The following is a 57,671-nucleotide window of genomic DNA, read 5'->3' on the forward strand; positions in this document are numbered from 1 at the left end:
AAGCCGCATCGCGGGCACGCTCCTCGATCAGCGGCCGTGAGCTTTTCGACCCGATTTCCTCATCCGGCACGATCAGGAGCTCGGTCGGTAGGTGATCGCCGGCCTTCGCCGCAAGCGCCATCGCCTGAAGCGCCATCAGCACGCCGGCCTTCATGTCGTAGATACCAGGGCCGTAAAGTCGGTAGCCGTCGCGACGAAGCGGCAGCTTGTCGGCAATCGTGCCAACCGCATGGACGGTATCGAGATGGGCGAGGATCAGGATTCCGGGACGATTGTCGCCAGCAGCGCGCGGCGTGCGGACCGTCAGCATGTCGCCGGCATCCGGGGCGCCGGGCGTCCGCTCGATCGCAAGGCCCAAGGCCTGGGCAAAGGCCTCCGCCTTTTCCATCATCCGGTTGACGGCGGCGATGTCGCTGCTCGGGCTTTCGATCGCAACCCATTGCTCAAGCTCGGCGAGAAAGGCATCGAGATCGATATCGTCGGCGGTGAATACGGGGGTCATGGTTTTGTCGCTCCTGACGGCGAGGAAGGGATGAGGCGGATTCGCCGCCGCGTGGCGGCATCGACCCTGTCGCGGCTGAAGAGAAGCGGCACATAATCGCCGCGCGCCCAGGGCGCGGCGAGATCGGCATAATGGGGCGAGCGCGGATCGCCGGACTGGCCGGGCGTGTTGACGCAGACGGAATTATCCCAGGCCCCGACATCCATGACGAGACGGACCGAGGCGCCGGCATTGACGTTGAAATCGCCAAGCCGATAGGCCGCATGCATCGGCGTCGAGCGGCTGCCACCCACCGGCAGCGGGCCGACGTTCCAGGCGCTGTCGGCTGAAGGCTTCGCCCCGTTCGCCGCATGCTGGAAGAGCGCCCGGTGCAGATCCCCCCAGCGCCAGCGGTCCGGATCATCCCCGAGCCGTCGGAGGCAATCCCCAAACCCATCGGCAAGGGTGGCAAGGATCAGCGCGTCGCGTTCGGCAAGGCTCCAGTGCGGCTCGGGCACTTCGAGGAGGAAGAGGAAGCGGTCAAAATCGCCCGGCAGCAGCAGCTGGCGCACCTTCGCATCCGGCGCGAAACGGGCGGCAATGCCCGGACGCAGATGCTTCATCCACCAGACCTCGAAGAGGGCCGCAGGGGCGCTGTCGACCGTAAGCCGGTGATCCCAGCCCGCGAAAAGCCGCGCAGCCTCCGCAGTAACCTCATCCAGTGCCCCCTGCCCGGCAAGGCCTGCGACCAGCGCCGTGACGATGGCGGCCGGGCGCGAAAACACATCCGTCTGCAACGCCATCGAGGCGGAAAGGCTGTGGCTGCGATCGGCGGCGAGCACCGACTTGATCCGCCGCGCGCGGCTCACCTCCGCCCATTCATGGCCGATCGAGGGACCGGTTCGCTCCGGGGGAAGGTTCATCTCGTTGGCAGAGGCGACGAAACCCGCTTCGGGGTCGAAGCTGCGCGGCAATTCTTCCGGCGCGAGGAAGCCGTCCCATTCGTGGCGTCCGTCGCCCGGAACCGGCAGGAGCCCGTGCCAGTTGCGGCGGACAGGGGTAAAGCCGGCGGTGAACCAGCCGATATGACCGTCGACATCGGCACTGACGTGATTGACCGAGGGCGTGCCCCAGTGGCCGAGCGTCTCCGCAAAGGCGGTGGTCGAGCGGCTGCGCATATAGGCCAGGCTGCCGAGATAGGCGGCCGAGCCCGGCAGGTGCCAGACCGTGCGCATCGCGACAACGCGATGGCGGCTGCGATCCTCGTTGAGCACCGGCCCGTGGCGCGTGAAGGAGAGCGTCAGATGCTGGTCGGAGTGACCTTTGACGAGAAAGCGTTGCCGATCCCGATCGATCCTTTCCCAGCCGTTGCCGTAGCGATAAAGATCGGGATCGTCCGGACTGGTTTCGTAGACATAGACGTCCTCCTGGTCGGCTCCAAAGATGGTGAGGCCGAAGGCTGTGCGCTCGTTATGGCCGATCGAGACCCCGGGCGCGCTCGGCTCGCCGGTTCCGATGACATTGATGCCGGGCGCCTCGAGATGGACGAGATAGCGCAGCGACGGCACGGCATGGGCACGGTGCGGATCGCTGGCAAGGATCGGCCGGCCGGTCTCGGTCCGCGACCCGTGAACGGCCCAGTTGTTGGAGCCTTCCTCGGCGCTGCGCTGAACGATCTCTCCGAGGTCCGTGACCTCGCTCCAGCGCCAGGCCTCTTCCAGAGGGGCAGCAAGACGCGCCTTTTCGAAGGTCACAGTTGCGGTCGCGAGCTTGAACAGCCGGATCGCATCGAGCGGAATATCCTCGAATGACAGTCCTTCCGCCAGTTTCGGCTCCACCGGCGGATCGATCTCGAAGCGCAGGAGGTCGGTCTCGGCATCGGCGAGCGCCATGACATTGGCGCGCAGGATCTCCGAAACGCCGTTGCGGGTGAGCGCATGCGAGCGGATGCGCAGGACATCCTCGGGCTGCCAAGGCTGGGGCTTCGTGCCGAACAGGGAAAATTCCGGCGGCAGTCGCTCGGGCTCGCTTTCGCAAAGGCCGATATAGGCATTCACACCGGCGGCAAAGGCGGTGCAGATCGCCTCAGTGTCATCGGCATAGGCCCGCCATTCCGGCCCCATGTCGCCACGATAGAGAAAATGCCGCGCGGCATGGTCCTGGGCGAGATAGCCGGGCCCGAAATCGGCGGCAAGCAGGCCAAGCCCGCGCTTGCGCCAGAGATCGAGCTGCCACAGCCGGTCACGTGCTGCGTTGAAGCCCTGCGCGAGGAAAAGGTCGTGATCGCTTCCGGCGCGGATATGGGGAATGCCCCATTCGTCGACGCGGATTTCGGCTTCCGCGTCGAGGCCTTCCAGAGGGATGGTTTCGTCTTCTGTGGATTGGGGCATGGGATCAGCTTCAGGCATGATGGCAGGCGACACGGGCACCGTCCGGTCGCGGTGTCAGTTCCGGGCGCTCGCGCGAACAGATTTCGGTTGCCAGCGGACAACGGGTGTGGAAGGCGCAGCCCGGCGGAATATTCGCCGGGCTCGGCAATTCGCCGGACAAGGTAAAGCGCTGTCGGGTCCGCTGCGCCACCGGATCGGCCTCGGGCACGGCCGACATCAGCGCCCGGGCATAGGGGTGCTTCGGATCGGCAAAGAAGACGTCGCGCTCGGCGATTTCGACAAAGCGGCCGAGATACATCACGACCACCCGGTCGCAGATGTGGCGCACCACGCTGAGGTCATGCGAGACGAAGAGATAGGAAACGCCGGTGCGCTTCTGCAGTGCCACAAGCAGGTTGAGGATCTGGGCGCGGACGGAGACATCGAGCGCGGAGACCGGCTCGTCGCAGATGACCAGATCGGGTTCGAGCGCGAGCGCGCGGGCGATCACCACCCGCTGGCGCTGGCCGCCGGAAAACTGGTGCGGATAGCGGTCGGCATGTTCGGGCCTCAGGCCAACCTCCTTGAGAAGCTCGGCCACCTTCTGCTTCAGTGCCTTACCTCTGGCGATGCCGCGCACCTTCAACGGCTCGCCGATGGTGGCACCGATCGTCGAGCGCGGATCGAGCGACAGTGCGGGATCCTGGAACACCATCTGCACCTTGCGGCGGATGTCGTTCAGCGCCCTCGGGCTGGCGCCGACGACCTCGCTTCCACCGATGCGGATACTGCCCGAAACGGGTGGCTGCAGCCCGACAATGGCATTGGAAAGTGTGGACTTGCCGCAGCCCGATTCACCGACCAGAGCCACCGTCTCGGCGCGGCCGATCGCAAGATCAACGCCGTTGACAGCCTTGACCACCGCGCCGGCGCCGCCGAAAAATCCGCCGCGTCCACCGAAATGGACCGCGACGTCTGAAAGTTCGAGGACATTCGCTTCGCTCATGCGGGCACTCCAGGGATTTCGTCCATGCGCTCGATATGAAAGCAGGCGGACCGATGGCCGCCGCCGCAATCGACAAGCGGCGGCTGTTCCTCCCTGCAACGCTCATCCGCCAGCGGACAGCGATCGGCAAACCGACAGCCGACACCAAATTCCTCCGGCGAAGGCACCGTGCCGTCAATGGTGGCAAGATCCGCCTTCGGCAGATCGGAAAGCTTGGGCACGCTTGCGAGCAGCAGGGCGGTATAGGGATGGCGCGGACTGGCAAAGAGGGCTTCGACCGGCGCGATCTCGGCAATGCGCCCTGCATACATCACCGCGACTTCGTCGGCGATGTCGGCGACGACGCCCATGTCGTGGGTGATGATGACAATGGCGGTGCCACGCTCGGCGACCAGCGCCTTCATCAGGTCGAGGATCTGCGCCTGAATGGTGACGTCGAGTGCGGTCGTCGGCTCATCGGCGACGAGAACGCGCGGGCTGCAGATCAGCGCGATCGAGATCATGATGCGCTGGCACATGCCGCCCGAGAGCTCGAACGGATATTGATGCAGGCGCCGATCCGGATCGGGAATGCCGACATCGGCGAGCATCTGCCGCGCCCTTGCATAAGCCTCTTTGCGCGAGACGCCGTGATGCGCCCGATAGGCGGCGGCGACCTGCGCGCCAACGGTCGTCAGCGGATCAAGCGAGGCACTCGGCTCCTGGAAGATGATCGAGATGTCCTTGCCGCGAGCCTTGCGCAGCTGTCTTTCGGAAAGCCGGGTGAGATCGGTGCCTTCGAGCAGGATGCGTCCGCCGCTCTGTTTTGCCGCCGGCGGTAGGAGGCCGAGCATGGCATATGAGGTCAGTGACTTGCCGCAACCCGATTCCCCCACCAGCGCCATCACCTTTCCGGGCGCGACGGTAAACGACACGCCGTCGACGACATGGGCGCCGCCAATGTCGATCGTCAGGTCCTCGACCGATACGAGTGGGGTCTCTGCCATCAAGGTTTCACCCCGCCTTTGCCGGCGCCGCTTCCGGGCGCTTGTAGTTGCCGATTGAATTGCCGCCGTCGACGCTCAGGACCGCGCCGGTGATGAAGCCGGCCTGCTCGGAGCACAGGTAGGCAATCGCGCCCGGCGCATCCTCCGGCCCGCTGGCGCGGCCGAGCGGAATGTTCTTCAGCATGTTGGCGACATACTCCTCGCTGAGCGCGGAGACCTCGCTTCCCGGCGCGAAGCCCGGTTCCACGACATTGACGCGGATGCCGTGATGGGCGAGTTCCATGGCGAAGCCCTTGGAAAGCCGTTCGACAGCTGTCTTGGAGGTGCAGTAGGGCACCGAATTCTGGTTCATCTTGCGTGAAGCACCCGAGGAGATGTTGATGATCGAGCCCTTGCGGCCATCGGCGATCATCAGCTTCGCCATTTCGCGGGACAGCACGAAGGGCGCGCGCAGATTGACGCCGAAGACGCGGTCCCAGTCGGAAAGCGCCATGTCGAGAAGGCTGAAGCGTGTATAGATACCGGCATTGTTGACGAGGATATCCGGCGCCTGCCATTCGCGCCGCACGAGGTCGACCAGTTCAAGCATCGAGTCGTCGCTCGTGAGTTCGGTCGCATGCAGAAGCGTCGTTTTCGGATCAAGGTCGAGGTCGGCGGCAACCTTCTCCAGCGTATCCATGCGAATGTCGCTGAGGCAGAGCCTGGCCCCTTCCTTCGCAAAATAGGCGGCGATCCAGCTGCCGAAGATCCCGGCCGCGCCGGTGATAACCATGGTCTTGTCTTGAAACTGCATCTGAAACCTCAGCGGGAACGGGAGCGTGGGTCGAGATGGTCGCGCAGCCAGTCTCCCACGATGTTGACGGAAAAGACGAGAAGGAAGAGTGCCGCGCCGGGCACGGCGACGATCCACCAGGCGCGCTCCAGATATTGCCGTCCGACACTCATGATCGAGCCCCAGCTTGCCGCTGGCGGCTGAATTCCGAGACCGAGGAAGGAAAGCCCGGCCTCCATCAGGATCATCAGGCCGAATTCCGCGGTCGCCACGATCAGGATCGGCCCGGCAATATTCGGCAGGACGTGGTGGAAGAGGATGCGGCTGGCGCCGGCGCCGGCAAGTTCGGAGGCCTTGATGAAGGGCAGATTGGCGACCTGCAGCGTCTGGCCATAGGCGACGCGGGTATAGCGCGGCCAGCGGGTAAGGCCGAGCACCAGAACGAGCTTCAGAAAACCGGGTCCGAGAACGGCGACGGTGAGTACGGCGAGCAGCACGGCCGGGATCGACATCATGATATCGACGAGCCGCATGATCACGGTTTCGGTAAAGCCGCGGAACCAGCCTGCGATCATGCCGAGCGCGACGCCGACCACGGTGGAAACGACCACCGACAGCACCGCAACGCTGAGCGAAATCCTGGCACCATAAAGCGTACGCGACAAGAGATCGCGACCGAGATCATCCGTTCCCAGCCAGTAGGTGATGCCGCGATAGGTAAAGCCCGGCGGCTTCAGCCGCGCGAGAAGCGTCTGCTTGTTCGGATCGAGCGGCGTGACAAAGGGCGCGAAGATCGCCAGCAGCACGATGACCGTCAGGACGATCCCCGCCAGGATGACCGCGACCGGGACCCGGTTCAGGCGAAGACGGAGGGAAAGGGCGCGCGCGTTCACGGATGTCTCCTTATCTGACAAGACGGATGCGCGGGTCGACCACGACATAGATGAAATCCGCCAGCACGCTGGTGAGCACATAGACCACCGAGATCAGCAGAACGATCAGCTGGACGACGAGAAAATCGCGCGACTGGATCGACTGGATGGCGAGCTGGCCGATGCCGGGCCAGGCGAACACCGTCTCGATGATGACGGCGCCCGCCAGCAGATTGCCGATTTCGAGCGCGGCAATGGTAATCACCGGAATGGAGGCGTTGCGCAGCACGTGGCGCACGACGATCTTTTCCATCGACAGGCCGCGGGCGCGGCCGGCGCGGACATAATCCTTGCCGAGTTCGTCCAGTATGGCGATCCGCGTCATGCGTGCGAAGGTCGACATCGACAGCGCACCGAGCGCGATCGACGGCATGATCAGCGCTGAAAACGTGCCCGAACCCGAAGTCGGCAGCCAGCGCAGGGTGACGCCGAAGATGAAGATCAGGAGGATGCCGGAGAGGAAGGTCGGAACGCTCTGTCCGGTGACGACGATCGCCGTCAGCACCCGTTCGATCACGCCGCCGCGCACCGTCGCCATGATGATGCCCGCCGGAATGCCGAAGCCTATCGCGACGACCAGGGCGCCGGCGGCAAGCTCGATCGTGTAGGGTAGGCGCGAGGCGACGATATCGATGACCGGCACCCGCTGGACCACGGAGACGCCGAAATCGAAATGGGCGAGATCGTTGAGATAGTCGAGATACTGCACCGAGATCGGCCGGTCGAAGCCGAGCTGGTGGCGAAGTTCGGCGATCATCGCCGCCGAGGCATCCTGGGGGACCAGAAGCAAGGTCGGGTCCCCCGAAAGATGCATCACGACGAAAACGATCGTGAGCACGCCGAAGATCGCGATGATCGCTTGTACCAGTCGCTGGGCGGCGTATTGCAGCATGATCGTTCTCTACGTCCTGTTACTTACTGCTGCCAGCTCATGTCCATCACGAACATCGCCTCGTTCGGAGACGGCTGCCAGTCGAGATCCTTCGCCGCGCCATAAAGCGCGTAGGTCTGGAACAGGCCAAGGCCGGGAACGTCTTCGCGCAGGATTTCGTAAGCCTGCTTGTAGAGATCCTTGCGCTCGTCTTCGTCAAGGGTCGAGCGGGCCGCATCGACCAGGGCGTCATATTGCGGGTTCGAATACTTCGCCCAGATACTGCCGGTACGAAACAGCGGGAAGATGATGCCGTCGGCATCCTGGCAGGCGCAGGACCATGCACCATAGGCGAGGCTGCCGGCATTGGCCGGATCGCCCTGGCGACGCTTCAGGAAGGTCGCCTGGTCGCTCGAGGAAATCTCGACGTCGAGACCGACATCATTGAGCATCTGCTGGATCGCCTCGACAACCGCGCGCGGATAGGATGGCGAAGTCAGGAATTCCAGCTTGGCGCCCTCGGCGCCGGCTTCCTTGATCAGTTCGGACGCCTTGTCCGGATCGTAAGAATAGCCTTCCACCGCGTCGGTGTAGCCGAAGATCGGCGTGGCACCGAGCACATTGACCGGCGCGCCATAGCCCTCAAGAAGCGCGTCGACGAGGCCCTGCTTGTCGATCGCATAGGCGATCGCCTGACGCACGCGCACGTCTTCCGTCGGGCCGGCTTCGGCGTTGATATAGAGATAGCCGATCCGTTCGGTGGGAACCGACAGGAGCTTGGTGTTGGGGTCGTTTTCGATGCTGGTGGCCTGATCCGGGGGCACGTCGCGAACCAGATCGGCCTTGCCGGTCTTCAGGTCGGCGATGCGGGTGGAAACGTCCGGAACCGCACGGAAAACGACGGTCTCGAAGGGAGGCTGGCCACGCCAGTAGCTGTCATTGGCCTTGAGATCGGTCTCGATGCCCTTCTTCCACTCGGCAAGTTCGTATGGGCCGCTGCCCATGGGCTTGAGGTTGAATTCCGCGTCGCCGACCTTTTCGACATAGGCCTTCGGCACGATCGAAAGCTTGACGAGCTGGGCCAGCAGCGCCGGATAGGCCGACTTTGTGGTGATCCTCACCGTCGTCGGGTCAACGACCTCGGCTGTGGCGATCTGGTCGAACTGGGAAAGCTGCGGGCTCTTCAGCGCCGGGTCGATGATCCGGCTGATGGAGAAGGCGACATCGTCGGCGGTGAGCTTGGAGCCGTCCTGGAAGGTCACGTCGTCGCGGATCTTGAGGACGAGCGTGGTGTCGTTCTCATAATTCCATGCCGTCGCGATCTGCGGTACGATCTCGCCGGAGGTATCGCGGGTCAGAAGGTTGTCAAAGATGTTGCGGTAGATCGTGTAGCTGTCGGTATTCCACTGCAGATGCGGATCGAGCGTTGCCGCATCATTCGGTAGGTCGATGGTCAGCGTGTCCTTCGCTTCAACGCCGGCGACGGATGCCATCAGGGCCACCAGAAGAACGGCGGCGGACTTTATTCCGGTTTTCATATGTTTCACCCTCTTTGTTATCGTCTTGACTGGCCGGTCCCGAAGACGCCGTGTCACGCGGACGCGGCGCCATTGAGACCGGATTCTTCGGCGCAATAGCGCGCCAATTCCGCATGGGTGCAGAACCAGACATCACCCTTCGACTGCGCCAGCCGGATGATGTCCTCAAGAATAAAGATTCGCGACCGATGGCCGACATGGTGGGGATGAAGCGTGACCTGGAACAGGCCGCCCTCTTCCCACGCCATTTCGATCTCGCGGCGGAAGATGTCTGCCACCATCATCGGTCCGCCATAGGGTCGAGCGCCGGTCATGCGATCCATCGCAACGTAAGGCGCATCGTCCCTGATCCATTCGACGGGAATTTCCACCATTCCGGTGGGCTCTCCGTCTTCCAATAGCTCATAGGGATCGTCATCGGCCATCAGCGAGCTATCGTAGAGGAGCCCCATTTCACGCGCGATCGCCAGCGTGAACGGGCTGAAATCCCAGGAGGCGGTGCGCATGCCGACCGGGCGCACGCCCGAGAGCTTTTCCAGCGTATCGGCCGCGCGGAAGGCAAGATCGCGCTCGGTTTCGTAGTCAAGGCGGGAGTTGAACTCGTGGATCCAGCTGTGCAGGCCGAGTTCGTGGCCATTGTCGATCACGGACCGGACCTCGTCCTGGTTGATGATCGCGGCCACGGCAGGCATGAAGAAAGAGGCGGCAACGCCGTATTTTTCGAGTATCGCCAGGATACGCGGCATGCCGCGGCGCACCCCGTACTGGCCCTGGCTCAGGCGGCCGATGGAAACGCCGCCGTTCTTCAGCTCGAAGGTTTCCTGATCGGCATCGAAGGAAAGCGCGACGGCCATGCGTGCACCGTTCTTCCAGCGCGCGGGCATCAGCGAGCGGCCGGCCCGGACCTTGTCGAGCTTGTTGCGCCAGAGGTCCTCGCCCCAGGTCCAGGGTTTTAGTTGATCGTGTTGTTGCGTCGCGCTCATCGTCATCTTTCATGCTCTCCGGGCATTCGGTCGCAATCGCTACCCGCCCTGCATGAAAAATGATACAAGCCTGATTATTGGTCAGCAATTGAGGTTTTGTTCACATATATGAACTCCGAGGTTAAAAGCGCGGCGCGCATTCTCGACCTGCTCGAATATCTGTCCGAGCGTCGCGAGGCCGTCTCGCTTTCTCAAATCTGCAGGGACCTGGGTTTCCCCAAGTCCAGCGGTCATGCGCTTGTGCAAACGCTGGTGGCGCGGGGACACGTCATTCATACCGCCGGACGTTATGTCATGGTCGAGGCGAGCCGGCATGGCTTCCCGTTCAAGGCCCATGAGGAGCCGCTGGTGGTCAAGGCCATGCCCTTCATGGAACGGCTTCGGGATCAATCCGGGGAAACCGTGCTGCTTTCGACGATGAACGCGCATTGCGACGTCCGGCGCCTGGCCAAATGCGTAAGCCGGCAGCCCGTGCGCTACGACGTCAACATGGATGCCGCGATCACGCCCTACTGCACCGCGACCGGGCGCCTGCTGCTCGCCTACGCACCCGCCGACGCACTGGAGGATTACCTGTCCCGCGTCCAGTTTCTCACCTATACCCGCTTCACCATCACCAATCCCGACGACCTGCGCCGCCTGCTGGAAAAGGTCCGCCGGGACGGTTACGCGCTGAACGATCAGGAGTTCGTCACGGGGTCGACGGGAATTGCAGCACCGGTCTGGAACCGCGAAGGAAAGGTGATCGCCGCGCTCAATCTCGGCACGCTGACAACGCGCTTCATGGAGAAACGGGAACTCCTGATCCTCATGGTCCGCGAGGCCGCCTATCAGCTCAGCCGAGTGATGGGCTACCGAATTTAGCAGCAAAAGGCGTACCGCTGCTTCGCTGATCGACAGAGCGTTTTTTTGACAGACCGCATGGCGGACAAACCAATCGAATCTGATCGTCAGACTCGTTCTGACGCTGTCGCAGGGCGAGCCTCTATAGCGATCTTTACGGGCCGATCGCAAGCCCTCTGGACCCTGAGACGGCGCTGGTCTCGATATCGACCTCTATGGTGCGATCGCAGGTCTTCTACATCTGGCGACGGGCGTTTCGCCGGTAAGCGTCAACAAGGCCTCACCAGAAACGCCAAAAGCCCCCGCGTTATGCGGGGGCTTTTGTATATCGGACGAAGTGGATTTGGTTGCGGGGGCAGGATTTGGACACTGTTTTGTTCCTCCCTCCTAAAGGCAGGTGAGCTTTCTGCCTCCGTCGCAGGGAAACTTTTGGTGGGCTCTTGAGGGGGCTAGCTTCGGAGCCGGAGCGGTAGCAGAGCTCTCGCACTGGCGCAGCATATTGCCACCCGAGCTCTTGCCAAAGATCGAGGGCGGACGCCCCTATCAAACCGGATAACATTTCGGACCTCAACTGGCGGTACGCGCTAGCATGACAATGCGGGTAAGGCCTGTACACCGTGCACCGGCTTGTGAAAGACAGCCTGCGTCTCATCGATCGCCTCCTTCCCTGCCATCTTCCGCGAAAAAACCCGGCCGACGCCGAACAGAACCGGGTTGTCGTGGCCGATCTCCTTCATGCCCTCGCTCAGACCGGCGAGCGTGCCATGCCAGCGCTTCTCATCCGCACGGCTGATGTTGGAGGCGATCAGGACCGGGGTTTCGGGCGAGAGTCCTTCCGCAATCAATCGGGCGCTGATCTCGCCCGCGGTGCGGCCGCCCATGTAGAACATCGTCGTGGTCGTCGGGTCGGCGATGGCGCGCCAGTCGAGATCATCCGGCAACGCGCCCTTTTTCGAGTGCCCGGTGACGAAGCGGACCGACTGGGCGCAATCGCGGTGGGTGAGCGAGGTGGTGGTGCCGGCGGCAAGCGCGCTTGCGGCGGTGACGCCGGGGATGACGGAAACCGGGATGCCTGCCTGCCGCAGCGCCGCAATTTCCTCGCCGGATCGCCCGAACACCGAAGGGTCGCCCGATTTCAGCCGCACGACCCGCTTTCCGGTCCGCGCCAGATCGAGCATCATCCGGTTGATATCCTCCTGCCGGCAGCTTGTCCGACCGCCGCGTTTTCCGACCAGCATGCGCTTCGCCTCGCGTCGCGCCAGTTCGAGGATTTCCGGCGAGATCAGGTCGTCGAACAGGATGACATCGGCCGATTGCAGCGCCCGCATGGCCTTCAGCGTCAGGAGTTCCGGGTCGCCCGGTCCGGCGCCGACAAGCGTGACGCTGCCGGTCTGCGGCGCGGTCGCGATCTGTGTCACCCGCGTCATAAGCCGTTCCGCCGCATCCTCCTCGGGGCGACCGGAAAAGCTCAGATCGACAAAATGCTCCCAGAAGGTCCGGCGCGCACCGCCCGGCTTCAATTGCGCGCCAATGGCCTCACGCAGGGAGGCGGCAAGGCCCGCCCATTCGGCAAGCGCCTTCGGCAGCAGCGTCTCGATCCGCCGCCGGATCGCCTGGCCGAGAATGGGCGCGGCGCCATCGGTGGAAATGCCGACAACGACCGGCGAGCGGTTGACGATCGAGCCAAACTGGAAGCTGCAGAAGGCCGGCTTGTCGATGACGTTGAAGGGCACGCCCTCGGCTCTCGCGCGGGCGGCGAAGGCTTCAGCCTCGGCATCGTCGTCGCAATCCGCCAGCGCCAGGCTGAGATCGCGCCATTCCGCCACTTGCCAGTTCACGGCTTGAAGGCGAACCCGGCCAGCTTTCTCAAGCGCCAGCAATTCGTCGCAGGCCTTCTCGCCGCCGAGACAGACCGTCACGTCGGCGCCGGCCGCGGCCAGAAGCTCGGCCTTCCAGGCCGCCGCTTCGCTGGCACCGGCGACCAGCACCGGCCGGCCCTTCAACCGAAAGAACAGCGGCAGGACCGCCAGTTCCTCCATGCGGGCGGGAGCGCGTGCGTTAGCCATCAGTCCGCCTCCCTATTCGGCCGCGAGCGGCAAAGCGGAGAGCGCGATGGAAAGCTGCCCGTCGTCCACCCGGACCGGATAGGTCCGCACCTCGCCTTCATCGGCGCCGAGTGCCTCGCCGCTTTCCAGGGAAATGACCATGTTGTGCAAGGGGCAGGTCACGGCCCTGCCATGCACCAGGCCTTGCGACAACGGCCCGCCCTTGTGCGGGCAGCGGTCATCCATGGCAAAGACGTCATCCTCGGCCGTGCGGAAGACCGCGATGCGCCCGAAAGCCGTGTTGATGCAGCGCGCGCCGCGCCGGGGAATGTCCTGAATATGGCCGATGGCGATGAATTCGTTGCTCATGATGGGCTCCTCACTCCGCCGGCTCGGGATGACCGACCACGGCCATCGGCTTGAACTCATGCTTGTCCTTGCCGGAGACGCGTTCCGACCACGGGTCGACCTGGGCGTATTTCTGGCTCTCGACGAAGCGGTCGAAATAGGCCTTGCGCTTTTCGGCATCGTCCATGATCTGGGCGCGGACTTCGTCATAGCCGATGCGTTTCGCCCATTTGTAGATGCGCTCCAGATAGCGCGCCTGTTCGCGGTACATCTGGGTGAGCGCCACGATATGCTCCAGCGCCTCGTCCTCGGTTTTCACCATGCCGAGCACCTCGGTGCCCCGGATTTCGAGACCGGCAGCACCCGCGAAATGGATTTCGAAGCCGGAATCGACGCAGATCACGCCGATATCCTTGCAGGTTGCCTCCGCGCAGTTGCGCGGACAGCCGGAAACGGCGAGCTTGAGTTTGGCCGGCGTCCACGAGCCCCACATGAATTTCTCGAGCCTTATGCCAAGGCCGGTCGAATCCTGCGTTCCGAAGCGGCACCAGTCGCTGCCGACGCAGGTCTTCACCGTGCGCAGGCCCTTGGCATAGGCCTGGCCGGAAACGAAGCCCGCCTTGCCGAGATCGGCCCAGACCGCCGGCAGGTCCTCCTTTTTCACGCCCAGCATGTCTATGCGCTGGCCGCCGGTGCATTTGACGGTCGGGATTTCGTATTTGTCGACGACGTCGGCAATCGCGCGCAATTCCTTCGACGAGGTGACGCCGCCCCACATGCGCGGCACCACCGAATAGGTGCCGTCCTTCTGGATATTGGCGTGGACGCGCTCGTTGATGAAGCGCGACTGATAGTCATCGGCGTATTCGCCCGGCCAGTCGCAGACGAGATAGTAGTTCAGCGCCGGCCGGCACTTGGCGCAGCCGCAGGAGGTTTTCCATTCGAGCTCCTGCATGACGGCGGGAATGGTCTTCAGCCCCTTGGCGCGGATCAGGCGGCGCACGTCGTCATGGCCAAGATCGATGCAACCGCAAACCGGCTGGACGGCCGCGGGGTTATAGGCATCCCCCAGCGTCAGCGCCATCAGCTGTTCGACGAGCCCGGTGCAGGTGCCGCACGACGCCGAGGCCTTCGTGTGGGCGCGGACATCATCGAGCGAGGTCAGGCCCTTGTCCTTGATCGCGGTTACGATCTTGCCCTTGCAGATGCCGTTGCAGCCGCAAATTTCCGCGTCATCGGGAAGCGCTGCCACGGCGGCAGCCGGATCGGCGGTGGCGCCGCCCTGATAGGCCTGACCGTAGATCAGCGTCTCGCGCATTTCGGAAACGTCCGTCCCGCGCTTCAGCATGTCGAAATACCAGGCGCCATCGGCGGTGTCGCCATAAAGCACGGCGCCGATCACGCGGTTATCCTGCAGGATCACGCGCTTGTAGACGCCGCGGGTCGCATCGCGCAGCACCACTTCCTCTCGGTCCGGCCCCTCGGCGAAATCGCCGGCGGAAAACAGCTTGATGCCGGTGACCTTCAGCTTGGTGTTGACATGCGAGCCCTTGTATTCCGCCGCACCGCCGGCAAGCCGGTCGGCAAGCACGCCCGCACTTTCATAAAGCGGCGCGACGAGACCGTAGCAGGTGCCGCGATGCTCGGCGCATTCGCCGAGCGCGAAGATCGAAGGATCGGAGGTCGCCATGCCGTCATCGACGACGATGCCGCGATTGACCTCAAGTCCGGCATCCTTGGCAAGCCCTGCCGCCGGGCGGATGCCGACCGCCATCACCACCATGTCGGCGGAGATGATGCGGCCGTCCTCCAGTTCGACGCCCTCGACCCTGCCCTCTCCAAGGATTTTCTTGGTGTTGGCCTTGGTGATGATCTCGATGCCGCGATCGTCGAGCGCCTTTTCCAGGAGATAGGCCGCTGCCGGATCGAGCTGGCGCTCCATGATCGTATCCATCAGGTGCAGCACGGTGACGCTCATGCCGCGTTGCTTCAGCCCGTAGGCCGCCTCAAGCCCCAGTAACCCGCCACCGATGACGACCGCATGGCCCTGCCCCGCGGCAATTTTCAGCATCTTCTCGACATCGTCGAGATCGCGATAGGCGAGCACGCCGGGCAGATCATGCCCGGACACCGGGATAATGAAGGGCGAGGACCCGGTGGCGATCACCAGCCGGTCATAGGAGGCCGTGACGCCATTTTCGGCGGTGACGGTCTTTGCTTCCCGGTCGATCTCCGCGACCTTTGCGCCGCGATGCAGAGTCACGCCGTTCACCTCATACCAGTCATCGCCATGGATGATGATGTCTTCATAGGTCTTTTCGCCCGAAAGCACCGGCGACAGCATGATGCGGTCGTAATTCACCCGCGGTTCGGCGTTGAAGATGGTGACATCATAGAGGCCGGAGGCGCGCTCGAACAGGTCTTCGAGCATGCGGCCGGGGGCCATGCCGTTTCCGATGATGACGAGTTTCTGGGCCATGATATCTACTCCGCTGCGACGCGTTTGTTGCAGGTCTGCCGGCTGATGCGCTGATCGCGCTTCTGCCTGATGGCGGCGAGCTGTTCCTCGGCGGGCGAGGCGCCGCCTTCATAGGCTTCGAGAAACTCCAGTAATTCCTCGCGGTAGGCGTAATAATCCGGATGGTCGAGCAGCGCCTTCCGAGAACGCGGGCGTGGCAGGTCGACCTCCATGATGTTGCCGATGCGGGCATTCGGCCCGTTCGACATCATCACCACCCGGTCGGCGAGCAGAATGGCCTCATCGACGTCATGGGTGACGCAAATGGCCGTGACCTTGGTGCGCGACCAGACTTCCATCAGCACCTCCTGCAGCTCCCAGCGCGTCAGGCTGTCGAGCATGCCGAAGGGTTCATCGAGCAGTAAGAGCTTCGGCGACAGCGCGAAGGCGCGGGCAATGCCGACGCGCTGCTTCATGCCGTTCGACATGTCGGCCGCCGGCCCGTGCATGGCATCGCCAAGGCCGACGCGCTCGAGATAATATTCGACGATATCGCGGCGTTCGGCGGGGCTTGCCTTCGGATAGACCCGGTCAACGCCGAGGGCGACGTTCTCGCGCGCCGTTAGCCATGGCATCAGCGAGGGGGCCTGAAACACCACGGCGCGATCCGGCCCGGCGCCGGAAATCTCGCGGCCATCGAGAATGATGCCCCCGGCATTGATCGGGTTCAGCCCCGCCGCCATGGAAAGCACCGTCGATTTTCCGCAGCCGGAATGGCCGATCACGGAAATGAACTCGCCCTTCTTCATCTTCAGGTCGAAGCCGTCGACGACCGTCAGCGGGCCTTTCGGCGTCGGATAGATCTTGGTGACGTTGGAAAACTCGACATAGCCGCTCTCAATCGGCGACTGGGCCTTCTCGCGATAGGCGGCGGGCAGAGGCTTCGAGGTCGACTTGATCGAAATCGGGACGACATTGGGAAGCGCTTCGACACGGCTTGTTTCCGGTTTGGCGCTGAGGCCGACATCCATCAGATATTCGGTGATCGACGCGCGCAGGCGGATGAAATCGGGGTCGGAATTCATCGCTGCGCGCTCGCGCGGCCGGGCGATATTCACATCAAAGGACGGGCCGAAGGTGGCGTTGGGACCGGGGGTCAGCGGCACGATCCGATCCGCCAGAAGAATGGCCTCATCAACATCATTGGTGACGAGAATGATGGTCTTCTTCTCCTTTTGCGAGATATCGGCCAGCTCGTCCTGCAGCTTGGCGCGGGTCAGCGCATCGAGCGCCGAAAGCGGCTCGTCGAGCAGCAGCAGGTCCGGCTGCATGGCAAGCGCGCGGGCGACCGAAACGCGCTGGCGCATGCCGCCTGACAATTCCGACGGCTTGCGGTCGCGGGCGTGTTTCAGGCCAACCATCGCCACATACCAGTCGACGAGTGCGACCCGCTCCTTTGCCGGCTTGTGCTGATGCACGGCGTCGACGGCAAGCCGCACATTGGCTTCCACCGAAAGCCAGGGCATCAGCGCATAGTTCTGGAACACAATGCCGCGTTTCGGTGACGGGCCTTCGACCGGTGCGCCGCGAAACAGGATTTCGCCGCTATCCGGCCTTTCGAGACCGGCGAGCATCGACATCAGCGTCGTCTTGCCAGCGCCGGAAAAGCCGAGGATCGCGATAAACTCGCCTTCCTGCACATCGAGCGAGATATCGGAGAGCACCGGGTTACGCTTGACGCCTTCGCCAAAGCCTTTTTCGACGTTTCTGAGCTGAAGAATTGTGTTCATCACGCCCTCCTTACCGGTTCGCCGAATAGGTGAAGGCGGTCTGCAGCGCGAACATCACCCGGTCGAGGAAAAAGCCGATCAGGCCAATGGTGATCACCGCGACCATAATGCGGGCGAGCGAATCCGAGGAACCGTTCTGAAACTCGTCCCAGACGAACTTGCCGAGACCGGGGTTCTGCGCCAGCATTTCCGCGGCAATCAGCACCATCCAGCCAACACCGAGGGACAACCGCATGCCGGTGAAGATCAGCGGCAGCGAGGACGGCAGCACCAGCTTGCGGATCGTCGTCCAGGTGGAAAGCTGCAGCACCTTGCCGACATTGACGAGATCGCGTTCAATCGATGCGACGCCGAGCGCCGTGTTGATGATCGTCGGCCAGATGGAACAGAGCGTCACAGTGACGGCGGAAATCACCATGGATTTCGGCAGGAGGTCGCTCGGGTTCTGGTAAAGCGCGGCGACCACCATGGTCACGATCGGCAGCCAGGCGAGCGGCGAAACCGGCTTGAACAGCTGGATCAGCGGATTGATCGCACCCTCGAAGGTCTTCGATAGCCCGCAGGCGATGCCGACGGGAACGGCGATCGCCGTGCCGATGAAAAAGCCGAGCGCGACCGTCATCAGCGAGGTCCAGATCTGGTCCAGATAGGTCGGTTTGCCGGTATAGGGCCGCACTTTCACGCGGTCGGCATAGCCCTCGGCAATCAGCATCTGGTTGCGCTCGTCCTGGCGGGCGTAGAATTCCTCGGCCTTCTGCCGCTCGGCGAAATGATCGTCCGTCAGCACCTCGGCCTGATGGAACACCGCCGCGGGGCCAGGGATGGCGCCGAGCGAGGTCTCGACCTTCGGCGCGAAATAAGCCCAGGCCGCGAGGAAGGCGAGGATGCCCACAAGCGGAACCAGCAGCATCTGCTTCAGATCCGCCCATTGTTCCGACGGCGTGTCGCCGGCGGCAAGCTTCAGCAGCGGCACGACGAAGCCGAGGCCGAAGGGGCCGAGCACTTTGCCGGCCCGGTTGATCCGGGCGATGCGCCGTTCACGCCGCACCGCAATCTCGGGATCGATCATGTCTGTCGCGATCGTCATGATGTCTCTGCTTTCCGTTGGTTTCAGCGGTGCTCAGCGGCCGGCGATCTTGTTGCCGTCGACGATCTCGTCGCCCTTCAGGCCGATCGGGAAGCTGTCGAGATAGGCGTTCGGATGGCGACCGTCATAGGTGACGCCGTCGATGAATTCGCTGGTTGCGGGCTTGTAGCCGTCGGTGCTGAAGGGGAAGTCGGCCTCCCCGGCATGGCCCTCGTCGATCAGCTGGCGGGCCGCTTCCAGATAGAGTTCCGGCAGATAGACCGAGCGGGCGACATCGTCATACCAGCCGTCTTCCTTGGGCTCGGCGATCTGACCCCAGCGGCGCATCTGGGTGAGGTACCAGACGGCGTCGGAATAATAGGGATAGGTGGCATAGTGGCGGAAGAAGACATTGAAGTCTGCGGCCGGGCGCTTGTCGCCCTTCTCATATTCGAAGGTGCCGGTCATCGAATTGGCGATCACCTCGGCATCGGCCCCGACATATTCCGGCCGCGACAGGATTTCGACCGCTTCCTCGCGATTGGCGTTGTTGTTTTCATCGAGCCACATGGCGGCCCGGATCAGGGCCTTGGTGAGCCCAAGCGTGGTCTGCGGGTATTTCTCGGTGAACTCCTTCGTCAGGCCGAAGACCTTTTCCGGGTTGTTCTTCCAGATATCGTAATCGGTGACCACCGGCACGCCGATGCCTTTGAACACGGCCGCCTGGTTCCACGGCTCGCCGACGCAATAGCCATCGATGGTTCCCGCTTCCATCGTCGCCGGCATCTGCGGCGGCGGGGTGACGGAAAGCAGCGCATCGGCCTGGATCTGGCCGGAGACATCGCTCGGCGAATAATAGCCGGGATTGATGCCGCCAGCAGCAAGCCAGTAGCGCAGCTCGTAATTATGGGTGGAGACCGGGAAGACCATGCCCATCTTGAACGGCTTGCCCTCGGCCCGGTAGGCCTCGACCACCGGCTTCAGCGCATCGGCCTTGATTGGATGTTCCGGCTTGCCATCGGGACCTGCAGGAATATTCTCCTTCATCTGGTCCCAGACCGCATTGGAAACCGTGATCGCATTGCCGTTCAGATCCATCGAGAACGGCGTGACGATATCCGCCTTGGTGCCATAACCGATAGTCGCCGCCAGCGGCTGGCCGGCCAGCATATGCGCGCCGTCGAGCTCCCCGGTGATCACCCGGTCGAGCAGCACCTTCCAGTTCGCCTGCGCCTCGAGCGTCACGTAGAGGCCCTCATCCTCGAAGAAATGCATCTCCTTGGCGATCGCCAGCGGCGCCATGTCCGTCAGCTTGATGAAGCCGATGGTGAGTTCGTCCTTTTCCGGAAACAGCATTTCGGCATGGGCGCCCGCGGCCGTGACGGCGAGCGAACAGAGCATGGTGACGGAGCAAAGGAAATGGCGCATGGCGTCCTCCAGATGGATCGGGAATGTCGGAAAAACGAAAAAAGCCGCCTAACGGTCCTCGGGCCAGTTCTGGCTCGAATGCGTTGGCGGCGTTGCCTGGCACCCTCCATTGGGCGCCGAATTCTTGAGACTTATGGAAACACACTATGTCGCTTCAGACAAGCGGCATCAGCAGATTTTTGCATAAAAAATATCTTCAGCAGAATACTGCCTATATTTTATGCACTTGCATTCGAGAAGAGCATACTGAGGTCTCGGCTGATAAACCCCACCCTACCCATACCGGGTCATCCTCGGGTCAAGCCCGAGCATGATGCAGGTGGAGGGGTAGAATGGCCAGCAAGGAAACACGACAGATGGCTAAACCGGACAGCAGTGAGCTTGTCCCAAGGATCTAACCACAGTTCCGCACGAACGGCGTAGGCATTTCATAATAGACTGTATTCAAACAGACTTTTTATCCGACCAGCCTGTCGCATTGAGACGTGCCTAGATGCTCGGGGCAGGCCCGAGCATGAAGACGAAGTGTGGCGCGGGCTTTGTCAGCAGCGTGCTCAGATCGCCGCCCTCTGCTGTGCGATGTAGGCACCCACCTGATCGGGGTCGAATATCTGCCCGTCGAAAAAGCCATCCGGGCCGAGAATGAGGCCACCGGCGCTCGCCCCCACGGGCGTCGGCACCTTGAGCGCGCCTTCCACCTTCAGGCTTGCGCCCGGCAGCGGTGTATGCAGTGGCTGCAACGCCTTGCGATAAATATCCGGCCGATAGCTCATTTTCGCGATCGCGGCGTTTGCGGCCGAGTGATCGCAAAGCCCCCAGCGCACAAGCTGGCTGTAGAACCAGAGCGCATGGCTCTGCCAGGGGAAGGTCGCGGCCTTGGCGGAGGTCAGGAAGAAATCCTCGACCGCGCGGTCCGCCGTTTCGCTGATCGCGACCGTGCCGGAAAGCAGCGGCTGCAGCACCGCGGCATCGACATTGAGGTGATGCGGTTCGGAGAGGATTGCCGCCAGTTCGCCATGGTTTTCGGGCCTGGCCGACCATGCCGACGCCCGGTAGAGGCTGCGCAGCAGCGCCGCCACGGTCTCCTCGTTTTGGACGGCAAAATCGGCCGGCAGGGCCAGCACCTTCTCCGGGCTGGACCGCCAGATCTTCGCCTTGACGGTGACGATCCGCGCCGCGCCGCGCCGCGCGGCAATCGTGTTCCACGGCTCGCCGGCGCAATAGCCATCGATCCGCCCGGCCTCGATCGCGTCCGGCATGAAGGGCGGCGGCAGCACCACGATTTCGATGTCCCGATCGGGATCGATGCCGTTGGCCGCGAGCCAGTAGCGCAGTTCGAGATTGTGCCCGGAAAATACGTAGACAACGCCGAAGCGCAGCGGCGGCAGACCCTGTGTCTTTCTGGCCGCGATCACCCGCTTCAGCGCGGCGCCCGCCCTGGCGGGATCGAGGTCGCTTTCATCGCCCTCCGCCTCCATCGCCGCGCCAAGGGCCGCCGACACCGTCACCGCATTGCCGCCAAGCCCGAGAGCAATTGGCGCCACCAGTTTCGGCGACAGCGGAAACAGGCCGAGATTGGCCGCGATCGGCATCGGCGCCAGCACATGAGCGGCCTGCAGGCTGCCGACGGCCAGCCGGTCGCGGATCGCGCTCCACGAGGTTTCCCGCGTCAGGCGGACATTCAGTCCCTCCTCGACGAAAAAACCTTTCGCCTCGGCGGCCAGAACGATGGCGCTGTCGAGAAGCGGCACAAATCCGATTGAAAGGTCCTGCATCTTCATCTCTCCAGCATCTCGAACGTCATAATCAGGCTCTGCGCCACATCGACAATCTTGCGGTTCTGATCCATCGCCGTGCGCCGCAGCAGCGCATAGGCCTTTTCCTCGTCCATGCCGCGCGATTTCATCAGCAACGCCTTGGCACGGTCGACAACCTTGCGGTTTTCAAGCTGGCTCTTCGCCGCCTCCAGTTCCTGCGCCATGCGCGAAAACGCGTTGAAACGGGAAATCGCCATGTCGAGGATCGGCTTGACCCTTTCCTGTTTCAGCCCGTCGACGACATAGGCCGAAACCCCGGCCTCGACCGCCGCATGAATGGTTTCGGCATCGGAGCGATCGACGAACATCGCAATCGGCTTCTTCACCGATCGCGACAGCACGAACAGGCTTTCGAGCATGTCTCTATTGGGGTTTTCGATGTCGATCACGATCACATCCGGCGACAGGCGCTCGATCGTCCGGGCGACGCCGACCAGCTCCTCGACGACGGTGACATTATGGTGGCCGGCCTTGAGCAGCCCGTCCCTGATAATGGCGGCGCGGATCGCATTTTCATCGATGACAAGGATCGCCAGATCACTGGTGTTCATGAGACGGCTTCCGCAATAGGTTCAGTAGACATCACGCATATAGCGCTTTTCCCGGGCGAGCGACCTAACGTAGCCCTCGGCTGCCTTGGGCGAAAGCCCGCCATGCGTCCGGGCGATGGTTTTCAGCGATGCATCAACATCCTTTGCCATGCGGCTCGCATCGCCGCAGACATAGAAGTGCGCACCCTCCTGCAGCCACTTCCATATCTCGCGGCCGTTTTCCGCCATGCGGTGCTGGACATAGATCTTCTCCGCCTGGTCGCGCGAAAAGGCGGTGTCGAACCGGGTGAGCAGGCCGCCCGCAAGCCAGGCCTCGATCTCGTCACGATAGTAGTAGCCGCTCTCGCGAGACTGCTCGCCGAAGAACAGCCAGTTGGGCCCGGTCGCCCCTGCCGCCTCACGGTCCTGCAGAAAGGCGCGGAACGGCGCGATGCCGGTGCCCGGCCCGACCATGATCGCCGCAGCTCCCGGATCGGCAGGCGGGCGGAAATGCGCCTGTTTCTTCACCGAAACGTGCACCGGCGCCTCCGCCGCCCTGTCGGCCAGAAACGCCGAGGCCACGCCCTTGCGGCTCTTGCCGTGTCGGGCATGGCGCAGCACCGAAACCGTCAGATGGATTTCGTCCGGACTCGCCTTCGGACTGGAGGCGATCGAGTAAAGCCGCGGCTTGAGCTTTTTCAGATGGTCGCAGAATGCCTGCCCGTCGACGGGTTTCGGCGCGATGGCGACAATGTCCGCGATCTGCCGGCCCCACAGCCAGTCATTGAGGGCGTTCCGGTCGGCCGTGCCTGTGAGCGTCTTCAGCGTTTCATCGCCGCTGACATCCGCCCACCATTCGAGGAAACCCGAATGCGGCTGGCCGATCTCGAAATGATCGCGCAAGGCCTCGCCGATCCCGATGTCATGGCCGTTGATCCCGGAGATTGGCGTTTCCGCCGGCAATTGCAGAGAGGCCAGGATTTCATCGACAAGCTCGGGACAGTTGCGCGGCATGATGGAAAGCGCATCGCCCGCCTCGTAAGCCGCCGCGCCATCGACCTGAAACCCGAACTGGCGCACCTCCTTGGCGCTGCCGGAACCGCTCAGCAACCGGTTGACGCTGAGCCTGGCCGCCAGGGTTTCGGTTGGCTTTCGCCCATTGGGCCGGGAGCCGGGCTCCGCTGCGGCTGCGCCTTTCGAAGGCACGGAAAGAGCGGCCATCGCCGCTGCAACCGCGTCCGTCTCCTCGCCCGCATCCAGCGTGCGGCAGGCCGCCAGACGCGCCGCGCCGAGCGCTTCAAGTCGGGAATCCAGTTTCCGCCCGAAACCGCAGAACTGATCATAGGAACTGTCGCCCATCGCCACCACGGTATAGCTGAGGTCCTCAAGTCGAGGTGAATCCTCGCGCGAAAGCGTTGCCCAGAAATCGGCCGCATGATCGGGCGGGTCGCCATCGCCGAAGGTGCTGACGATGAAAAGCACCGGGTCTTTGGTCGCAAGATTATCCAGCGAGACGGCGTCGAGCGGACGCAACACCATACGGTAACCTGCCGCGCCAAGCGCACCACAGAGATCGGAGGCCGCCATTTCCGCAGTTCCCGTCTGCGAGGCGAAAAACACGGAGACTTTTGGCTGTGTCGGGTCCTCGTCTCTCTGCCTGGCATCAATTTCGGCGGGCATGTCCTCAGCCTTGCGCCGCGCATCCGTCGGCGCATCGGGCTCCGCCGCCGCCACGCGGGCGAGCGCGACCGCCGTCACCTTGAACTCCGGCTGCAGCGAAATCGGATCGACGGCATCGCCGGTCACTGCATTGACCGCCAGTTGATCGCCGAACACGTCGTTCCAGTGAAACGGCGCGAACAGAGTGCCCGGCGAGACCCTCTCGGTGATGATAACGGGCAGCACCGCGCTACCGTGGCGCGAAGTCACCGAAACGCGGTCATTGTCGCCAATCGCAAGCGCCGCCGCATCGGTCGGGTTGATCTCGATGAAGGGCGCGGCGTTGAGCTTGTTCAGCTTGGCAACCTTGCCGGTCTTGGTCATGGTATGCCACTGGTGCTGCAGGCGACCGGTGTTAAGGATCAACGGATAATCGTCATCCGGCATTTCGGCCGGGCCGGAATGCGGACGCGGCCAGAATTTCGCCCGGCCGCTTTCGGTGGCGAATTTCAATCCTCTATCCGGCGCGCGGTAGCGGATCGGATTGCGCGTGGTTTGGCCGGTCTGGGATGCCGGCCACTGGATGCTGCCGTTGCGCAGCCGCTCATGCGTGACGCCGGAAATGTCGTAACCGGTCGCGGGGTTGGAGAACTGCCGGATCTCCTCGAAGACCTCTGCCGCGCTGTCATAGGTGAAGGCGTCCTCATAGCCCATGGCGCAGGCGACTTTCGCGATGATCTGCCAGTCCGGCAACGCCGCGCCAGGAGCTTTCGCTGCCGCCGCTGTCAGCGCCATGTTGCGCTCGGAATTGACCATCACGCCGTCGGCTTCGAACGACACCGCCGCCGGCAGAAGGATATCGGCATAGGGCGTTGTCTCGGTCTCGGCAAAGGCATCCTGGACCACCACGAACGCCGCCCGATCGAGCGCCGCCGTCACCGTCTTGCGATTGGAGACGCTTGCGACCGGATTGGTGCAGATGATCCACGCCGCCTTGATGTCGCCCGCCGCCATCGCCTCGAACATGGCAATGGTGCCCGTTCCCTCCTCGGCACGGATGATGCCGGGCGCGATGCTCCAGCGCGCCTCGCAAAAGCGCCGGTCGGCCTCCACCAGCGCCGAGCGCTGCCCCGGCAGGCCGGGCCCCATATAACCCATTTCGCGCCCGCCCATGGCATTCGGCTGCCCGGTCAGCGAGAAGGGACCGCTGCCGGGTCGACAGATCTTTCCCGTTGCAAGATGCAGATTGCAGATCGCATTGGTGTTGAACGTGCCCTGGACCGACTGATTGAGCCCCATGGTCCAGAGCGTCATGAACCCGCCTGCGGACAGCAAGAGCGCGGCAGCGGCCTTGATGCTCTCGGCGGAGAGGCCGGTGATCGCTGCCACGCGTTCCGGCGCATAGTCGGCGAGGAAGCCCAGCATATCCGCCCAGCCATCGGTATGGGCGTCGATGAAGGCCTGATCGATGCCCCCTGCCTCGACAATCAGATGCAGGATGCCGTTGAAAAGCGCGAGATCGGTTCCGGGTTTCGGCGCGAGATACAAATCGGCCTTCTCGGCGGTGGCGGTGCGCCGCGGATCAACGACGATCAGCTTCGCACCCTGCCTGACCCGGTCCATCATCCTTAGAAACAGGATCGGATGGCAGTCGGCCATGTTCGAGCCGATCACCAGAAACAGATCGGCCTTCTCGATGTCGTCATAGGATCCCGGCGGCGCGTCCGCGCCCAGAGAGAGCTTGTAGCCGGAACCCGCGCTGGCCATGCAAAGACGTGAGTTGGATTCGATATGGCGCGTGCGCAAAAACCCCTTGGCGAGCTTGTTGGCGAGGTACTGCGCCTCCATCGACATCTGGCCGGAGACATAAAGGGCAACCGCGTCCGGCCCGTGTTCATCGGCAATGGAGCGCAGCCTTCCGGCCGTCTCGGCGATCGCCGCATCGATGGATACGGCTTCCGGCGCAACGCCCTCGCCCCGGACAAGCGCTCCTTCGAGACGGCCGGGCGCGGCGATCGCCTCATGCGCGGTCTTGCCCTTGGTGCAGAGCCGCCCGCGATTGGCCGGATGGTCCTTGTCGCCGGAGAGCCTGACAATCCGCCCGTCCTCGACATCGAGCACCACGCCGCAGCCGACGCCGCAATAGGGACAGACGCTCTTGACGGTTTCTACGCCCATCGCCACCCCCTGCGTTGCAGAGCGCCGACGACTAACGGGAACCGGAGATGACGCGCAGAATGGTTCACATGCCGGGGTGGCATCGGCTTTCCTCGCTGTCTAAAATGAAAACAAAAAAGCCGCGGCATCGTTCGAAGCGCTCCCTTTCAAGGAAACGGTTCTCGGATCCGCAGCTTTGCGATGGAATGCCCGCCATTGGACATTGATAGGTTCAACGATAGTCCGACACGCGGCGACTTTCAAGTCCGCCGGCTGAATTGCGGAAGCGGGCCACCACAAGGAAGGATAACAGCGCGATGCCGGTAAAGATCAAACGGGTCTACGACGAACCCGACAAGGCGGACGGCCTGCGCGTTCTCGTTGACCGCCTCTGGCCGCGCGGGCTTACGAAGGACAAGGCCCGCGTCGATCTCTGGGCAAAGGAGGTCGCGCCCTCAAGCGACCTGCGAAAATGGTTCGCGCACCGGGAAGACCGGTGGGACGATTTTCAACGGCGCTATCGCGCGGAGCTTGCGGAAAATGGCGCGCTTGATGAGCTGTGCGCTGAAAGCGAGGAAAACACCGTGACATTGCTCTATGGCGCCCGCGACCAACGCATCAACCACGCGCGCGTACTGGCGGCCGTCATCACGGAAAAAAGCGGGCGCCAGGCCGAGGCGGATCGGCCGAGAGAGATCGCGGTGGAAGTTTCCTCGCCGCCCTGTTTTCTGCACGAGCTCGACGCGTCCTGGCTCGGAACGGAAAGCGGCGGCGACAGCGGCGAACCTGCACATCGCGAGATCGATGGAGAGCCTTCCATCCCCAAGTCCGATCGCTCTCGATAGCGCTTACGGCGAACGCCCGCCAGACGAGACGATGCTGAACTCGTCGCCTGCTATCATGCCATCCTCACGCACGGTCAGTCGCCAGCGGCGGTTGCCGATGCGGAATGACAGGCGCCAGTGTCCCTCGTCATCGCCATCTCCCTGCTCCACCGAAGACCGCACCAGCCCGCGCGCTGTCATCGCGTGCAGATCGTCGACACTGAGACCAAAGCGATGGGCGAGCCTCTCCGCGCTGATTTCAAACTGCCCATCTGCATTGCGCACGATGAACGCCCCGGTTTCCTGAGCAGTCATGCTCCCTCCCCGTTTGTCACCTGCCCCGCGGGACGGACAAGATCGCCATACCCGATCGGGCACAATCCTGTCGTATCCTCGCCGCGATGAAAGCCGATCGCCAGACGGAAGGAATGGGCAATCCGCATGGCCCTGTCGAGAAACAGCGAAGCCACCTCTTCCGGACAGAACGTGTCAACAGTTTCGGCAAAAAGCTGCAGCCAACGCTCGAAATGCCGCCTTTCGAGCTCGGGGATCGCAAGATGCGGCGGCAGCGGACGGCCCTGATAGCGCGCCGTGCGCAACAGCGTCGCCGACCAGAAGTCGCACATCCGCCCAAGATGGCGCGGCCAGTCATCGGCGGCGATCCGGCTATTGAAGACCGGCCCGAGCAGTGGGTCTTCGCGGATACGGTCATAAAAGTCGTGCACTACGGCGGCGATCATCGCTTCGTCCAGAACCTCGGGAAGCGGCTTGCCGTCGATGATCACGGTACGCTCCGGCGCGGATCGTCCGTTCATATCTGATTCTCCTTCACGAATGCCCGGTTTCAGCCCGGCGGGCGATGCGCCTTGACCCTTGCAGGGTCCGTCTCGATCGGTCCTGCGCCGATCAGATCGAGGCAATAGGGAATTGCCGGAAAGACCGCGTTCAGGCAAAGCCTTATCGAGGCCGGGCGGCCCGGCAGGTTGACGATCAGGCTCTTTCCGCGCACGCCGGCGGTCTGGCGCGAGAGGATGGCCGTCGGGGCCTGTTCCAGGCTGATGCGCCGCATCAGTTCACCAAAGCCCGGCAGTTCCTTTTCCATTACGGCCTTCATGGCTTCCGGCGTCTCATCGCGCGGCGCAGGGCCCGTGCCGCCGGTGGTCAGGATCAGGTCGGCGCGAACGTTGTCGCACAGCTCCGTCAGCGTATCCCGCACCGAGGCAACCCCGTCCGGCATGATGACGCGGTTCAGGGTATAGGGCGACGTGATGGTTTCAGCCAGCCAGGTCACGATCATGGCGCCGCTTTGATCTTCATATTCACCGCGGCTGGCGCGGTCGGAAATGGTCAGTGCGACAATCAGCATCTTATCCTCCAAGCACGGACATCGTCCGCGCGATGCCATCGATGTGGGTATTCGTAATTGAAAACGCGTGTCCCTCAGGCTTCAGGGCCACCGCACGCGAAATCTGTGCGTCGACCGGCCGGTCATCGGCGCTCGCCCGCAAGGCCTCCCTGAGGCCGATCCGGCCTTCATTACCCATGCAGGTATAAAGATCGCCGGTGGCACTGACCCGCAGGCGGTTGCACGCGGTACAGAAATCGCAGGAAAGCGGCGTAATGAACCCCAAAATGCCGCCCGTTTCCCTGACCCTCACATAACGCGCCGGACCGCCGCTGCTCACGGCAAGCGGCTCAAGCGTCCAGCGTTCCGAAAGCGTCTCACGCAGATTCGACAGCGACAGAAAGCTCTCCCGGCGATCATGCCGGCCCTCGCCGAGCGGCATTTCCTCGATCAGCGTCAGGTCCATGCCCCGGCAATGGGTAAAGCGGATCAGGTCATCCACCTCATTCTCGAAGGGACCGCGCATGGCAACCGCATTGATCTTGACCTTCAGGCCCGCCGCCTGCGCCGCCTCCAGGCCGGCAAAGACCCGTTCGATCCGCCCCCAGCGGGTGACTTCGCGATAGCGCTCGGAATCGAGCGTATCGAGCGAGACGTTCACCCGGCGCACGCCATTGGCGAAGAGCGCCTCCGCGTAGCGATCGAGCAGCGTGCCGTTGGTCGTCAGCGTCAGCTCGTCGAGTTTGCCGGTTTCTAGATGAGCGCGCAGCATGGAAAACAGCGTCATGATGTTCTTGCGCACCAGCGGCTCGCCGCCGGTGATCCTGATCTTGCGCACGCCGCGCGCCATAAAGATGCAGGCGAGCCGATAAAGCTCCTCAAGGTCGAGGATCTCACGGCGCGGCAGGAAGGTCATGTTCTCGGACATGCAATAGGTGCAGCGCAGGTCGCAACGGTCAGTGACCGACAGCCTGAGATAGTTTGCAGTCCGGCCGAAACCGTCAACAAGCGGACGCGGTGTGACCTCTCTTGTCGGGCGTTCATGCCACATCGCGCACCCGCCTTGCTTCACCAATCGCCTTGCAACTCCACGTCAGGACAGCCTCGGCATCCGCCGGCAAAGGCTCGGATAAACCGCCTGAAAATGCCTGCCAGCCATCGAGATAGGGCTGTTTCACCGAGGTCAGGATCGGCACGTCCGCCACGAAGGCGGCCTCGAAAACCGAGCGCAGCCCGCCGCCCCGCTCTTCCCCCTTGCCGAAACGGTTGAGAATGAGGAGGTCGGGCTGCGTCCTGATCCGAACTTCGGCAAACACTGCCACGTCCGAAAGCGCGTTGAAATCCAGCCTGCAGCCGCGCGCATGCGCGCCGAGCGCCTGCATGATCTGCCAGCGTTTGCCGGTGACGATGTCTTCCAGATCGACCGCGCCGCAGCACTGGCCCTCGACATTCTCAGCATGCTGAACGAGGCCTTCAACCCGATATCCCTTCGCAATAAGCCGCCGCGCCACCGTTTCCAGGACCCGGTCGGCGGCGTCATCCTGCATGAACGGGATGAAACCCAGCGGCTTGCATTCACCCGTCGCTCCTTTTCCGTCCGCCATCACAAACCTCTTTGCCTTACTGCACCAGCGGCCCGTCGGCGCCGGCGATCTCGATGCCCTCGATTTCGGCTTCCGCCGCCAGAACCGCGATGAACTGTTGCACCGCCTTCGACCAGGCCGCAGCTTCCAGCCAGGCGGCAATGCGCGGCCTGACCGCATCGAACGGCAATTGCTCCCCCTCGATGCGCCGATCCATGCGGATGATGTGGAAACCGTAGCGGGTTTCAACCGGTGAACCGGTCACCTCCCCCTCCGGCAACCGCATCAGCACCGCCTCGAATTCCAGCACCGTGCTGCCCGGCGTAAGCTGGCCGAGATTGCCGCCCTGTTGCGCCGACGGGCAGGCCGAACGCGCCCGCGCCAATTCGCCGAAGTCAACGGTGCCTACTTCAAGGTCCGCAATCATCTGCTCGGCCTCGGCGCGTGCCCGCCGCCGGGCGGCCTCGTCGGCCGGGTTTGCGGCAAGCAGGATATGACTTGCCGCGAAGATCGGTTCAGAGCGGAAGCGGTCCCGGTTGTTGTCGTAGAACCGGCGGCATTCGGCGTCGCCGGCAGAAGGCGCATCGACCGATGCCTCGATCAGCGCCCGGATCGCGGCATCCTCGGCGGTTTCGGTCTTCCCGTCGGAGGTTGTCTCCGGTGTACCGATCACCTGCTGCTCGGCTGCCTTTTGCAGCAACAGTTCGCGGATGACGAGCGCTTCCGCCGCAGCCTTCAGCGCCGCTCCGGGATTGTCAGCCGGGTGGTTCTGGGCTTCGGCAAGGATGGCGCTTTCGGCGATCGCGACGCCATTGACGGAAATTTCGGAAAACACCGGTCGCGCCTTCGGCGGTATTTTCGTGTCGACGGCCTGATAGCCGCCGCCGTGCTCGGGTCCGGCACCGGAGGACTTCGGCTGTTGCGGTGTGAAGAGGTTGACCATTTCTCGTCACTCCGCCGGTTTGCCGTTGATACGTGATCCGTCACCCTTCTGCCGGGCGACCTGATAGCCGGGACGCCAGATGTAGCGCACCGGAACGCTGAGCATGTGCACCAGCCGCGTGAACGGGAAGATGAGCAATATGGTGAGGCCCAGCAAAATATGCGCCTTGAAGATCCAGGCCGCTTCGGCAACGTAGGATGAGGCGGCGAAGTTGAAGGTGAAGATTCCCTGCGCCCAGCTCATGAATTTCACCATTTCATGGCCATCGAGATGGTGCAGCGACACCGGGATCGTGCCGAGACCCAGCAGAAGCTGCAGCCAGAGCAGAATGATGATCATGGTGTCGCTGACAGTCGAAGCGGCCCTCACCCGCGCATCGAACAGGCGGCGATGGACAAGCAGCGTTGCGCCGACAATGCCCATCACCCCGGCAATGCCGCCGGCGACGACGGCCAGCAACTGCTTGGCCCCGTGGCTGATCCCGAGCGCATCGAAGATCCAGATCGGCGTCAACAGCCCGACAACGTGGCCGGCGAAAATGACCAGCACGCCGACGTGAAAGAGCACCGATCCCCAGATGAGCTGCTTGCGTCGCAGCAGTTGCGACGAGCCAGAGCGCCAGGAATAGGGCTCGCGATCATAGCGGATAATGGTGCCGAGGATCAGCACCGTGAGCGCGATATAGGGATAGATGCCGAAAACGAGGGTGTTGAGATAGGCTGACATGGTCTGTCTCCTAGTTCGAAACGGAGCCGGCGACATCGCCGGGTTGACGGTCTGCCGCGCGCATGCGGGTTCGAAGCCGGTCCGGCCCGCACGCGCCCTCGCCGGCATTGCCGCCGAAGGTGACAGCTTCTTCCTCCCAGATGCGGTCAAGCGCCTTGAGGTCGTCGGGATCGTCTTCGGGTGCGGCCATCAGCTCCTTCAGAAGCTTCTGGTCAGCCTCAGCCGATGACAGCAGGGACAGCACGGCGAAGACCGATGCATAGACGGATTCCCGCTTCTTCAGCCGCTCGCCGATCGCCTCGGTGATGTGCGCCGTCTGGCCGAGCAGGTCTTCCGCCTCAGCTCTGGGGCGGGTGGAGAGAAACTCGAGGAACAGCGGCAGATAGTCCGGCAGTTCCTTGGCGTCGATCTCGAAACCGCCCGTCTCGTAAAGCGCCATCAGATCGACCATGGCCTGGCCGCGATCCCGGCTTTCGCCATGGACATGCTCAAAGAGATGCAGCGACAGCGCACGGGTGCGGTCGAAGAGATGGACATAGCGTTCCTGGACCGCGTAGAGATCGCGGCCCGCAAGATCGTCGATCAGCCTGCCGAGCGCCACGGCAACGGCCTCCGGCACCGCGGAGGATGCCAGCGCCGCCTTCAGCTCGGGCAGGTCGTCAAGCAGTTCCCGCTCCGGATAGGACAGAAGCAGGGAGGTAATTTTCAGGGCAATGTTCATCAGACCTGCTCCTTGAAAATATCGGTTGGCGTCGGCACCACCTTGCGGCGTCCGGCGCCGAAGAGTTCGGTGTCGCTGTTGCCGCCCGAGCAACCATTGCCGAAGGAGAAGCCGCAGGAGCCGCGCACATCGTAAGCGTCCTCGGAAACCTCGCGGTGCGTGGTCGGGATGACGAAACGGTCCTCGTAATTGGCAATCGCCATCACGTGGTACATGTCCTCGATCATCTGGCCGGTGAGGCCGACGCGTTCGGCGATCGCCTTGTCGTCGACGCCGTCGACGGTTTTCGAACGCATATAGGCGCGCATGGCAAGCATGCGTTCCAGCGCGTTCACCACCGGCTCCTCCTTGCCCGCCGTCAGAAGATTGGCGAGGTAGCGCACCGGGATGCGCAGCGATTTCACGTCCGGCATATCGCCATCGAGACCAAGCTTGCCGGCTTCGGCGGCCGACTGGACCGGCGAGAGCGGCGGTACATACCAGACCATCGGCAGGGTGCGGTATTCCGGATGCAGCGGAAACGCCACCTTCCAGTCGATCGCCATCTTGTAGACCGGTGAATTCTTCGCCGCCTTCAGCCAGTCTTCCGGCACGCCGTCCCTGCGGGCCTGTTCGATGACGGCCGGATCATTCGGATCGAGGAACACCTTGAGCTGTTCTTCATAGAGATCCTGCTCGTTTGCCGTCGAGGCGGCTTCCGAGATCCGATCGGCGTCGTAGAGAATGACGCCGAGATAGCGGATACGGCCGACACAGGTTTCCGAGCAGACCGTCGGCTGTCCGGCCTCGATGCGCGGATAGCAGAAGATGCACTTTTCCGATTTTCCGGTATTCCAGTTGTAATAGATCTTCTTGTAGGGACAACCCGACACGCACATGCGCCAGCCGCGACATTTTTCCTGGTCGATCAGAACAATGCCGTCATCCTCGCGCTTGTAGATCGCGCCGGAGGGACAGGCGGCGACGCAGGTCGGGTTCAGACAGTGCTCGCAAAGGCGCGGCAGATACATCATGAAGGTGTTTTCGAACTGGCCGTAAATTTCCTTCTCCACGCCTTCGAAATTCACGTCCTTCGACCGCTTCTCGAATTCGCCGCCGAGGATTTCCTCCCAGTTCGGACCCCATTCGATCTTCTCCATCCGCTCACCGGTGAGCTTCGAGCGCGGCCGGGCCGTTGGCATGGTCTTGCTTTCGCCAGCGGTCTGGAGATGTCCGTAATCAAAATCGAAGGGTTCGTAGTAGTCGTCGATTTCCGGCAAGTCGGGATTGGCGAAGATCTTGGCGAGGATGCGCCATTTGGCGCCCATCTTCGGCTCGATCCTGCCGTTCTTCTTGCGAACCCATCCACCATTCCACTTCTTCTGGTTTTCCCATTCCTTGGGAAAGCCGATCCCCGGCTTGGTCTCGACATTGTTGAACCAGGCGTATTCAACGCCCTCGCGGTTCGTCCAGACATTCTTGCAGGTGACGGAGCAGGTGTGGCACCCGATGCATTTATCGAGATTGAGCACCATGCCGATCTGTGCACGGACCTTCATTCTGCGGCCTCCTTTTCTGCAAGGCTTGGGGTATCGTCCATCCAGTCGACATTTTCGAGCTTGCGGACGACGACGAATTCATCGCGGTTGGCGCCTACGGTCCCGTAGTAGTTGAAACCGTAGGACTGGTGGGCGTAACCGCCGATCATGTGGGTGGGCTTCGGGATCACGCGGGTGACGGAGTTGTGAATGCCGCCGCGCTGGCCGGTCAGCGGTGAGCCGGGCGTGTTCACGATCTTTTCCTGCGCGTGGTACATGAAGATCGTGCCGTCCTTCATGCGTTGGGAAACAACCGCGCGGGCGACGAGCGCGCCATTGGCGTTGTAGACCTCGACCCAGTCATTATCGACAATGCTGGCGCGGGCAGCATCCGGCTCGGAAATCCACACCACCGGCCCGCCGCGATTGAGCGTCAGCATCAGCAGGTTGTCGGTATAGGTGGAGTGGATGCCCCATTTCTGGTGCGGCGTGATGAAGTTCAGCACCAGATGCGGCTGGCCATCGAGACGCGCCTCGATCGCCGGCGTCACGGTTCCGGTATCGATCGGCGGGCGGTAGACGCAGAAGGCCTCGCCGAAGGCCCGCATCCAAAGATGGTCCTGATAGAGCTGCTGCCGCCCGGAAAGCGTGCGCCACGGGATCAGTTCGTGAACATTGGTGTAGCAGGCGTTGTAGCAGACCTTTTCCGATTCCAGCCCCGACCATGTCGGCGAGGAGATGATCTTGCGCGGCTGGGCGACGATGTCGCGGAAGCGGATTTTTTCGTCCTCTTTCGGAAGCGCCAGATGGGTGTGGTCGCGCCCGGTGATGGCCGAGAGCGCTTCCCAGGCCTTGACCGCGACCTCGCCATTGGTTTCCGGCGCGAGCGACAGGATCACCTCGGAGGCGTCGATATCGGTCTCGATTCTCGGACGGCCTTTCGAGGCGCCCTCTTCCGTCACCGTGCCATTCAGCTTGCCGAGCAGGCCGACTTCATCTTCGGTGTTCCAGGAAATGCCTTTGCCGCCATTGCCGAGCGTATCGAGCAGCGGACCGACGGAGGTGAAGCGCTTGTAGAGATTGGGATAATCCCGCTCGACCACGGCAACCGTCGGCATGGTCTTGCCCGGAACCGCATCGGTTTCGCCCTTCTTCCAGTCCTTCACATCGAAGGGCTGGGCCAGTTCGCCGGGGGTGTCGTGCAGGGTCGGCACCAGCACGATATCCTTTTCGACGCCCAGCACTTCCGGCGCGACCTCGGAAAACGTCTTTGCGATACCCTTGAAGATTTCCCAGTCCGAGCGCGACTGCCAGGCCGGATCGGCCGCACTGGTCAGCGGGTGGATGAAGGGGTGCATGTCGGAAGTGTTGAGGTCGTTCTTCTCGTACCATGTCGCCGTCGGCAGAACGATGTCGGAATAGACGCAGGTGGTCGACATGCGGAAATCGAGCGTGACCAGAAGGTCGAGCTTTCCTTCCGGCGCCTCGTCATGCCAGACAGCCTCCTTGACCTCCTGACGGCCCTCGTCGCCGAGGTCCTTGCCGAGCAGGCCATGGGATGTGCCAAGCAGGTGCTTGAGGAAATATTCATGCCCCTTGCCCGACGAGCCAAGCAGGTTGGAGCGCCACACGAACATGTTGCGCGGCCAGTTCTCCTCCGCGTCCGGGTCCTCGCAGGACATGGACAGCGTGCCGGATTTCAGCGCTTCGGCCACATAAACGGCAGGCTTTTGGCCGGAGGCTTCCGCCGCGCGGGCGACTTCCAGCGGGTTGGCGCGCAATTGCGGGGCGGATGGCAGCCAGCCCATCCGCTCGGCGCAGATATTGTAGTCGATCAGCGTGGCATCCCACGGGCCTTCGGGCGCGGTCGGCGACAGAAGCTCATCCACCTTCACGGTCTCGTAGCGCCACTGGTCGGTGTGGGCATAGAAGAACGACGTCGAGTTCATGTGGCGCGGCGGGCGCTGCCAGTCGAGGCCGAAGGCCAGCGGCAGCCATCCCGTCTGCGGGCGCAGCTTCTCCTGGCCGACATAATGGCTCCAGCCGCCGCCGGACTGCCCGATACAGCCGCACATCACCAGCATGTTGATGATGCCGCGGTAGTTCATGTCCATGTGGTACCAGTGGTTCAGCCCGGCGCCGAGAATGACCATGGAACGGCCATTGGTCTTTTCCGCGTTGCCCGCAAAGGCGCGGGCGGTGGCGATGATCTGTTCGCGCGGAACGCCGGTGATCTTTTCCGCCCAGGCCGGCGTGTAAGGCGTTGCATCATCGAAGGAGGTCGCGACATTCTCGCCGCCGAAGCCACGGTCGAGCCCGTAATTGGCCACGAACAGGTCGAACACCGTCGCGACAACCGCCTCGCCGTCTGCCAGCGCGACGCGGCGAACCGGCACCTTGCGCGCCAGAACGTCGTCATGGTCCGTGCCCTCGAAATAGTCGTGCGCCCGACTGCCGAAATAGGGGAAGGCGACGTCTTCGACATCGTCATGCTTTTCGGCAAGGCTCATCACCAGATTGATATCGCTGCCCGCGCCATCCTTCTGCTCGAGGTTCCACTTGCCCTTCTCGCCCCAGCGATAGCCCGCCGACCCGCGCGGCGCGACGACGGCACTGGTCTTTGCGTCGAAGCCGACCGTCTTCCATTCGGGATTGTTGCTTTCGCCGAGACCATCCTTGAAGTCGGAGGCGCGAAGGAAACGCTCCGGCACGAGGAGGCCGTCCTTCTTCACCAGCCGCACCAGCATCGGCATGTCGGTGTAGCGGCGACAGTAATCGTCGAAATAGCCGACCGTCCGGTCGAGGTGGTACTCGCGCAGGATCACGTGGCCGAGCGCCATGGCAAGCGCCGCGTCAGTGCCCTGTTTCGGGTGCAGCCAGAGATCGGAGAATTTCGCGGCTTCCGAATAGTCCGGCGAGACGACCACCGACTTCGTGCCCTTGTAGCGCACCTCCGTATAGAAATGCGCGTCGGGCGTTCGGGTCTGTGGCACGTTGGAGCCCCAGAGCATCAGGAAGCCGGCATTGTACCAGTCGGCCGATTCCGGCACGTCGGTCTGCTCACCCCAGGTCATCGGCGAGGCCGGCGGCAGGTCGCAATACCAGTCGTAAAACGACATGCAGGTGCCGCCGAGCAGCGACAGGTAGCGGGACCCGGCCGCGTAAGAGACCATCGACATCGCCGGGATCGGCGAAAATCCGATGACGCGGTCGGGCCCCCACCTCTTCGCGGTATAGGCATTCGCCGCCGCGATGAGCTCGTTGACCTCGTCCCAGGTGGCGCGCACAAAGCCGCCGAGGCCGCGCACCTTGATATAGTCGGCGCGCTTTGCCGGATCCTCCTGAATGGCGCGCCAGGCGGCGACCGGGCTCTTGTCAGCACGTTCCTTGCGCCAGAGCTTCAGGAGCCGCGCGCGGATCAGCGGGTATTTCACCCGGTTGGCAGAATACATGTACCAGCTGTAGCTCGCGCCACGCGAACAGCCGCGCGGCTCGTGGTTGGGCATATCCGGCCTTGTGCGCGGATAGTCGGTCTGCTGGGTTTCCCAGGTTACGATCTCGCCCTTGACGTAAATCTTCCACGAACAGGAGCCCGTGCAGTTCACCCCATGGGTGGAGCGCACGATCTTGTCGTGCTGCCAGCGCTTGCGATAGGCGTCCTCCCAGTCGCGGTTTTCATTGGTGGTGACGCCGTGGCCATCGGAGAATGTGCCGACATTCTTGCGCGCCAGAAAGTTGAGGCGGTCGAGGAGAAGAGACATGATCCGTTCCTTTGTTTCGGGCGATTAGCAGGGCACCGGCGCATTGCGGCGGGTGTAGTAGAAGAAGGTCAGCAGGGCGCAGAGCACGTAGAAGATGCCGAAGCCCCACAGCGCCATATCCGGTCCGCCGGTCATCGAGATCGAGGTGCCGTAGGATTTCGGAATGAAGAACGCCCCGTAGGCTGCGATTGCCGAGGTGAAGGCGATGATTGCGGCGCTCTCGCGATCCGTCTGCTTCTGCAGAGCGCCCGCATCCAGTTCCGGCATCAGCCGCGGCACTTCCTGGCGCATGATCGCCGGGATCATTTGGAAGGTCGACGCATTGCCGACGCCGGTGAGGAAGAACAGCGCCATGAAGCAGGCGAAGAAGGCCCAGAAGTTGCCGCCCTCACCGCCATGCGGCAGGAATTGCAGCACGCCGACCACAGCGACGAACATGCCGACGAAGGTCCAGAAGGTCACCCGGCCGCCGCCGAAACGATCGGAAATCCAGCCCGTGCCCGCCCGGCTCAGCGCACCGACCAGCGGGCCGAGGAAAGCGTAGGACAGAGCATTGACCTCGGGGAACTGGGTTTTCATCAGCAGCGGGAAACCCGCCGAATAGCCAATGAACGAGCCGAATGTGCCGGTATAGAGAATGCACATGATCCAGTTATGGAAGCGGGAGAAGATCACGGCCTGATCGGCAAAGGAGGCCTTCGCCGAGGCGATGTCGTTCATGCCGAAATAGGCGGCGACGGTGGCGGCGATGATGAACGGCACCCAGACGAAACCGGCATTCTGCAGCCACAGCCTTCCGCCATCCGACAGCGCCTGCGGTTCGCCGCCAAGCGCGCCGAAGACGCCCATGGTGATAACGAGCGGCACCAGGAACTGCATGACCGAGACCCCGAGATTGCCGAGACCGGCATTCATGGCCAGCGCATTGCCCTTTTCGGCCTTGGGGAAGAAGAAGCTGATATTGGCCATGGACGAGGCGAAATTGCCGCCGCCGAGACCGCACAGAAGCGCCAGAACCAGGAAGATCAGATAGGGCGTTTCCGGGTTCTGCACCGCATAGCCGATGCCCATGGCCGGCAGCAGCAGCGAGGCGGTGGAAAGCGTGGTCCACAGCCGTCCGCCAAAGATCGGCACCATGAAGGAATAGAAAATCCTGAGCGTGGCGCCCGAAAGACCCGGCAACGCCGCCAGCCAGAAGAGCTGGGCATCGGTGAAATTGAAGCCGATGGCAGGAAGCCGCGCGACCACGACCGACCAGACCATCCAGACCGAAAAGGCCAGAAGCAGCGCGGGAATGGAAATCCAGAGATTACGCTTGGCGATCTTCCGCCCGGACTGTTCCCAGAAGGTCTTGTCCTCTGGGTTCCATTCGGTGAGCGTCGCTGCGGAAGTCTTCGGCGTCATGCCCTCGAATTCCGGCAGCTCCGGCAGGGTGTCGGTCGTGGCCCGGTTGCGGCGCTCCATCTGCCGGATGGAGAGATGCATCCATGTCAGGGCTACCAGCACCAGCACGAACAGGAAGGCGAAGCAGGTGGTGTAGACGCCGGTCAGGTCCAGAAGCGTGCCGAACACGATCGGCAGAACGAAGCCGCCAAGACCGCCGATCATGCCGACGAGACCGCCGACCGAGCCGACATTTTCGGGATAATAGACCGGGATATGCTTGTAGACCGCCGCCTTGCCGAGGCTCATGAAGAAACCGAGACAGAAGATCATCAGCACGAAGGCGCCGAAGCTCATCGCCGTCGTAAAGATGATGTCCCCGCCCTTGGCGTGGATCGTGTAGCTGGTCGGCGGATAGGACAGCATGAACAGCAGCAGCAGCGCGAAGCCGAAGGTCCAGTACATCACCGAGCGTGCGCCGAACCGGTCGGCCAGATGCCCACCATAGGCGCGGAACAGGCTCGCCGACAGCGAGAACGCGGCCGCCGCCATGCCCGCGGTGCGGATATCGACGCCGTAGACATCAACGAGGTAGTGCGGCAGCCACAGCGCCAGCGCGACGAATGCGCCGAAGACGAAGAAATAGTAGAGCGAGAAGCGCCAGACCTGCAGGTTCTTCAGCGGCGCAAGCTGGGCCGCGACCGTGGTGGCCTTCGCGCCGGAACGCCGGCGGGCTTCGAACACCGGGTCATGTTTCGAGAACACGAAAAAGATAACGGCAATGGCCGCCAGAGCGAAGGCCCAGACATTGGCGACCGCCTGCCAGCCGAAAGCCACCATGACGAAGGGCGCGCCGAATTTGGTTACCGCCGCGCCGACATTGCCGGCGCCGAAAATGCCGAGCGCCGTGCCCTGCTTTTCCGGCGGATACCAGTGCGACACATAGGTGACGCCGACGGCAAAGGAGCCGCCGGCGAGACCGACGCCAAGGGCGGCGAGCAGAAACAGCGGATAGGTCGTGGCGCTGGTCAGAAGAAAGGTCGCCGCCGCAGCCAGCAGCATCTGCAACGGAAAAACCAGCCGTCCGCCATATTGCTCGGTCCAGATGCCGAGCATCAGCCGCGACAGCGAGCCGGTGAGAACCGGCGTCGCCACCAGAATGCCGAACTGGGTTTCGGAAAGGCCGAGTTCGCCTTTGATCTCGACCCCGATGATGGCGAAGAGCGTCCAGACCGCGAAGCAGACCGTGAAGGCCACCGTGCTGAGACAGAGCGCCCGACGCTGGTCGTTTCGCGAAACACCATCAACTGCAGACATGACTTGCCCCCTAAGGCTCGAGCGGAAGCCCGCTCATTGAAAATTCTGCCTGAGAGCTAGAAGGATTGGGAGGCGCTCGAAGTTGACCTAAGTCAAGGTTGACGGGTGGCGCGCCATAAACAAGAACTGCGGGTGAAATTGCCTTCCCGCGCTGAAATCATCGTCGAATCGATATGTTGCGGATGCCCTGTCATGCTGATAAATTTATCAATTGAGGACACGAAAAAAATCAAGGCAGAGTGATGCGATCATCCGATTTGCCCCAGGTGCGGGCGCTCAGCCTGTTCAGCAGCATGGGCGAGGAGAATTTCGAGGCGCTGATGCAGGCGGCCTATCTGCAGACCTTCCCGCCGCAGCTCGATCTGGTGCATGAAGGCGATCCGGCGGATTTCCTCTATGTCGTCATCGAGGGCTGCGTCGAGCTTTACGCCAATGCCAACCGCCGCGAGGCAACCATGGCGATGGTGCATCCCGTCAGCGCCTTCATCCTGGCGGCCGTCCTGAAAGACGCCGTCTACCTGATGTCGGCGCGCACGCGGGCGCGCTCGAAAATCCTGCTGATCCCCTCGGAAAACGTCCGCTCGATCTTCGAGCTCGACGACGCCTTCGCCCGGGCGATGGTGCTGGAGATGGCCGGCAGCTACCGTTACGTCATCAAGGAGCACAAGGGCCTCAAACTGCGCAGTTCCGTTGAACGGCTGGCGAACTCGCTTCTCCGGCAAGACCATCAATTCGGCAACGGCACCGGCGAATTCGAGCTGCCCTACGACAAGCGCACGCTGGCCTCGCTGCTCGGCATGACCCCGGAAAACCTGTCGCGCGCTTTCAATACGCTGAAACCCTACGGCGTTGAGGTCGACGGAACGAAAATCCGGCTTTCCGACATCACGTCCCTGAAAACACTCGCCAAACCGACGCCACTGATCGACGACCCGAAGACCTGATCCTGTTGGTTTCACCGAACGAGAGGTGGCCCGGGAAATTTGCACAGCGGGGATAAATGGAGTTTCTGCCTGACTTCGGTTTAGATGCCGTTAACAGGAGATACCATGACGAGACGACCGCGCCGGAACCATAGCCCGGCTTTCAAGGCGAAGGTGGCGCTTGCCGCCATCCGAGGTGAGCAGACGCTGGTGGAATTGTCCCAGCAGTTCGACGTGCACGCCAACCGGATCAAGCAATGGAAGGATCAGCTCCTTGAGGGGGGCGACAGGCATTTTTGGCGATGAAGCGAAGGCGGAACCGGCGGGACCAACCGTCGATGTCAAAACCCTTCATGCCAAGATTGGCGAACTGACGCTGGAGAACGATTTTTTAGCCGAAGGGCTCGGCAAGGCGGGATTGCCGGGGGACAAGAAATGATCGACCGCTCACATAAACTGTCGGTCGCCCGTCAGGCGGAGCTTCTCGGTTTCAGCCGTGGCAGTGTCTATCATCGGCCTCGTCCGGTCTCTGACGACGATCTGGCTCTGATGCGCCGGCTTGATGAACCGCATCTCGACTACCCGTTTGCCGGAAGCCGGATGTTGCAAGGGCTCTTGAGGGGAGAAAGGCTGGATACCGGGCGGCTGCACGTCGCCACGCTGATGAAGAAGATGGGCATCAAGGCGATATGCCGTCACCCGAACACGTCGAAACCAACGCCAGGCCACAAAATCTATCCCTACCTCCTGCGCAAGCTGGCGGTGATCCGGCCCAATCAGGTTTGGGCAATGGATATAACCTACGTTCCGATGGCTCGCGGTTTTGTCTATCTCTGCGCCGTCGTGGACTGGTTCAGCAGGAGGGTGCTGTCGTGGCGGCTGTCGATGACGAAGCGCCAGCGCGCATGGATCGCCATGACGCTTGCACAGGAGACCCCGATCCTGCTTTTGGATGAACCGACCACCTTTCTCGACCTCGTGCATCAGATCGAGGTGATGGAACTTGTCGGCGAGCTGGTGAACGGGAGCGGCAAGACGGTCGTCGCTGTCCTGCACGACCTCAACCAGGCCGCCCGTTACGCCGATCACATGGTCATGCTCAGCGCAGGCAAGGTGGCGGCGACCGGCCGCCCGGAGACCGTGATGACAGAAAAGGGCATCCATACGGTTCGGTTTACGCACGACCATCATCAGCGATCCGGTCACCGGAACGCCCATGTGCATCCCCGCAGCGCGTCCGAATGTTTGACAGCGCGGACCACCACTTCCACACTGGTATTCAGCAATTCTATAGCTTTGCGGTCATCGGCCCCCAGATGCATTATCCTGTGCCTTGATGATGTGCACTGTCCACCGCCAGATTCGCGACCAATCATGACCTTTGACCGTTTCTTGCCGGATGAAGTTCATTGGTAAGCCTTTACCGACGATTGGTTTTTTTAAGCGTTATAATAAGGGGTAAAGCGCTCGATACCCTTATTATGACGCTTTGAGGTGTAAATCGGCACAAGGGTTCGACGTCGATCGGCACGATAAGTATTTGAAATACTTAAAGCGCGTGGAGCCTGCTGCCGAGCCGAATAACAAGCAGAACCATCGCGCTTCGCCCCTTCACGCCCGACGTGGTGTTCTGCGTCTACCTTCTCTTTCTCGCCGATATTCAGAAGTCCACCCTCGTCTGCGGTTTCACGGCCGAGCTTTTCCGGCTACGAAACAGGTACGAGCTGCCAACCGCATAGGAAAGCGTAAAGCAGACGCTAGGGCGTCCGCTGTTGTCCAAGCACATGGTCCATTCCGATGGCTGCTTCAGGTCTTGATGGGATACGAACTGTCGCCCCTTCATTTATCTGACCTGTATGGTACACCCATAGACATTCCAGCAAAGTTGATACTTTACATCAGGACAGACGAAGGAGAGTTGAGGTCAATTGGGAGGTATTTGACCAGCGCAGGACATTGAGGCTGAGCTTCACTCCGCTTGATAATAGTTGATAAATCACATATATTGTCGTCATTCCAATACGATGGAGGACCGCGTGATTAGCGCCGATCTGGGAAAGCAGCTTGAGAGCTATATTCAGCAACTCGTGGAGACAGGCCGCTACGGCTCGAAAAGCGAAGTGCTGCGTGAAGGCGTGCGACTGGTCCAGGACCGCGAAACCCGGCTTGCCGCGCTGGATGCCTCGATCATGCGCGGCATCGCCGATGCGGACGCTGGCCGGACCAAGTCGGCGAGCGACGTCTTCAACCGTCTCGACGCGAAATACAGTGCAATGGCTGACAAGTCCGAAAAATCGGCATGATCCGTGAGTTTTCCCGAGAGGCCGAAAACGATCTTGAGCAGATCGCCGATTATATTGCTGAGCGAAACCCAAGACGCGCCCTTTCATTCCTCCGGGAACTGCGGAGCATCTGTGAGGATATTGTCTTTAATCCCGACGCCTTCGCCCTCGTCCCGCGCTATGAACATCATCAGATCCGTCGACCCGTTCACGGCAACTACCTGATCTTCTACCGCGTTGACAGTGCAAAGGTGGTCATCATTCACATTCTTCATGGCGCCACCTACTATGGCGCAATCCTCTTCGGCGACTGATAAAAAACCCGTTGAGTTGGGGTAATCTCGGGCATTGAAGCAGGACCGCGCGGCTCCGGCGTAAGTCTGAGCGTCAAAGCCTCGTTTCCGGAAGACGCCGGATCAGGCTTGCTTCAACGCGATGGCCTCAGTGATGGTGGCAGAACAATCGAGACGGAAGTCCACTTAACCAAAGACCGAAAACTGTCCAGACAAACCGAGCCAACTCTGTCAAATGTTGAGCGTCAGGCTCGCGCATCTTTTTTGCGATTTTCAGACCTGAGCTAGTCCTTCAAGAAAACGTCAAAAATCGGTTGCCTTCATATAAGTCGTTCGATAAATGTAATGGTATTACATTACGCGCTTCCCATCTATGAACGAGCCCCCTTCAATGACCGAGGCCTGCCTGACCTTTTGCGATCTGACGCTTGGATATTTCCGGCATCCCGCCGTGGACCACCTGAACGGAATTGTCGGCAAGGGCAGCCTAACGGCGGTGGTCGGCGGCAACGGATCTGGTAAATCGACGCTGATGAAGGGCATTGTCGGGTTGCTGCGGCCGCTTGGCGGCAGTTGCGCGGTCGCGCCCGGCACGCGTCTGGCCTATCTGCCGCAGCTCTCGGAGCTCGACCGCAGCTTTCCCGCCCGGGTCGTGGACCTCGTCTCGCTGGGTCTGTGGCCGCGGCGCGGTGTTCTCGGCCGGCATCGCACCGAGGACCGGCGGGCGGTCAGCGACGCGCTGATGGCCGTAGGTCTGGAGGGCTTCGAGAAGCGTCCCGTCGACAGCCTGTCCGGCGGCCAGCTGCAAAGGGCGCTGTTTGCGCGGGTTCTGGTGCAGGACGCCGATCTCATTCTTCTGGATGAGCCGTTCAACGCGGTCGATGCGCGCACGATCACCGATCTTGTGGCGCTGATCAAGAACTGGCACGGGGAGCAGCGCACGGTCATGGTTGTCGTTCATGACCTCGATCTTGTGCGCGAACACTTTCCCGAAGCGCTGCTGCTGGCCAGGCGGCCCATCGCCTGGGGCGATGTTCATGGCACGCTTTCGGCGGAGAACCTGCTGCGCGCCCGCCATTACAGCGAGCCCTTCGATGAACATGCGCCGTGGTGTACGCCCGATGGCGATGCAGGCCTGCGGCAGGTCTCGGGGGGAGCGCGATCATGATCTACGACGCTCTGGTGCTGCCCTTCATCGAGTTCGCCTTCATGCAGCGGGCCCTTGCCGGCGCGCTGATGCTGTCGCTCAGCGCCTGCCCGGTCGGCGTGTTCCTGATGCTGCGGCGCATGAGCCTGACCGGCGATGCGATGTCGCATGCGATCCTTCCGGGCGCGGCCGCCGGCTTTCTGCTCTATGGCCTCGAAATCGTGCCGATGACGATCGGCGGGCTTGTCGCCGGCATCTTCGTGGCGCTCGGGGCCGGCGCTATCGCCCGGCTCACCGTGCAGAAGGAAGATGCCTCGATGGCCGCCTTCTATCTGATTTCGCTGGCGCTTGGCGTGATGATGGTGTCGCTGCGCGGCTCCAGCGTCGACCTGATGCATGTCCTGTTTGGCACGGTTCTGGCGCTGAACGACGGTGCGCTGACACTGATCGCGCTGGTCTCCGTCACCTCCATGGTTCTCGTCGGCCTGTTCTGGCGGGCGCTGGTGGCCGAATGCATGGACCCGCTGTTCCTGCGCTCCGTCTCCCGCCTTGGCTCGCCGGTGCATTTCATCTTTCTCGGCCTCGTGGTCATCAATCTGGTGGCGGGCTTTCAGGCGCTCGGCACGCTCCTGTCCGTCGGGCTGATGGTGCTGCCGGCAGCCGCCGCCCGCTTCTGGACGCAACGCGTTTCGACCATGTGCGCGCTCGCCATCGCCATCGGCTTTGCCTCCTCCCTCGTCGGCCTTTTGCTGTCCTATCACGCATCGCTGCCGTCCGGCCCGGCGATCATCCTGTCGGCCGGCGCGATCTATTTCGTTTCGGTCGTCGCAAGCCCGCGCGGCCTTCTTCTGTCGCGCCTGCCGAAATCGCTGCATCGCGCAGCCTGATCAAGCAACTTACCGGAATTCAACATGAAGACACTGACAGCCCTTTTCACAAGCCTGATCGTCACCGCTGCATTCTGCGCGCCCGCCCATGCCGAGGACGAAAGGCTTGCCGTGGTCGCCAGCTTCTCGATCATCGGCGACTTTGCCGAACAGGTCGGCGGCGACCGCATCACGCTTCGAACGCTGGTCGGACCGGACAGCGATGCCCATGTCTATGAGCCGCGCCCGGCCGATGCCATGGCGCTGGCGCGGGCCGATGTCACCCTCGTCAACGGCCTGCAGCTCGAAGGCTTCATGGGCCGTCTGATCGAGGCGAGCCAGACGGACGCGCCGATCACCACCGTGACCGATGGCGCCGATATCCTCAACGATCCCAATGGCGGCCATTATCACTATATCGACGGCAAGGCGATCTTCCACGCCGCGCCGAACGATCCGCATGCCTGGCAATCGGTCAAAAATGCCAAAGTCTATGTCGAGAACATCGAAAAGGCCTTCTGCGCCGCCGATGCGGAAGGATGCCCGACATACGAGGCCAATGCCGAGGCCTATCTCGAAAATCTGACGGCGCTCGATGCGGAAATCCGGGCCACGGTCGATGCGATCCCTGAGGATCGCCGCGTCGCCGTCGTCGCCCATAATGCGTTCCGCTATTTCGAGCACGATTACGGGATTACCTTCCTTTCGCCGCAGGGCGTTTCGACCGAGTCCGAAGCATCCGCCGCGGATGTCGCCTCGCTGATCCGTGAGATCCGGGAAAAGCGCGCGGCGGCCGTCTTTGCCGAAAACATTTCCGACGCCCGCCTCGTCGAACAGATCGCGTCCGAAGCCGGACTCGAGCTTGTGGGAACGCTCTATTCGGATGCGTTGTCTTCAGTCGACGGCCCCGCGCCGAGCTATATCGACATGATGCACTACAATGTCGAAACGCTCGCGAACGCCATCAACAACGGCTGACACCCATAAAAAGGGCGAGGCCGAACCTTGCCCATTTTTGTTACGTTATACCATAAAGGAGAGACGAATATGAAACGATGGATCCTGGGTGCATCCGCACTCGCGATTTCACTTGGCGCTCCGGCGGCGTTTGCCGAGGACCATGAGGACAGCGTCACCCTCTACCGCGTTTTCGTCGGCGATCATTCCGATTCGAAAGTCACGGCCTTCGACCTCGGTGAGCCCGACCATCGCTGGTCCTTCGACACCGCCGGCCAGAACAAGCTTTATGCGGTCAATGACGGCGCGGCCATCGTCGCCGTCCAGTCGGACAGCGACGCGGTGCATTTCATCGACAGCGGCATCTCGCTGCATTCCCATGGCGACCATTCCGATATCGACATCGAGGAGCCAATCGCCGTCGAGGGCAGCCTCACCGGCCCGCGCCCGTTCCACATCATCGATCATGACGGCAAGGTCGTCATCAATTTCGACAAGGGCGGCTATGCCGCAATCGTTGATGCCCATGAACTTTCCCATGGCGAGATTGAAACCAGCGAGTTGAAGCAGGAGCGCGCCCATCACGGTTTTGCCGCCCCCGTCGGCCAGTACTGGGTCACGAGTGTTGCCACCGACACGCCGGTCGACGGCACCCGCATCGGCCTGCGCGCCGTGAGCGAAGACGGCGAGCCGGCCGGCGATGTCGCGACCTGCACCGGTATTCACGGCGAAGCCTTTTCCGGCGCCTATCTGGCCGCCGGTTGCCAGGAAGGTGTTCTGACCGTGACCCCGGGCGAAGACGGCCCCGTCTTCGAGATGCTGACTTACCCCGACGATCTGCCGGAAGGACAGACCACGGGCACCCTGCTCGGCGCGAAAAGCATGCAGGTGTTTCTCGGCAATTACGGCAAGGATGGACTCGTCGTCATCGACCCGGCCGAAGAACCGCATTTCAGCTATATCGAACTGCCTTTCCGCCGCGTCGACTTCGCGCTCGATCCGGCCAATGCCCGCTACGGCTATGTGCTAACCGAGGACGGCAGCCTGCACCAGATCGATATTCTGGACGCCAGCCTCACGGAAAGCGCCAAGGTCACCGAACCCTATTCGATGGACGGCCACTGGAACTATCCGCGTCCGCGTATCGCCATGGCCGGCGATGAAATCGTGATGACCGATCCGAATGCCGGCCTCGTCCGCCGCATCGCCAAGGATGGCCTCACGGAAGTCGGTAAGATCGACGTCGGCGGCATGCCCTACAACATCGCCGTTGCCGGCGGCAGCGGCATGGTGCACGAAGGCGAACATGACCATGAAGGCCACGATCACGCGCATGACGACCATGCCCATGCCCACGATCATGGCGACCCGCAGATCGCCAAGGGCTATTTCGAGGACAGCCAGATCGCGGACCGTACGCTTTCCGACTGGGAAGGCGACTGGCAGTCGGTGTATCCCTACCTTCAGGACGGAACACTCGATCCGGTGATGGAACACAAGGCCGAGACCGGCAGCATGACCGCCGAAGAATACAAAGCCTATTACGACACCGGCTACAAGACCGACGTCGGGCGGATCACCATCAAAGGCGACACGGTCACCTTCTATCGGGATGGCGAAGCGGTTGAAGGCCACTACGAAAGCGACGGCTATGAAATCCTGACCTATGCCAAGGGCAACAGGGGCGTCCGCTTCATCTTCGAAAAGACCGGTGGCGACGCGGCCGCACCGCAGTTCATCCAGTTCTCCGACCACCGGATCGCGCCGGCGGATGCCGATCACTATCACCTCTACTGGGGTGACGACCGCGCCGCCGTGCTGGAGGAACTCACCAACTGGCCGACCTACTACCCGTCATCACTAAACGCCGACCAGATCGTCGACGAGATGCTCGCGCACTGAGGTCAGCGCCATAACCAACGAAGAAGTGTCCGGCCTTCCATGGCCGGACACACCGGCTTGTCGACAAGCCCGCCTCCGTGTCAATGAGGAATGGATTGAAGCAGTTCTACGACCCCGTTGCGGTAACGCTGCTGACCGGCTTTCTCGGCTCCGGCAAGACGACGCTGATCAATGAACTGGTCAGCGATCCGCGCATGCATGAGACCGCCGTGATCATCAACGAGTTCGGCTCCATCGCCATCGATCACGATCTCGTCCGCACCGGCTCGGAGCGCTACATCCGCACCACGACAGGCTGTCTCTGCTGCTCCGCCACAAGCGATATCCGCACCTCGCTTTTCGAATTGCACGAGGCCCGGATGAAAGGCGCAATCGGCCCGATCAGCCGCGTGGTCATCGAAACCACCGGGCTTGCCGACCCCGCTCCGATCATCAACAGCCTGATCCCCGGCGGCGCGCCGGCAACCGCGCTGAGGGACCACGCCGTTGCGCGCCACTTCTATCTGCAGGGCGTCATCACCACCTTCGATACGATTGACGGACGCTCGACGCTTGCAAGCTTCATCGAGGGCTGGAAGCAGTTGGCCTTTGCCGATGCGGTGATCCTGACGAAAACCGATATCGCCGAGGAAAAACGGAACTGGGCGCGGGAGCTTGCCGTGCTCAACCCGGCTGCGCGCTTTCACGACCGGAATGGGCCCGGCTTCGACCTTGTCTCGCTTCTCGGCGAAACGCCCTATTCGGTGTCGCAGAAGGCGGAAGACGTCAATGGCTGGCTGGCGATGGAACGGCTCTCCCCGCACCCGGAGCACGACCACGACCCCAATCGCCACGGCGACGAGATCGAGGCGTTTTACCTGACCAGCGAAACGCCGCTTGACCCGGATGCGATCGGCATTCTGCTGGGCGTTCTCGTCAGCCCGCAAAACCGCGGCCTCATCCGCATGAAGGGGCTGGTCGCGCTCAGCGATGATCCCGAAAGGCCAATGGTGATCCACGCCGTGCAGCACAGAATGGACCCGACCGTGCGCCTGCCGCAATGGCCAGGTGAGGAACGCGGCACGCGGATCGTGCTGATCGGCATGGACCTCCCGCAACAGCAGATCCGCGCGCTTTTCGACGCCCTTGTCGCGCGCTCAAAGAAAAGCAGGAGGAAAACCGCTTGAGCAGTGCTTTCGTGAACCCGCTCGCCCCGAAAAAACCGGACGTCATCGAGTCCGCGCGCAGGATCAAGAGCTGGACACGCACGTGTTTGAAGATCGACGATGCAACCATCGTCTCGGTCAACGAACTCGCCTGCCACCTCCCCGGTTGTCCGCCGAAGGAAACGGTCATTCTGGTGATGGCGGGGCCAAACGACACAGGTCAGTTTTCCATCCACAAGGCGATGGCGGATGTCACGTTGGAGGACGTCAGCCTTGGGGCGACGGATGTTCAGGACGATGGATGAAAACGGCGCGCGCGAGATCGCATTTCGCTTGCGTCAAATTGACAAGTTACAATAACGTGCGGCTTCCATTCTTGTCTGGCCGACATGCTGTATGCTTCGGCGGAACAGCAGAATGATGGGGAGGTTTTGGGTTTGCGGGGATTGAAGGCAGCGATGCGGGAGCTGGCGGCGGCACTGGCCGTGATCGCCGTCTTTGCGCTCGCCTTTATCTATCAGCCCTTCATGCCGGCTCTGACCCACCATGATGCGAGTTCGCTTCTGGCATCGTCCCAGAGCGTTCTCTGCGGCAGCGGACCCGGCGATGACTGGGCCATGAGCCACGGCCCCTGCCATGCCTGCCGCCAGGATGCCGCCATCCTGCCGCCGCCGCCGGACGAGGCCGTGCCGGCCTATACCTGCCTCGTGGCACATGATCTCGCATTTGAAGACGAGACCCCGCCCCGCGTCGTCTACACAAGCCATTACAATCCGCGCGCACCGCCGTTTGCTGTCTGATTCCGCAAAGCGGACCTGTCAGGGTCCGTAAAATCACGACAATTCCAAACGGAGTATTTTCCATGACCACGTTCATGACCCGTCTCGCATGGGCCGGCGCAATCAGCCTTGCCAGCCTTTCCGCTGCCAATGCCCACATGACGCTCGAAACCGGCGAAGCACCGGCCGGCGGCGGCTACAAGGCCGTATTGCGCGTTCCCCATGGCTGCGATGGCGCGGCGACCACCGAAATCCGCGTTCAGGTGCCGGAAGGCTTTTACAGCGTGAAGCCGATGCCGCATGCCGGCTGGGAGCTCGAAACCGTCACGGGCGCTTACGCCGAGACCTATATGAACCATGGCATGCCGGTCAGCGAAGGCGTGACCGAGGTGATATGGAAGGGCGGCGAATTGCCCGACGCCTATTACGATGAATTCGCAATGCGCGGCTCGCTGTCGGCCGATATCGCGCCCGGCACGGTGCTCTATTTCCCGGCCGTTCAGCTTTGCGCCGATGGCAGCGCCAACCACTGGACCGGTACGGGCGAGACAAGTGACGCCGAACCCGCGCCCAAGCTGACGGTGACGGCCGCCGGTCACGGACATGGTGGCCACGACGACCACGCCCCAATGTCTCATGACATGAGCCATGATATGGACCACGCCATGAGCGAGGACATCAAGCTTGGTGATCTCGACATCACCGGCGCCTTCGCCCGCGCCACCCTGCCCGGCGCACCCGTCGGCGGCGGGTTCCTGTCAATCACCAATAATGGCGATACCGACGATCGCCTCATCGCCGCCTCATCCGATGCCGCAGGCGACCTGCAGCTTCACAACATGCGCATGGATGGCGAGGTGATGAAAATGTACCAGATGACCGATGGTATTCCGGTTCCCGCTCACGAGACTGTGGAGCTTTCGCCGGGCGGCCTGCACATCATGTTCATGAAGCTGAATGGTCCGCTTGTCGAAGATACGGTCGTCGATGTCGAGCTGACCTTCGAGAAGGCGGGAAAGGTGACCGTGCCCTTCGCCGTCAAAAGCATCGCCGCGAAGGAAGCCGGCCACGACATGCATGGCATGGATCATGACCACGCCGACCATGGCGACATGAAGGCGAACTGAGTTTCAGTCACCGCACCGACCCCGCACAGCCTGACCGGCGATGCGGGGCGTTCCCAAATCGCACAAGAGCGTCTGCCGGGCCGGCGACGGCCCCGCGGACCCGTGTGCGCAAGCAGGAATTCAGGACATGAAGAACTTCAGAAGGGCCCTCTGGGGGTCCATCGCAGCCATCTGCGTGGTGATCGTCTGGCTGGTCTATCAGATCCGCGAGACGAACGAAGAGATGATGCATGTCCCCATGGGTCCGGACTTCACGCTAACGGCGGATGACGGCTCCCCGATAACGCAGGCTGCCTTCCGGCAGAAGCCGACCGCGCTGTTCTTCGGCTTCACCCATTGCCCGGAAGTCTGCCCGACCACGCTCTACGAACTGAACGGCTGGCTGCACGAGGTCGATCCCGACGGCGACAAGATCGACGCCTACTGGATCTCCATCGACCCCGACCAGGACACGCCGGAGATGATGGGGCTGTATCTTTCCAACGTCACCGACCGGGTCACCGGCATTTCCGGCGACCCGGACAAGGTGCGTGCCATGGCCGATGGCTTCGGCATCTATTACGAAAAGGTGCCGCTCGATCCGAACGACCCGGACGGCGACTACACGATGAACCACACGGCCTCGGTGTTTCTCCTGAATGACGGCGGCGTGCTGCAGAGCACGATCTCCTACAAGGAGGACTCGGCAACCGCCGTCGCGAAGCTGAAGAAGCTGATCGAAACCGACAATGGCTGAACTCAGGGCAGCGCGCGACCTCATCGGCGGCGCTGTGCTGGCGTTTCTGGTGCTGTTTTCGCTGGTGCCGGCCGGGGTCATGCCGGTTGCGACAACGCACGGCGTAGCGGTCGTCATCTGCACCGGCCATGGTCCGCTGGAGATCGCGCCAGACCCGCAGACAGGAGGGCCTGCCGGAAAATCCGGTCAGGGCAGCCCCTGCGACTGGGCTATGGCGCACGGCCTGTTCAGCCTTCCTTATGTCGCGCTTCCCGTACCGACCGGGAGCGGCGCATTTGTGATCGCCCAAGACCGGTGGACGACCGTGCTTGCGCACGCGCACGCCACAGTCCTGCCCCCGGCGACCGGTCCCCCTTTCGCATCATGAGTTTCAAAACCCGTTGAAACCTCATTGAAGCGAAAGAAAATCATGACAGATACGACCCTCAGGGCCGCGACCCCGCCGGCGGCAGCCGCGAAAAAATACTATTATCTTGCCTGGCGATGGCATTTCTACGCCGGCCTCTACGTCATTCCCTTCCTCTGCATGCTGGCAGTCACCGGCCTGACCATGCTCTGGATCTCCTGGTCGGCGGGGCTGGGCGCCGAGCGCATGGCGGTCACGCCGCAGGGCGAAGCGATGGCAGTCAGCACGCTCGAGACGGCGGCAGAGGCAGCCGTTCCCGACGGCCGTGCCACGCAGTATATATCGCCGCTCGCCGACAACCGCATAGCCGCCTTTGCCGTCGAAACCGACGCCGGCACCACCGGCGTGGCGCTCGATCCCTATTCCGGCGCGGTGATGAAAACCTTCCCCTGGCGTGCCGGCTGGTACGACTTCGCAAACAAGGTCCACGGCACGCTGATGCTGGGCGATTTCGGCGACCGGATGATCGAGATTGCGGCAAGCCTCGCGATCATCATGATCGTGACCGGCCTTTATCTTCACTGGCCCCGCAACGGCTCCGGCTGGCGCTCAGCGCTGGCGCCTCAGCTTTCTCTCAGGAAGAGGGCCTTGTGGAAATCCCTCCATGGCGTCACCGGAATGTGGATCTCGCTGATCCTACTCGTCTTCTTGCTGTCCGGCCTCAGCTGGGCCGGCGTGTGGGGCGGCAAGATGGTGCAGGCCTGGAACACGTTTCCCGCCGAAAAATGGGGCGCGCCACTCTCCGACAGCACTCATGCCGATATGAACCATGGCGATGGCAAGGAAGTTCCCTGGGGGCTGGAGCAAACGCCGCTACCGGAATCAGGTTCGCTCGCGGGCGTCGAAGCGATCGCCGGAAAGGTCGATATCGACAGCGTCGCCGCCTTCGCCGGCAGCCTCGGCTTCAACGGCCGCTTCCAGCTCAACCTTCCGAAAGACACCACCGGCGTGTGGACCATCAGCCATGACAGCATGTCCAATGACGGCCCGAACCCGACCGCCGACCGGACGATCCATATCGACCAGTATACCGGCAGGGTGCTGGCGGATATCCGCTTTTCGGACTATTCGCCCTATGCCAAGGCAATGGCCGTCGGCATCGCCTTCCATGAAGGCGATCTCGGCGTCTGGAACCTCGTGCTCAACACCACCTTCTGCCTGTCCGTCCTTCTGGTGTCGATCTCGGGCGCCATCATGTGGTGGAAACGCCGCCCGGCCACTGCCGGCAAGCGCCTATTCGCCCCGCCCAGACCGCAGGACATCCCCTTCTGGAAAGGCGCGGCCCTGCTCGTCGTCACGCTCGGGATCATTTTTCCCATGGCCGGGCTTGCCATCGCATTCATCCTGCTGCTGGATGCGAAACTGCTGCGGCTCGTTCCGAGCATTCGGCGCGTGCTGAGCTAAAAAGCGTCGATGCGGCGCGCCACAAGCACGTCGCATCGAACTGTCTCACAAGAAGATGTCGGCTCGCGACGGGACTGTCAGTGGATCATTGTCCGGATGCTGGAGAGAAAACGTCGGGTTCTCTCGTCTTCCGGCGCATCGAAGAACTGATCCGGGGCGGCGGTTTCGACAATCCCGCCGGCTTCCATATAGACGACGCGATCGGCGACCTGGCGGGCGAAGCCCATTTCATGGGTGACGACCACCATGGTCATGCCGTCATCGGCGAGCTCCACCATCACGTCGAGCACTTCCCGAATCATCTCCGGATCGAGCGCCGATGTCGGTTCATCGAACAGCATGATCCGCGGCCGCATGCAGAGCGCCCGCGCGATGGCGACCCTTTGCTTTTGCCCGCCTGAAAGCTGCCCGGGGAATTTCGGCGCCTGATCGAGAATCCGAACGCGCTTCAGGAAGGTTTCCGCCGCTGTCTCCGCTTCCGCGCGCGGCGTGCGCCGCGACAGGATCTGCGGCAGAACGCAGTTTTCGAGAACAGTCAGATGCGGAAACAGGTTGAAATGCTGGAACACCATGCCCGCGTCGCGCCGGACCGCATCGAGATTGCGCAGATCGTCGCCAAGCTCGACGCCGTTGACAACAATCCGGCCCGCCTGATGCTCCTCGAGCCGGTTGATGCAGCGGATCAGCGTCGACTTGCCAGAGCCCGACGGGCCACAGACCACAACCTTCTCACCGGGCGCAACCGTCATTGACACCCTCTTGAGCACGTGAAAATCGCCATAGAATTTGTCGATGTTATCGATTTCGATCGCAGGTTTCATCCGTGTGTCCTTGCGGCTACGCCCCATTCGAGATGGCGCGAATAGATGGATATGGAAAAGCAGATGATGAAGTAGATCGCGGCGACGAACAGATAGGCCTCGGTCGAAGGCGCCGGCCATGCTGGGTCGGTGCTGGCGCTGCGCGCCGCGCTCAGCATGTCGAACACGCCGACGATCAGCACCAGCGAGGTGTTCTTGATCATCACGATGGCGGTGTTGGTCAGCGGCGGGATCACGTTCTGGATCGCCTGCGGCAAAACTATGTGCCAGATCATTTTCCAGTAGGGAATGCCGAGCGCCTCGGCGGCCTCGATCTGCCCGTCATCCAGCCCCTGAAGGCCGCCGCGAATGACCTCCGCCAGATAGGCGGCGGCGAAGATCGTCAGCGCGGCAAGCGTCCGCCCCAGCTTGTCGACGGTCCATTCCGGCGGCAGGAGCAAAGGCAGCAGGATCGCCGCCACGAACAGCAGGCCGACCAGCGGAAGACCGCGCACCAGTTCGATCACGAAAATGCTGATCGCGCGGGCAACGGGCAATTTCCCCCGCCGCCCCAGCGCAAGCAGCACGGCGAGCGGAAACGCAAGCCCGAGCGAAAGCGTCGCCAGAAGCAGCGTCACCGGCAGGCCGCCCCATTTCGACGTCGGCACGTAGTCGAGGCCCAGCACGCCGCCGCCCATCAGCACCAGCATGGCGGCAATCGCGACGGCCCAGACCAGCAAGAGCCGAGCATTCCATAATCTCGGCGACAGCGAAACCAGAACCATGGCGACGATCAGCACGATGACGATGGTGGCCCGCCATTGTTCTGATGGCGGATAGAGGCCGAACAGGATCAGCCGCGCCTTGGCCCCGATAAAGGTCCAGCACGCCCCGCCGCCCTGGCATGCGGCCGGGCCGCCCACCCAGTGGGCATCGAGAACGGCCCAGTTGAAGGCCGGGATGAGGCCGACGATGATCAGGACGGCCAGAACCGTGAGGAATGCCGACAGCAGGTCGCCGAACAACAGCTTCAGAAGCGGCTTGCGCTTGGCCTTGGGCGGTTTCTGCGGTGCATCAGCGATCTTGAAAGATATATCTGTCATCATCGCACCACCAGCGCAACGCGCGCGTTGTACCAGTTCATGAAAGCGGAAACAGAGAGCGAAATACTGAGGAAGACGGCCAGCATGATCAGGATGCTCTCGATGGCCTGGCCGGTCTGATTGATCACGGTGTTGACCACGAGGCCGAGTTCGGGATAGCCGACCGCCACGGCAAGCGTCGTGTTCTTCACGGTCGAGAGATATTGCGACGTCATCGGCGGCACAATGATCCTGAGCGCCTGCGGCAGGATGATACGGAACATGATGTGGCGTTCGCTGAGCCCCAGCGCCCTGCCGCCTTCCCACTGGCCCTTTTCGACGGCGTCGATGCCGCCGCGGATGATTTCGCCGATAAAGGCCGACGTGTAGATCGTCAGGCCGGTGATGATCGAGGCGAATTCGGGCGACAGCACCATGCCGCCCCTGAAATTGAGCCCCTTCAGGGCCGGAGCCTCAAGACCGACCGGATGGCCGAGCATGCCGGAGAGCCCGACAACGACTGCCACCCAGAGGCAGACAGAGAGGCCGACGCTCGCGGCTTTTACCGACAGGCGCTTTCCGGCGGAAAGCTTGAAGCCGGCGACGATTGCAATGACCAGCAGGATCGCCGCAACGATCAACAGCATGCTGGCGCCCGGGCCGAGCGTCAGGGCCGGCGCATAGACGCCTCGAATGGACAGGAACACGCCGGGCAGCGGATTGAGCGCCTCGCGCGGTACCGGAAACAGAGAGGTGGCGATCGCATACCAGAAGAGAAGCTGGACGATCAGCGGAACGTTGCGCAGCACCGTGACATAGGTACCGGCAAAGCGCGACAGCAGCGGATGGGCGGAGCGGCGCGAGAGCCCGACCACCAGCCCGAGCAGCGTTGCAAACAGGATCGACAGGAACGACAGCCACAGCGTATTGGCGAGACCGACGACATAGGCCCAGAAGAAGCTGTCCGATGCATCGTAGCGGAGGATGCTTTCGGAAATCGGAAAGCGCGCCGGCCGCCAGAGATAGTCGAAACCGGTGCGGATGCCGCGTTCGGTCAGGTTCTCATGCGTATTGCCCGCAAGCCACCAGACGAACAGGACCAGACCGCCCAGAAGGGCGATCTGCATGGCCCAGGAACGGGCTCGTTGTGAATACCAGAGCGACAGCATGACCGGCTTTACTGAAAGGCCAGCGGGAACATCAGCCCGCCGTCGTTGAACAGCGCGTTATAGCCTCGCTCCAGCTTCAGCGGGCTGTCCATGCCGACATTGCGATCGTAGACCTCGGCGTAATTGCCGACGGATTTCACGATACGATAGGCGAAATCGTCGCTGAGGCCGAGTGCCGCGCCATTGCCCGGATCCGTGCCGAGGAAGCGGCGGATGCGCGGGTCGTCGCTGTCGAGATAGTCGTCGATATTCTCGCTGGTAAGCCCGAATGCCTCGGCGGCGATCATCGCCTGGATCGACCATGTCACGATATCGAGCCACTGGTCGTCACCATGACGGACGGCAGGCGTCAGCGCGTCCATATAGGGCGTTGCCGGGAAGATCACGTAATCATCCGGATTGTCGGCCATCGTCGCGCGCACGGAGGCGAGCGCACCGGCATCGGTGATCAGCG

The 57,671-nt window shown here is 62.4% G+C and carries 49 protein-coding genes and 1 pseudogene (2 of these 50 cut by a window edge); 17 read left to right on the forward strand and 33 right to left on the reverse strand.

Annotated features, from left to right (window positions below):
* The 9 genes in view from TM49_RS04080 to TM49_RS04120 are tightly spaced (at most 53 nt apart) and all read right to left on the reverse strand, a layout consistent with a single transcriptional unit that may run on beyond the window.
* Positions 1 to 502: the 5' portion of a M20 family metallopeptidase gene (locus tag TM49_RS04080; RefSeq protein ID WP_045679649.1), read on the reverse strand. The gene continues 647 nt to the left of window position 1, outside the view; only the first 502 of its 1,149 coding nucleotides appear in the window; its start codon is at positions 500 to 502; the stop codon falls past the left edge of the window.
* Entirely contained in the window at positions 499 to 2,871 is a 2,373-nt protein-coding gene (locus tag TM49_RS04085) for a penicillin acylase family protein (RefSeq protein WP_045679650.1), read from the reverse strand. The genes TM49_RS04080 and TM49_RS04085 overlap by 4 nt, the downstream gene beginning before the upstream one ends.
* A 10-nt stretch (positions 2,872 to 2,881) precedes the next feature.
* The gene (locus TM49_RS04090; protein WP_045679651.1) at positions 2,882 to 3,856 is read right to left on the reverse strand and encodes an ABC transporter ATP-binding protein; all 975 of its coding nucleotides are present in this window, start codon (positions 3,854 to 3,856) and stop codon (positions 2,882 to 2,884) included.
* Positions 3,853 to 4,842, reverse strand: coding sequence for an ABC transporter ATP-binding protein (locus TM49_RS04095; RefSeq protein ID WP_045679652.1), 990 nt, complete (start codon positions 4,840 to 4,842; stop codon positions 3,853 to 3,855). The genes TM49_RS04090 and TM49_RS04095 overlap by 4 nt, the downstream gene beginning before the upstream one ends.
* 7 nt (positions 4,843 to 4,849) lie before the next feature.
* Positions 4,850 to 5,635, reverse strand: coding sequence for an SDR family NAD(P)-dependent oxidoreductase (locus TM49_RS04100; protein ID WP_045679653.1), 786 nt, complete (start codon positions 5,633 to 5,635; stop codon positions 4,850 to 4,852).
* An 8-nt stretch (positions 5,636 to 5,643) separates the two neighbouring features.
* A complete protein-coding gene (locus TM49_RS04105) occupies positions 5,644 to 6,507 on the reverse strand; it encodes an ABC transporter permease (protein ID WP_244464794.1) in 864 nt (287 codons plus the stop codon).
* A 10-nt stretch (positions 6,508 to 6,517) separates the two neighbouring features.
* Positions 6,518 to 7,438 (reverse strand): ABC transporter permease, encoded by a 921-nt coding sequence (locus tag TM49_RS04110; RefSeq protein ID WP_045679655.1) that lies wholly within the window; start codon positions 7,436 to 7,438, stop codon positions 6,518 to 6,520.
* Positions 7,439 to 7,461: 23 nt separating this feature from the next.
* Entirely contained in the window at positions 7,462 to 8,955 is a 1,494-nt protein-coding gene (locus TM49_RS04115; protein ID WP_045684741.1) for an ABC transporter substrate-binding protein, read from the reverse strand.
* Between the two features lie 53 nt (positions 8,956 to 9,008).
* Complete coding sequence (locus TM49_RS04120; RefSeq protein WP_045684743.1) at positions 9,009 to 9,938, reverse strand: polysaccharide deacetylase family protein; 930 nt, start codon at positions 9,936 to 9,938, stop codon at positions 9,009 to 9,011.
* Positions 9,939 to 10,046: 108 nt separating this feature from the next.
* Between TM49_RS04120 and TM49_RS04125 the strand changes: the two genes are divergently transcribed.
* On the forward strand, positions 10,047 to 10,802 hold the full coding sequence (locus tag TM49_RS04125; protein ID WP_045679656.1) for an IclR family transcriptional regulator: 756 nt from the start codon (positions 10,047 to 10,049) through the stop codon (positions 10,800 to 10,802).
* A gap of 563 nt (positions 10,803 to 11,365) precedes the next feature.
* Here the strand turns inward: TM49_RS04125 and cysG are convergent.
* The 9 genes from cysG to TM49_RS04170 all read right to left on the reverse strand — a co-directional run bounded on the left by cysG (position 11,366) and on the right by TM49_RS04170 (position 26,100).
* Positions 11,366 to 12,847: a siroheme synthase CysG gene (cysG, locus tag TM49_RS04130; protein WP_244464795.1), complete on the reverse strand. Its 1,482-nt coding sequence runs from the start codon at positions 12,845 to 12,847 to the stop codon at positions 11,366 to 11,368.
* Positions 12,848 to 12,859: 12 nt separating this feature from the next.
* Positions 12,860 to 13,195, reverse strand: coding sequence for a nitrite reductase small subunit NirD (gene nirD / locus TM49_RS04135; RefSeq protein ID WP_045679658.1), 336 nt, complete (start codon positions 13,193 to 13,195; stop codon positions 12,860 to 12,862).
* 10 nt (positions 13,196 to 13,205) lie between these two features.
* The gene (nirB, locus tag TM49_RS04140; protein ID WP_045679659.1) at positions 13,206 to 15,653 is read right to left on the reverse strand and encodes a nitrite reductase large subunit NirB; all 2,448 of its coding nucleotides are present in this window, start codon (positions 15,651 to 15,653) and stop codon (positions 13,206 to 13,208) included.
* 5 nt (positions 15,654 to 15,658) lie between these two features.
* Positions 15,659 to 17,422 (reverse strand): ABC transporter ATP-binding protein, encoded by a 1,764-nt coding sequence (locus TM49_RS04145; protein WP_045679660.1) that lies wholly within the window; start codon positions 17,420 to 17,422, stop codon positions 15,659 to 15,661.
* Positions 17,423 to 17,432: 10 nt separating this feature from the next.
* Complete coding sequence (locus tag TM49_RS04150) at positions 17,433 to 18,509, reverse strand: ABC transporter permease (protein ID WP_045679661.1); 1,077 nt, start codon at positions 18,507 to 18,509, stop codon at positions 17,433 to 17,435.
* Between the two features lie 33 nt (positions 18,510 to 18,542).
* Complete coding sequence (locus tag TM49_RS04155) at positions 18,543 to 19,916, reverse strand: CmpA/NrtA family ABC transporter substrate-binding protein (protein ID WP_045679662.1); 1,374 nt, start codon at positions 19,914 to 19,916, stop codon at positions 18,543 to 18,545.
* Between the two features lie 554 nt (positions 19,917 to 20,470).
* Complete coding sequence (locus tag TM49_RS04160) at positions 20,471 to 21,691, reverse strand: CmpA/NrtA family ABC transporter substrate-binding protein (protein ID WP_144409470.1); 1,221 nt, start codon at positions 21,689 to 21,691, stop codon at positions 20,471 to 20,473.
* Positions 21,692 to 21,693: 2 nt separating this feature from the next.
* On the reverse strand, positions 21,694 to 22,284 hold the full coding sequence (locus TM49_RS04165) for an ANTAR domain-containing response regulator (protein WP_045679664.1): 591 nt from the start codon (positions 22,282 to 22,284) through the stop codon (positions 21,694 to 21,696).
* A 21-nt stretch (positions 22,285 to 22,305) separates the two neighbouring features.
* The gene (locus TM49_RS04170; protein WP_045684744.1) at positions 22,306 to 26,100 is read right to left on the reverse strand and encodes a bifunctional nitrate reductase/sulfite reductase flavoprotein subunit alpha; all 3,795 of its coding nucleotides are present in this window, start codon (positions 26,098 to 26,100) and stop codon (positions 22,306 to 22,308) included.
* Between the two features lie 296 nt (positions 26,101 to 26,396).
* Between TM49_RS04170 and TM49_RS24030 the strand changes: the two genes are divergently transcribed.
* On the forward strand, positions 26,397 to 26,924 hold the full coding sequence (locus TM49_RS24030) for a DUF488 domain-containing protein (RefSeq protein ID WP_082074875.1): 528 nt from the start codon (positions 26,397 to 26,399) through the stop codon (positions 26,922 to 26,924).
* A 3-nt stretch (positions 26,925 to 26,927) separates the two neighbouring features.
* Here the strand turns inward: TM49_RS24030 and TM49_RS04180 are convergent, their stop codons facing one another.
* The 11 genes from TM49_RS04180 to TM49_RS04230 are packed head-to-tail and all read right to left on the reverse strand — an operon-like array spanning position 26,928 to position 40,199.
* Positions 26,928 to 27,218 (reverse strand): DUF6522 family protein, encoded by a 291-nt coding sequence (locus tag TM49_RS04180; RefSeq protein WP_045679665.1) that lies wholly within the window; start codon positions 27,216 to 27,218, stop codon positions 26,928 to 26,930.
* Complete coding sequence (locus TM49_RS04185; RefSeq protein ID WP_045679666.1) at positions 27,215 to 27,718, reverse strand: group III truncated hemoglobin; 504 nt, start codon at positions 27,716 to 27,718, stop codon at positions 27,215 to 27,217. Before TM49_RS04185 ends, TM49_RS04180 begins: the two co-directional genes overlap by 4 nt.
* Before the next feature lie 29 nt (positions 27,719 to 27,747).
* Positions 27,748 to 28,269, reverse strand: a complete 522-nt coding sequence (mog, locus tag TM49_RS04190; protein WP_045679667.1) for a molybdopterin adenylyltransferase — start codon at positions 28,267 to 28,269, stop codon at positions 27,748 to 27,750.
* A 1-nt stretch (position 28,270) separates the two neighbouring features.
* Positions 28,271 to 29,299 carry a GTP 3',8-cyclase MoaA gene (moaA, locus tag TM49_RS04195; RefSeq protein ID WP_045679668.1) on the reverse strand — a complete coding sequence of 343 codons (1,029 nt, stop codon included), beginning with the start codon at positions 29,297 to 29,299 and terminating at the stop codon, positions 28,271 to 28,273.
* A complete protein-coding gene (locus TM49_RS04200) occupies positions 29,289 to 29,852 on the reverse strand; it encodes a DUF2478 domain-containing protein (protein WP_052699708.1) in 564 nt (187 codons plus the stop codon). Before TM49_RS04200 ends, moaA begins: the two co-directional genes overlap by 11 nt.
* 16 nt (positions 29,853 to 29,868) lie before the next feature.
* On the reverse strand, positions 29,869 to 30,774 hold the full coding sequence (locus TM49_RS04205; protein ID WP_045679669.1) for a peptidylprolyl isomerase: 906 nt from the start codon (positions 30,772 to 30,774) through the stop codon (positions 29,869 to 29,871).
* A gap of 6 nt (positions 30,775 to 30,780) precedes the next feature.
* A complete protein-coding gene (gene narI / locus TM49_RS04210; RefSeq protein WP_045679670.1) occupies positions 30,781 to 31,500 on the reverse strand; it encodes a respiratory nitrate reductase subunit gamma in 720 nt (239 codons plus the stop codon).
* A gap of 10 nt (positions 31,501 to 31,510) precedes the next feature.
* Positions 31,511 to 32,221: a nitrate reductase molybdenum cofactor assembly chaperone gene (gene narJ, locus TM49_RS04215; protein WP_045679671.1), complete on the reverse strand. Its 711-nt coding sequence runs from the start codon at positions 32,219 to 32,221 to the stop codon at positions 31,511 to 31,513.
* A complete protein-coding gene (gene narH, locus TM49_RS04220; protein ID WP_045679672.1) occupies positions 32,221 to 33,759 on the reverse strand; it encodes a nitrate reductase subunit beta in 1,539 nt (512 codons plus the stop codon). The genes narJ and narH overlap by 1 nt, the downstream gene beginning before the upstream one ends.
* Positions 33,756 to 37,499 carry a nitrate reductase subunit alpha gene (locus TM49_RS04225; RefSeq protein WP_045679673.1) on the reverse strand — a complete coding sequence of 1,248 codons (3,744 nt, stop codon included), beginning with the start codon at positions 37,497 to 37,499 and terminating at the stop codon, positions 33,756 to 33,758. The genes narH and TM49_RS04225 overlap by 4 nt, the downstream gene beginning before the upstream one ends.
* A 24-nt stretch (positions 37,500 to 37,523) precedes the next feature.
* Complete coding sequence (locus tag TM49_RS04230; RefSeq protein ID WP_045679674.1) at positions 37,524 to 40,199, reverse strand: nitrate/nitrite transporter; 2,676 nt, start codon at positions 40,197 to 40,199, stop codon at positions 37,524 to 37,526.
* A gap of 242 nt (positions 40,200 to 40,441) precedes the next feature.
* On the opposite strand from TM49_RS04230, the gene TM49_RS04235 reads away from it, so the two are divergent.
* From TM49_RS04235 to TM49_RS04310, 15 genes and pseudogenes are all read left to right on the forward strand, one after another.
* Positions 40,442 to 41,143: a cyclic nucleotide-binding domain-containing protein gene (locus TM49_RS04235; protein WP_045679675.1), complete on the forward strand. Its 702-nt coding sequence runs from the start codon at positions 40,442 to 40,444 to the stop codon at positions 41,141 to 41,143.
* Between the two features lie 105 nt (positions 41,144 to 41,248).
* Positions 41,249 to 42,013 (forward strand): annotated as a pseudogene (locus TM49_RS22920) (DDE-type integrase/transposase/recombinase); the annotation flags it as partial.
* Between the two features lie 1,145 nt (positions 42,014 to 43,158).
* The gene (locus TM49_RS04250; protein WP_045684752.1) at positions 43,159 to 43,425 is read left to right on the forward strand and encodes a type II toxin-antitoxin system ParD family antitoxin; all 267 of its coding nucleotides are present in this window, start codon (positions 43,159 to 43,161) and stop codon (positions 43,423 to 43,425) included.
* Positions 43,422 to 43,718 carry a type II toxin-antitoxin system RelE/ParE family toxin gene (locus TM49_RS04255; protein ID WP_045679676.1) on the forward strand — a complete coding sequence of 99 codons (297 nt, stop codon included), beginning with the start codon at positions 43,422 to 43,424 and terminating at the stop codon, positions 43,716 to 43,718. Before TM49_RS04250 ends, TM49_RS04255 begins: the two co-directional genes overlap by 4 nt.
* Before the next feature lie 370 nt (positions 43,719 to 44,088).
* On the forward strand, positions 44,089 to 44,865 hold the full coding sequence (aztA, locus tag TM49_RS04260; RefSeq protein ID WP_045679677.1) for a zinc ABC transporter ATP-binding protein AztA: 777 nt from the start codon (positions 44,089 to 44,091) through the stop codon (positions 44,863 to 44,865).
* Positions 44,862 to 45,731 (forward strand): zinc ABC transporter permease AztB, encoded by an 870-nt coding sequence (aztB, locus tag TM49_RS04265; protein WP_144409471.1) that lies wholly within the window; start codon positions 44,862 to 44,864, stop codon positions 45,729 to 45,731. The genes aztA and aztB overlap by 4 nt, the downstream gene beginning before the upstream one ends.
* A gap of 24 nt (positions 45,732 to 45,755) precedes the next feature.
* Complete coding sequence (gene aztC, locus TM49_RS04270; protein ID WP_052699709.1) at positions 45,756 to 46,688, forward strand: zinc ABC transporter substrate-binding protein AztC; 933 nt, start codon at positions 45,756 to 45,758, stop codon at positions 46,686 to 46,688.
* A gap of 1,266 nt (positions 46,689 to 47,954) precedes the next feature.
* Positions 47,955 to 48,569: a ZinT family metal-binding protein gene (locus tag TM49_RS24005; protein ID WP_425283284.1), complete on the forward strand. Its 615-nt coding sequence runs from the start codon at positions 47,955 to 47,957 to the stop codon at positions 48,567 to 48,569.
* A 95-nt stretch (positions 48,570 to 48,664) separates the two neighbouring features.
* Positions 48,665 to 49,735 carry a CobW family GTP-binding protein gene (locus tag TM49_RS04280; RefSeq protein ID WP_052699710.1) on the forward strand — a complete coding sequence of 357 codons (1,071 nt, stop codon included), beginning with the start codon at positions 48,665 to 48,667 and terminating at the stop codon, positions 49,733 to 49,735.
* Entirely contained in the window at positions 49,732 to 50,019 is a 288-nt protein-coding gene (locus TM49_RS04285) for a hypothetical protein (RefSeq protein WP_045679680.1), read from the forward strand. Before TM49_RS04280 ends, TM49_RS04285 begins: the two co-directional genes overlap by 4 nt.
* 153 nt (positions 50,020 to 50,172) lie before the next feature.
* The gene (locus TM49_RS04290; RefSeq protein WP_045679681.1) at positions 50,173 to 50,514 is read left to right on the forward strand and encodes a hypothetical protein; all 342 of its coding nucleotides are present in this window, start codon (positions 50,173 to 50,175) and stop codon (positions 50,512 to 50,514) included.
* A 62-nt stretch (positions 50,515 to 50,576) separates the two neighbouring features.
* The gene (locus tag TM49_RS04295; RefSeq protein ID WP_045679682.1) at positions 50,577 to 51,620 is read left to right on the forward strand and encodes a DUF1775 domain-containing protein; all 1,044 of its coding nucleotides are present in this window, start codon (positions 50,577 to 50,579) and stop codon (positions 51,618 to 51,620) included.
* Positions 51,621 to 51,747: 127 nt separating this feature from the next.
* Positions 51,748 to 52,356, forward strand: a complete 609-nt coding sequence (locus TM49_RS04300; RefSeq protein ID WP_045679683.1) for an SCO family protein — start codon at positions 51,748 to 51,750, stop codon at positions 52,354 to 52,356.
* Complete coding sequence (locus TM49_RS04305; protein WP_045679684.1) at positions 52,349 to 52,723, forward strand: hypothetical protein; 375 nt, start codon at positions 52,349 to 52,351, stop codon at positions 52,721 to 52,723. The genes TM49_RS04300 and TM49_RS04305 overlap by 8 nt, the downstream gene beginning before the upstream one ends.
* 42 nt (positions 52,724 to 52,765) lie before the next feature.
* Positions 52,766 to 54,166: a PepSY-associated TM helix domain-containing protein gene (locus TM49_RS04310; protein WP_045684757.1), complete on the forward strand. Its 1,401-nt coding sequence runs from the start codon at positions 52,766 to 52,768 to the stop codon at positions 54,164 to 54,166.
* 77 nt (positions 54,167 to 54,243) lie between these two features.
* Here the strand turns inward: TM49_RS04310 and TM49_RS04315 are convergent, their stop codons facing one another.
* The 4 genes in view from TM49_RS04315 to TM49_RS04330 are tightly spaced (at most 50 nt apart) and all read right to left on the reverse strand, a layout consistent with a single transcriptional unit that may run on beyond the window.
* Complete coding sequence (locus TM49_RS04315; RefSeq protein WP_045679685.1) at positions 54,244 to 54,987, reverse strand: amino acid ABC transporter ATP-binding protein; 744 nt, start codon at positions 54,985 to 54,987, stop codon at positions 54,244 to 54,246.
* A complete protein-coding gene (locus TM49_RS04320; RefSeq protein WP_045684759.1) occupies positions 54,984 to 56,069 on the reverse strand; it encodes an amino acid ABC transporter permease in 1,086 nt (361 codons plus the stop codon). The genes TM49_RS04315 and TM49_RS04320 overlap by 4 nt, the downstream gene beginning before the upstream one ends.
* Positions 56,069 to 57,175 carry an amino acid ABC transporter permease gene (locus tag TM49_RS04325; RefSeq protein ID WP_052699711.1) on the reverse strand — a complete coding sequence of 369 codons (1,107 nt, stop codon included), beginning with the start codon at positions 57,173 to 57,175 and terminating at the stop codon, positions 56,069 to 56,071. Before TM49_RS04325 ends, TM49_RS04320 begins: the two co-directional genes overlap by 1 nt.
* 50 nt (positions 57,176 to 57,225) lie before the next feature.
* Positions 57,226 to 57,671 carry the 3' end of an amino acid ABC transporter substrate-binding protein gene (locus tag TM49_RS04330; protein ID WP_052699712.1) on the reverse strand. The gene runs 577 nt beyond the window's last position, so only the last 446 of its 1,023 coding nucleotides appear in the window; the start codon falls outside the window, past its right edge; it ends in the stop codon at positions 57,226 to 57,228.

This window comes from Martelella endophytica (assembly GCF_000960975.1).
Classification (GTDB): domain Bacteria; phylum Pseudomonadota; class Alphaproteobacteria; order Rhizobiales; family Rhizobiaceae; genus Martelella; species Martelella endophytica.

Excerpts from the sequence above, each read along its gene's own strand:
- TM49_RS04085 (WP_045679650.1), bottom strand. The coding sequence starts at position 2,871 with ATGCCCCAATCCACAGAAGACGAAACCATCCCTCTGGAAGGCCTCGAC.
- TM49_RS04090 (WP_045679651.1), bottom strand. The coding sequence starts at position 3,856 with ATGAGCGAAGCGAATGTCCTCGAACTTTCAGACGTCGCGGTCCATTTC.
- TM49_RS04095 (WP_045679652.1), bottom strand. The coding sequence starts at position 4,842 with ATGGCAGAGACCCCACTCGTATCGGTCGAGGACCTGACGATCGACATT.
- TM49_RS04100 (WP_045679653.1), bottom strand. The coding sequence starts at position 5,635 with ATGCAGTTTCAAGACAAGACCATGGTTATCACCGGCGCGGCCGGGATC.
- TM49_RS04110 (WP_045679655.1), bottom strand. The coding sequence starts at position 7,438 with ATGCTGCAATACGCCGCCCAGCGACTGGTACAAGCGATCATCGCGATC.
- TM49_RS04115 (WP_045684741.1), bottom strand. The coding sequence starts at position 8,955 with ATGAAAACCGGAATAAAGTCCGCCGCCGTTCTTCTGGTGGCCCTGATG.
- TM49_RS04120 (WP_045684743.1), bottom strand. The coding sequence starts at position 9,938 with ATGAGCGCGACGCAACAACACGATCAACTAAAACCCTGGACCTGGGGC.
- TM49_RS04125 (WP_045679656.1), top strand. The coding sequence starts at position 10,047 with ATGAACTCCGAGGTTAAAAGCGCGGCGCGCATTCTCGACCTGCTCGAA.
- cysG (WP_244464795.1), bottom strand. The coding sequence starts at position 12,847 with ATGGCTAACGCACGCGCTCCCGCCCGCATGGAGGAACTGGCGGTCCTG.
- nirD (WP_045679658.1), bottom strand. The coding sequence starts at position 13,195 with ATGAGCAACGAATTCATCGCCATCGGCCATATTCAGGACATTCCCCGG.
- nirB (WP_045679659.1), bottom strand. The coding sequence starts at position 15,653 with ATGGCCCAGAAACTCGTCATCATCGGAAACGGCATGGCCCCCGGCCGC.
- TM49_RS04145 (WP_045679660.1), bottom strand. The coding sequence starts at position 17,422 with ATGAACACAATTCTTCAGCTCAGAAACGTCGAAAAAGGCTTTGGCGAA.
- TM49_RS04150 (WP_045679661.1), bottom strand. The coding sequence starts at position 18,509 with ATGACGATCGCGACAGACATGATCGATCCCGAGATTGCGGTGCGGCGT.
- TM49_RS04155 (WP_045679662.1), bottom strand. The coding sequence starts at position 19,916 with ATGCGCCATTTCCTTTGCTCCGTCACCATGCTCTGTTCGCTCGCCGTC.
- TM49_RS04160 (WP_144409470.1), bottom strand. The coding sequence starts at position 21,691 with ATGCAGGACCTTTCAATCGGATTTGTGCCGCTTCTCGACAGCGCCATC.
- TM49_RS04165 (WP_045679664.1), bottom strand. The coding sequence starts at position 22,284 with ATGAACACCAGTGATCTGGCGATCCTTGTCATCGATGAAAATGCGATC.
- TM49_RS04170 (WP_045684744.1), bottom strand. The coding sequence starts at position 26,100 with ATGGGCGTAGAAACCGTCAAGAGCGTCTGTCCCTATTGCGGCGTCGGC.
- TM49_RS24030 (WP_082074875.1), top strand. The coding sequence starts at position 26,397 with ATGCCGGTAAAGATCAAACGGGTCTACGACGAACCCGACAAGGCGGAC.
- TM49_RS04180 (WP_045679665.1), bottom strand. The coding sequence starts at position 27,218 with ATGACTGCTCAGGAAACCGGGGCGTTCATCGTGCGCAATGCAGATGGG.
- TM49_RS04185 (WP_045679666.1), bottom strand. The coding sequence starts at position 27,718 with ATGAACGGACGATCCGCGCCGGAGCGTACCGTGATCATCGACGGCAAG.
- mog (WP_045679667.1), bottom strand. The coding sequence starts at position 28,269 with ATGCTGATTGTCGCACTGACCATTTCCGACCGCGCCAGCCGCGGTGAA.
- moaA (WP_045679668.1), bottom strand. The coding sequence starts at position 29,299 with ATGTGGCATGAACGCCCGACAAGAGAGGTCACACCGCGTCCGCTTGTT.
- TM49_RS04200 (WP_052699708.1), bottom strand. The coding sequence starts at position 29,852 with ATGGCGGACGGAAAAGGAGCGACGGGTGAATGCAAGCCGCTGGGTTTC.
- TM49_RS04205 (WP_045679669.1), bottom strand. The coding sequence starts at position 30,774 with ATGGTCAACCTCTTCACACCGCAACAGCCGAAGTCCTCCGGTGCCGGA.
- narI (WP_045679670.1), bottom strand. The coding sequence starts at position 31,500 with ATGTCAGCCTATCTCAACACCCTCGTTTTCGGCATCTATCCCTATATC.
- narJ (WP_045679671.1), bottom strand. The coding sequence starts at position 32,221 with ATGAACATTGCCCTGAAAATTACCTCCCTGCTTCTGTCCTATCCGGAG.
- narH (WP_045679672.1), bottom strand. The coding sequence starts at position 33,759 with ATGAAGGTCCGTGCACAGATCGGCATGGTGCTCAATCTCGATAAATGC.
- TM49_RS04225 (WP_045679673.1), bottom strand. The coding sequence starts at position 37,499 with ATGTCTCTTCTCCTCGACCGCCTCAACTTTCTGGCGCGCAAGAATGTC.
- TM49_RS04230 (WP_045679674.1), bottom strand. The coding sequence starts at position 40,199 with ATGTCTGCAGTTGATGGTGTTTCGCGAAACGACCAGCGTCGGGCGCTC.
- TM49_RS04235 (WP_045679675.1), top strand. The coding sequence starts at position 40,442 with ATGCGATCATCCGATTTGCCCCAGGTGCGGGCGCTCAGCCTGTTCAGC.
- TM49_RS04255 (WP_045679676.1), top strand. The coding sequence starts at position 43,422 with ATGATCCGTGAGTTTTCCCGAGAGGCCGAAAACGATCTTGAGCAGATC.
- aztA (WP_045679677.1), top strand. The coding sequence starts at position 44,089 with ATGACCGAGGCCTGCCTGACCTTTTGCGATCTGACGCTTGGATATTTC.
- aztB (WP_144409471.1), top strand. The coding sequence starts at position 44,862 with ATGATCTACGACGCTCTGGTGCTGCCCTTCATCGAGTTCGCCTTCATG.
- aztC (WP_052699709.1), top strand. The coding sequence starts at position 45,756 with ATGAAGACACTGACAGCCCTTTTCACAAGCCTGATCGTCACCGCTGCA.
- TM49_RS24005 (WP_425283284.1), top strand. The coding sequence starts at position 47,955 with ATGGTGCACGAAGGCGAACATGACCATGAAGGCCACGATCACGCGCAT.
- TM49_RS04290 (WP_045679681.1), top strand. The coding sequence starts at position 50,173 with ATGCGGGAGCTGGCGGCGGCACTGGCCGTGATCGCCGTCTTTGCGCTC.
- TM49_RS04295 (WP_045679682.1), top strand. The coding sequence starts at position 50,577 with ATGACCACGTTCATGACCCGTCTCGCATGGGCCGGCGCAATCAGCCTT.
- TM49_RS04300 (WP_045679683.1), top strand. The coding sequence starts at position 51,748 with ATGAAGAACTTCAGAAGGGCCCTCTGGGGGTCCATCGCAGCCATCTGC.
- TM49_RS04305 (WP_045679684.1), top strand. The coding sequence starts at position 52,349 with ATGGCTGAACTCAGGGCAGCGCGCGACCTCATCGGCGGCGCTGTGCTG.
- TM49_RS04310 (WP_045684757.1), top strand. The coding sequence starts at position 52,766 with ATGACAGATACGACCCTCAGGGCCGCGACCCCGCCGGCGGCAGCCGCG.
- TM49_RS04315 (WP_045679685.1), bottom strand. The coding sequence starts at position 54,987 with ATGAAACCTGCGATCGAAATCGATAACATCGACAAATTCTATGGCGAT.
- TM49_RS04320 (WP_045684759.1), bottom strand. The coding sequence starts at position 56,069 with ATGACAGATATATCTTTCAAGATCGCTGATGCACCGCAGAAACCGCCC.
- TM49_RS04325 (WP_052699711.1), bottom strand. The coding sequence starts at position 57,175 with ATGCAGATCGCCCTTCTGGGCGGTCTGGTCCTGTTCGTCTGGTGGCTT.